The sequence below is a fragment of the Chryseobacterium electrogenes genome, assembly GCF_053553015.1.
The window spans coordinates 461,372-519,042 of sequence record NZ_JBNPPB010000002.1 but is presented as its reverse complement, the minus strand read 5'-3'; the positions used below and the strand labels follow the sequence as shown (position 1 = coordinate 519,042).

55 protein-coding genes (2 of these 55 running past the window's edge) are annotated in these 57,671 nt (G+C 31.9%); 35 read left to right on the top strand and 20 right to left on the bottom strand.

The window, feature by feature from the left end:
- The 4 genes from ACQQ6V_RS02325 to ACQQ6V_RS02310 form a co-directional block, all read left to right on the top strand.
- On the top strand, positions 1 to 254 hold the final stretch of the coding sequence (locus tag ACQQ6V_RS02325) for a hypothetical protein (RefSeq protein ID WP_448843987.1). It extends 550 nt beyond the left edge of the window; 254 of the gene's 804 nt are visible here — the last part of the coding sequence; its start codon lies beyond the left edge, outside the window; its stop codon occupies positions 252 to 254.
- Between the two features lie 76 nt (positions 255 to 330).
- Entirely contained in the window at positions 331 to 786 is a 456-nt protein-coding gene (locus ACQQ6V_RS02320; RefSeq protein WP_448843986.1) for a DUF5675 family protein, read from the top strand.
- 12 nt (positions 787 to 798) lie between these two features.
- A complete protein-coding gene (locus ACQQ6V_RS02315) occupies positions 799 to 1,065 on the top strand; it encodes a hypothetical protein (protein ID WP_448843985.1) in 267 nt (88 codons plus the stop codon).
- The gene (locus ACQQ6V_RS02310; protein ID WP_448843984.1) at positions 1,052 to 1,339 is read left to right on the top strand and encodes a hypothetical protein; all 288 of its coding nucleotides are present in this window, start codon (positions 1,052 to 1,054) and stop codon (positions 1,337 to 1,339) included. The genes ACQQ6V_RS02315 and ACQQ6V_RS02310 overlap by 14 nt, the downstream gene beginning before the upstream one ends.
- A gap of 190 nt (positions 1,340 to 1,529) precedes the next feature.
- Here the strand turns inward: ACQQ6V_RS02310 and ACQQ6V_RS02305 are convergent, their stop codons facing one another.
- The 17 genes from ACQQ6V_RS02305 to ACQQ6V_RS02225 form a co-directional block, all read right to left on the bottom strand.
- Positions 1,530 to 1,955: an F-BAR domain-containing protein gene (locus ACQQ6V_RS02305; RefSeq protein WP_448843983.1), complete on the bottom strand. Its 426-nt coding sequence runs from the start codon at positions 1,953 to 1,955 to the stop codon at positions 1,530 to 1,532.
- 1,126 nt (positions 1,956 to 3,081) lie between these two features.
- On the bottom strand, positions 3,082 to 3,369 hold the full coding sequence (locus tag ACQQ6V_RS02300; protein WP_448843982.1) for a DUF6804 family protein: 288 nt from the start codon (positions 3,367 to 3,369) through the stop codon (positions 3,082 to 3,084).
- Positions 3,370 to 3,387: 18 nt separating this feature from the next.
- Positions 3,388 to 4,422 carry a TerC/Alx family metal homeostasis membrane protein gene (locus ACQQ6V_RS02295; RefSeq protein ID WP_448843981.1) on the bottom strand — a complete coding sequence of 345 codons (1,035 nt, stop codon included), beginning with the start codon at positions 4,420 to 4,422 and terminating at the stop codon, positions 3,388 to 3,390.
- 10 nt (positions 4,423 to 4,432) lie between these two features.
- Positions 4,433 to 5,944 (bottom strand): helix-hairpin-helix domain-containing protein, encoded by a 1,512-nt coding sequence (locus ACQQ6V_RS02290; protein WP_448843980.1) that lies wholly within the window; start codon positions 5,942 to 5,944, stop codon positions 4,433 to 4,435.
- A gap of 5 nt (positions 5,945 to 5,949) precedes the next feature.
- Complete coding sequence (locus ACQQ6V_RS02285; protein ID WP_448843979.1) at positions 5,950 to 7,434, bottom strand: PP2C family serine/threonine-protein phosphatase; 1,485 nt, start codon at positions 7,432 to 7,434, stop codon at positions 5,950 to 5,952.
- 3 nt (positions 7,435 to 7,437) lie between these two features.
- Positions 7,438 to 8,481, bottom strand: coding sequence for a TerY-C metal binding domain-containing protein (locus ACQQ6V_RS02280; protein ID WP_448843978.1), 1,044 nt, complete (start codon positions 8,479 to 8,481; stop codon positions 7,438 to 7,440).
- 17 nt (positions 8,482 to 8,498) lie between these two features.
- On the bottom strand, positions 8,499 to 9,137 hold the full coding sequence (locus ACQQ6V_RS02275; RefSeq protein WP_448843977.1) for a vWA domain-containing protein: 639 nt from the start codon (positions 9,135 to 9,137) through the stop codon (positions 8,499 to 8,501).
- Positions 9,138 to 9,139: 2 nt separating this feature from the next.
- Positions 9,140 to 9,778 (bottom strand): vWA domain-containing protein, encoded by a 639-nt coding sequence (locus tag ACQQ6V_RS02270; protein ID WP_448843976.1) that lies wholly within the window; start codon positions 9,776 to 9,778, stop codon positions 9,140 to 9,142.
- 15 nt (positions 9,779 to 9,793) lie between these two features.
- Positions 9,794 to 10,471, bottom strand: coding sequence for a TerD family protein (locus ACQQ6V_RS02265; protein ID WP_448843975.1), 678 nt, complete (start codon positions 10,469 to 10,471; stop codon positions 9,794 to 9,796).
- A 5-nt stretch (positions 10,472 to 10,476) separates the two neighbouring features.
- Positions 10,477 to 11,031, bottom strand: coding sequence for a TerD family protein (locus ACQQ6V_RS02260; RefSeq protein WP_448843974.1), 555 nt, complete (start codon positions 11,029 to 11,031; stop codon positions 10,477 to 10,479).
- Positions 10,965 to 11,840 (bottom strand): phosphoribosyltransferase family protein, encoded by an 876-nt coding sequence (locus tag ACQQ6V_RS02255; protein ID WP_448843973.1) that lies wholly within the window; start codon positions 11,838 to 11,840, stop codon positions 10,965 to 10,967. The genes ACQQ6V_RS02260 and ACQQ6V_RS02255 overlap by 67 nt, the downstream gene beginning before the upstream one ends.
- Before the next feature lie 5 nt (positions 11,841 to 11,845).
- Positions 11,846 to 12,508 carry an HAD family hydrolase gene (locus ACQQ6V_RS02250; RefSeq protein WP_448843972.1) on the bottom strand — a complete coding sequence of 221 codons (663 nt, stop codon included), beginning with the start codon at positions 12,506 to 12,508 and terminating at the stop codon, positions 11,846 to 11,848.
- A gap of 6 nt (positions 12,509 to 12,514) precedes the next feature.
- Positions 12,515 to 13,090, bottom strand: a complete 576-nt coding sequence (locus tag ACQQ6V_RS02245; protein ID WP_448843971.1) for a TerD family protein — start codon at positions 13,088 to 13,090, stop codon at positions 12,515 to 12,517.
- 343 nt (positions 13,091 to 13,433) lie between these two features.
- On the bottom strand, positions 13,434 to 15,581 hold the full coding sequence (locus tag ACQQ6V_RS02240; RefSeq protein ID WP_448843970.1) for a VapE domain-containing protein: 2,148 nt from the start codon (positions 15,579 to 15,581) through the stop codon (positions 13,434 to 13,436).
- Between the two features lie 336 nt (positions 15,582 to 15,917).
- Positions 15,918 to 16,199, bottom strand: a complete 282-nt coding sequence (locus tag ACQQ6V_RS02235) for a helix-turn-helix domain-containing protein (RefSeq protein WP_448843969.1) — start codon at positions 16,197 to 16,199, stop codon at positions 15,918 to 15,920.
- A 145-nt stretch (positions 16,200 to 16,344) separates the two neighbouring features.
- The gene (locus tag ACQQ6V_RS02230) at positions 16,345 to 17,241 is read right to left on the bottom strand and encodes a hypothetical protein (RefSeq protein WP_448843968.1); all 897 of its coding nucleotides are present in this window, start codon (positions 17,239 to 17,241) and stop codon (positions 16,345 to 16,347) included.
- A gap of 235 nt (positions 17,242 to 17,476) precedes the next feature.
- Positions 17,477 to 18,697, bottom strand: a complete 1,221-nt coding sequence (locus tag ACQQ6V_RS02225) for a tyrosine-type recombinase/integrase (RefSeq protein ID WP_448843967.1) — start codon at positions 18,695 to 18,697, stop codon at positions 17,477 to 17,479.
- A gap of 476 nt (positions 18,698 to 19,173) precedes the next feature.
- On the opposite strand from ACQQ6V_RS02225, the gene ACQQ6V_RS02220 reads away from it, so the two are divergent.
- From ACQQ6V_RS02220 to ACQQ6V_RS02095, 26 genes are all read left to right on the top strand, one after another.
- A complete protein-coding gene (locus ACQQ6V_RS02220; RefSeq protein ID WP_448843966.1) occupies positions 19,174 to 19,800 on the top strand; it encodes a zinc ribbon domain-containing protein in 627 nt (208 codons plus the stop codon).
- A 261-nt stretch (positions 19,801 to 20,061) separates the two neighbouring features.
- Positions 20,062 to 20,901, top strand: coding sequence for a hypothetical protein (locus ACQQ6V_RS02215; RefSeq protein WP_448843965.1), 840 nt, complete (start codon positions 20,062 to 20,064; stop codon positions 20,899 to 20,901).
- Positions 20,902 to 21,164: 263 nt separating this feature from the next.
- Positions 21,165 to 21,875 carry a hypothetical protein gene (locus ACQQ6V_RS02210; protein WP_448843964.1) on the top strand — a complete coding sequence of 237 codons (711 nt, stop codon included), beginning with the start codon at positions 21,165 to 21,167 and terminating at the stop codon, positions 21,873 to 21,875.
- A 329-nt stretch (positions 21,876 to 22,204) separates the two neighbouring features.
- On the top strand, positions 22,205 to 25,465 hold the full coding sequence (locus ACQQ6V_RS02205) for a type ISP restriction/modification enzyme (RefSeq protein ID WP_448843963.1): 3,261 nt from the start codon (positions 22,205 to 22,207) through the stop codon (positions 25,463 to 25,465).
- 138 nt (positions 25,466 to 25,603) lie between these two features.
- Entirely contained in the window at positions 25,604 to 26,338 is a 735-nt protein-coding gene (locus ACQQ6V_RS02200) for a hypothetical protein (RefSeq protein ID WP_448843962.1), read from the top strand.
- A gap of 528 nt (positions 26,339 to 26,866) precedes the next feature.
- Positions 26,867 to 27,553, top strand: a complete 687-nt coding sequence (locus ACQQ6V_RS02195) for an Ig-like domain-containing protein (RefSeq protein WP_448843961.1) — start codon at positions 26,867 to 26,869, stop codon at positions 27,551 to 27,553.
- A gap of 462 nt (positions 27,554 to 28,015) precedes the next feature.
- A complete protein-coding gene (locus tag ACQQ6V_RS02190) occupies positions 28,016 to 29,533 on the top strand; it encodes a helix-turn-helix domain-containing protein (RefSeq protein WP_448843960.1) in 1,518 nt (505 codons plus the stop codon).
- A gap of 267 nt (positions 29,534 to 29,800) precedes the next feature.
- Entirely contained in the window at positions 29,801 to 30,415 is a 615-nt protein-coding gene (locus ACQQ6V_RS02185; RefSeq protein ID WP_448843959.1) for a hypothetical protein, read from the top strand.
- Between the two features lie 49 nt (positions 30,416 to 30,464).
- Positions 30,465 to 31,328: a hypothetical protein gene (locus ACQQ6V_RS02180; protein WP_448843958.1), complete on the top strand. Its 864-nt coding sequence runs from the start codon at positions 30,465 to 30,467 to the stop codon at positions 31,326 to 31,328.
- A gap of 46 nt (positions 31,329 to 31,374) precedes the next feature.
- Positions 31,375 to 32,199: a hypothetical protein gene (locus ACQQ6V_RS02175; RefSeq protein ID WP_448843957.1), complete on the top strand. Its 825-nt coding sequence runs from the start codon at positions 31,375 to 31,377 to the stop codon at positions 32,197 to 32,199.
- Between the two features lie 19 nt (positions 32,200 to 32,218).
- Positions 32,219 to 33,088 (top strand): hypothetical protein, encoded by an 870-nt coding sequence (locus ACQQ6V_RS02170; RefSeq protein ID WP_448843956.1) that lies wholly within the window; start codon positions 32,219 to 32,221, stop codon positions 33,086 to 33,088.
- Between the two features lie 21 nt (positions 33,089 to 33,109).
- The gene (locus tag ACQQ6V_RS02165) at positions 33,110 to 33,541 is read left to right on the top strand and encodes a transposase (RefSeq protein ID WP_448843955.1); all 432 of its coding nucleotides are present in this window, start codon (positions 33,110 to 33,112) and stop codon (positions 33,539 to 33,541) included.
- Between the two features lie 240 nt (positions 33,542 to 33,781).
- The gene (locus tag ACQQ6V_RS02160; RefSeq protein ID WP_448843954.1) at positions 33,782 to 34,096 is read left to right on the top strand and encodes a helix-turn-helix domain-containing protein; all 315 of its coding nucleotides are present in this window, start codon (positions 33,782 to 33,784) and stop codon (positions 34,094 to 34,096) included.
- Positions 34,097 to 34,178: 82 nt separating this feature from the next.
- Complete coding sequence (locus ACQQ6V_RS02155) at positions 34,179 to 34,916, top strand: hypothetical protein (protein ID WP_448843953.1); 738 nt, start codon at positions 34,179 to 34,181, stop codon at positions 34,914 to 34,916.
- Positions 34,917 to 35,645: 729 nt separating this feature from the next.
- Positions 35,646 to 36,836, top strand: a complete 1,191-nt coding sequence (locus ACQQ6V_RS02150) for a T9SS type A sorting domain-containing protein (protein ID WP_448843952.1) — start codon at positions 35,646 to 35,648, stop codon at positions 36,834 to 36,836.
- Positions 36,837 to 37,061: 225 nt separating this feature from the next.
- Positions 37,062 to 37,790, top strand: coding sequence for an LEM-3-like GIY-YIG domain-containing protein (locus tag ACQQ6V_RS02145; protein WP_448843951.1), 729 nt, complete (start codon positions 37,062 to 37,064; stop codon positions 37,788 to 37,790).
- 1 nt (position 37,791) lies between these two features.
- A complete protein-coding gene (locus tag ACQQ6V_RS02140; RefSeq protein WP_448843950.1) occupies positions 37,792 to 38,034 on the top strand; it encodes a hypothetical protein in 243 nt (80 codons plus the stop codon).
- Positions 38,035 to 38,284: 250 nt separating this feature from the next.
- A complete protein-coding gene (nhaA, locus tag ACQQ6V_RS02135) occupies positions 38,285 to 39,439 on the top strand; it encodes a Na+/H+ antiporter NhaA (protein WP_448843949.1) in 1,155 nt (384 codons plus the stop codon).
- Positions 39,429 to 40,727: a DUF389 domain-containing protein gene (locus ACQQ6V_RS02130; protein ID WP_448843948.1), complete on the top strand. Its 1,299-nt coding sequence runs from the start codon at positions 39,429 to 39,431 to the stop codon at positions 40,725 to 40,727. Before nhaA ends, ACQQ6V_RS02130 begins: the two co-directional genes overlap by 11 nt.
- Positions 40,728 to 41,057: 330 nt before the next feature.
- Positions 41,058 to 42,488, top strand: coding sequence for an ATP-dependent nuclease (locus ACQQ6V_RS02125; RefSeq protein ID WP_448843947.1), 1,431 nt, complete (start codon positions 41,058 to 41,060; stop codon positions 42,486 to 42,488).
- Positions 42,489 to 42,573: 85 nt separating this feature from the next.
- A complete protein-coding gene (locus ACQQ6V_RS02120) occupies positions 42,574 to 43,485 on the top strand; it encodes an IS982 family transposase (RefSeq protein ID WP_448843791.1) in 912 nt (303 codons plus the stop codon).
- A gap of 656 nt (positions 43,486 to 44,141) precedes the next feature.
- Entirely contained in the window at positions 44,142 to 44,702 is a 561-nt protein-coding gene (locus tag ACQQ6V_RS02115) for a hypothetical protein (RefSeq protein WP_448843946.1), read from the top strand.
- A 377-nt stretch (positions 44,703 to 45,079) separates the two neighbouring features.
- Entirely contained in the window at positions 45,080 to 45,520 is a 441-nt protein-coding gene (locus ACQQ6V_RS02110) for a hypothetical protein (protein ID WP_448843945.1), read from the top strand.
- A gap of 330 nt (positions 45,521 to 45,850) precedes the next feature.
- Complete coding sequence (locus ACQQ6V_RS02105; protein WP_448843944.1) at positions 45,851 to 47,797, top strand: hypothetical protein; 1,947 nt, start codon at positions 45,851 to 45,853, stop codon at positions 47,795 to 47,797.
- A 206-nt stretch (positions 47,798 to 48,003) separates the two neighbouring features.
- Entirely contained in the window at positions 48,004 to 48,489 is a 486-nt protein-coding gene (locus tag ACQQ6V_RS02100; protein ID WP_448843943.1) for a toxin-antitoxin system YwqK family antitoxin, read from the top strand.
- A gap of 119 nt (positions 48,490 to 48,608) precedes the next feature.
- Positions 48,609 to 49,244 carry a hypothetical protein gene (locus ACQQ6V_RS02095; RefSeq protein ID WP_448843942.1) on the top strand — a complete coding sequence of 212 codons (636 nt, stop codon included), beginning with the start codon at positions 48,609 to 48,611 and terminating at the stop codon, positions 49,242 to 49,244.
- Between the two features lie 7 nt (positions 49,245 to 49,251).
- Here ACQQ6V_RS02095 and ACQQ6V_RS02090 read toward each other — a convergent pair whose 3' ends face one another.
- Entirely contained in the window at positions 49,252 to 50,787 is a 1,536-nt protein-coding gene (locus ACQQ6V_RS02090) for a SulP family inorganic anion transporter (protein ID WP_448843941.1), read from the bottom strand.
- Positions 50,788 to 51,243: 456 nt separating this feature from the next.
- On the opposite strand from ACQQ6V_RS02090, the gene ACQQ6V_RS02085 reads away from it, so the two are divergent.
- Positions 51,244 to 51,675: a hypothetical protein gene (locus tag ACQQ6V_RS02085; protein ID WP_448843940.1), complete on the top strand. Its 432-nt coding sequence runs from the start codon at positions 51,244 to 51,246 to the stop codon at positions 51,673 to 51,675.
- A gap of 273 nt (positions 51,676 to 51,948) precedes the next feature.
- Positions 51,949 to 52,665 (top strand): DUF2071 domain-containing protein, encoded by a 717-nt coding sequence (locus ACQQ6V_RS02080; protein WP_448843939.1) that lies wholly within the window; start codon positions 51,949 to 51,951, stop codon positions 52,663 to 52,665.
- A 164-nt stretch (positions 52,666 to 52,829) separates the two neighbouring features.
- Here the strand turns inward: ACQQ6V_RS02080 and ACQQ6V_RS02075 are convergent, their stop codons facing one another.
- Entirely contained in the window at positions 52,830 to 54,287 is a 1,458-nt protein-coding gene (locus ACQQ6V_RS02075; RefSeq protein WP_448843938.1) for a tetratricopeptide repeat protein, read from the bottom strand.
- A gap of 624 nt (positions 54,288 to 54,911) precedes the next feature.
- Between ACQQ6V_RS02075 and ACQQ6V_RS02070 the strand changes: the two genes are divergently transcribed.
- The 3 genes from ACQQ6V_RS02070 to ACQQ6V_RS02060 are packed head-to-tail and all read left to right on the top strand — an operon-like array spanning position 54,912 to position 56,437.
- Positions 54,912 to 55,655, top strand: coding sequence for a hypothetical protein (locus ACQQ6V_RS02070; RefSeq protein ID WP_448843937.1), 744 nt, complete (start codon positions 54,912 to 54,914; stop codon positions 55,653 to 55,655).
- Positions 55,656 to 55,697: 42 nt separating this feature from the next.
- Positions 55,698 to 56,126: a transposase gene (locus ACQQ6V_RS02065; protein ID WP_448843936.1), complete on the top strand. Its 429-nt coding sequence runs from the start codon at positions 55,698 to 55,700 to the stop codon at positions 56,124 to 56,126.
- Positions 56,102 to 56,437 (top strand): helix-turn-helix domain-containing protein, encoded by a 336-nt coding sequence (locus ACQQ6V_RS02060; protein ID WP_448843935.1) that lies wholly within the window; start codon positions 56,102 to 56,104, stop codon positions 56,435 to 56,437. Before ACQQ6V_RS02065 ends, ACQQ6V_RS02060 begins: the two co-directional genes overlap by 25 nt.
- Before the next feature lie 70 nt (positions 56,438 to 56,507).
- On the opposite strand, the gene bioL is transcribed toward ACQQ6V_RS02060, so the two are convergent.
- A protein-coding gene (gene bioL / locus ACQQ6V_RS02055; RefSeq protein ID WP_448843934.1) for a biotin biosynthesis transcriptional regulator BioL crosses the window boundary here: on the bottom strand, positions 56,508 to 57,671 show its 3' portion. The gene runs 318 nt beyond the window's last position; 1,164 of the gene's 1,482 nt are visible here — the last part of the coding sequence; the start codon falls outside the window, past its right edge; the stop codon is at positions 56,508 to 56,510.

Below are 57,671 nucleotides of genomic sequence, written 5' to 3'. Positions count from 1 at the left end.
ATCCGACTACTGGAAGTTATGAAGCTGATGATTTGGTAAATAATGAGCTTACAGTTATTGAATATTCGGCTTACATTCCTTTGAATGTCGCTTATGCAGGTTCTACCATTACGGCAGAATTACCTGGTACGCCAACATTGGGGGCTAATGTTTCGGTGGTTCAGTGTATCGGAATTGAGTTTTTCCAAGAAGTCAACGGTAATTATTATCCTTTTGCTTCGGGGAACTGTCTCAAAGTGGAGGAAGTTTTTTAAACGTGTCATTCGCAAAGCCTTCCCACGTTGGGGAGGCTTTTTTCTTTCAAATGTTTAACCTGTTTAACCTATTATCATGAACAGAATAAAAATAATTAGAGTGGCTCAAGGCAAACAATCCACCCTCTCTCACTTGTATATTGATGGGATTTTCCAATGCTTTTTGTTGGAAGATAAAATACGTGAAATCAAAATCATGAAACAAACGGCTATTCCTACTGGTGAATTTTATTTAACCCTAAACACTTGGGGAGGTAAAAATAAAGAATACGCCAATAAGTTCCCGTTAATGCATAAAGGAATGATCGAGATTGATGGTTTACCTACGTTTGATGCAGTGTACATTCATATCGGAAACACGATTACTCAAACTGCAGGATGTCCACTTTGTGGATTGAGTTATATTAAAAAAGATGGTGATTATCAAGTTCTGCAAAGCACAGATGCTTACCAATTGATTTATCCTAAACTATTGGCTATTGCTCAAAGCAAGGATAAAACGATCATCATCGAAAACAATTTTCAATTTTAAATACTCTTTATTATGGGATCTTCATCAGAAATCAATATTCTCTTCGGTTCTATATCCAGTTTATTATTGGCGGTGGTAGCTTATTTCATTCGGCAGCTTCACTCCGATTTTAAGAATATGGAAAAAGATATTTCCGAAGTCAAAACAATGGCTTTGCTTATTAAAACAGAATTCAAAAACTCTCACGATTTACTCAATCAGAAAGTTGAATATTTAGAGCAACGCATTAACAAAATAGAACTTAACCTTTTAAAAAATACAGATCATGAAAAGAAATAATTTCAATATCGTTAGTAGAATTCAAGAACCCACTCCAAAATGGTTTAAGATAATCAGAACTACTGGATTGCTATTATCGGCAATAGGTGGTACGTTAGTGGCTGCTCCGGTGGAGTTGCCCGCTACTTTAGTTACGATTGGAGGCTACTTACTTCTTGGTGGAACTCTCGCCAGTGCTTTATCACAAACAGCTATCAGCTCCGAAGAATTCGGTAAAAATTCAGAAAAAGCCTCTGAAAATCAAACTGTAAATTCAGATCCAGAATCTAATTAGCTTTTAAATCCTATCCTTTAACCTCTTTTTAGCTCAGTATTACACTGGGCTTTTATTATATCCTTCTACTCTATTCCTTTGCTTTCACTCCGTTATATAGAAGGGTTGAGTATGTAGCTTTTATCTGCTGCTTAAAGTGGGTTTAAAGTTCGTTTAAAAGAAAAGTCCCCAAATTGGGGACTTTATAAAATTAGATTTGAAAATAATACTTTCTAACGAGTACTGCTCGCAATTCTGAAAGTTTCTGAAGCTGTTTAGAGTATTGTTCTTCGAGTTGGTAAACGGCTTTAATGTCGGATAAGATTTTTTCGTTTTGTTCCATTTTTTGGAGGCTTGGAATGATGAAGTTTTGCATCACTTTTTTGAGTTCGAAAAGGCGAAGCATCAAAATGACAGAACCACACAAATACGGATGGAAAAAGCCGTTTTTCCAAAGGGTGTAAAAGGTCCAATACAGGTTTTGGAGTTGGTTTTGATCCTTACAGTACAGGATATAACAGTTGGGGCAAGGTTCAAAAAGAGGTTTTCCTGCGTTTTGTCCTCTAGACAAAATAAATAGTGCATTTTCAGGGTTTTGTTTTGCTGGGTTGTACGTGCGTACTTTGAAATTTTCCATAGGTCGGGATTTAAAATTTTGGGCTCCTGGGAAAATTTTTCAAAAGAAAACGAAGAAAAAAACCGAAAAAAAAAGAAAAAAAGAAAGCCCCTTTTAAAGGGGGCGAGGCGTGGTGTCAAGGTTTTTTGGGAAAAATTTTTGGCTATATTTTAGAGCCAAAAATCTTTTGCCAAAAACACGAAGTGCTTGACCTTTATACCACTTGGCGGCTGGATTCGGGAGCCCCCTACCTTTGGCTTCTTTTTTTATTTTTTGTAGGAAACTAAAAGTTCTAAGTAGGGTTCAAAAGCGTTGGGAAGTTGCTTGGCAAAGAACGGTGAGCGAAGGAAAAAGCAGGGGTATGCCCTGCGACTTCGTTCAGGGACAGGCATACTTCTGCGAGCGGTGACGAAACGGTAGGAATATGCTTGCATAGACCTATTGTGGAGGAACTGGAGAAGGTGGGATTCAGCAATTGGAAGAAAAGGCAAAAACGGGTAAGACAGTTCGCACAAAAATGATGCTTGACAAATAGGTCAATGATGATGAAATTGCAATGGTAAACGACTTTTCATAAGTGGTGGGAATGATAGCGGTATGACTGACTGACGGAAGCAGCTTGGTGGTGGCTTTTTCAGACCGAAGCAAAAATGGACTGAAAGTATTTGCCTATGGAACTATTCCATTTTTGGTATGGGCTGAAAAAATTGCTTAGAAAAAAGCAGCTGTAGGAAGAAAGGAATACGGCTATGCGCGTAAGTGAAAGGTACTGAGTACCGGAATTATTTTTTCTTTCATTTTAAAATAGTTTCAGGTACGAAGTGACTGTAACGATTGGCAAAGGACTACTCTATCTGCATCCTATTTGTGCAACCTATAAATTGGGTGGGTGGGTTAAAAAGCGTTGGCAAGGAAAGGCAGTGAAAGGCTATGCCTGAAATGAGGAGAAGCATTTAACATAACGCCACATTATAGGCACAACACGTTGGCAGTTGCAGTAGCGTAGCGGAAGCAATCCCCGTAGCGGTGGGCTGTGCGTATAATGTTTGTTATGTTATTTGCTGGGGGAAAAGAATTAATAATATAACAAAGATATGAGCCAATTATAAAATCTAATTGGCTCATACATAATTCAAAATTTATATCACTATTGCTTACTTTTCTTTGTAATTGAAAAGAAAAGATAAATTGCGACAATAATATCAACGATATTCCATAATGTTCTACCTAGAGCAATTTTAAAAAATGGCTGAAACAGAAATGCTAAAGCAATAAAAATGAAAAATTCTTTTTTATCACTATTTCCAAAGACTGAGTACGCCAAATATAAAAATGTAAAAGTTGCTGCCCATCTTGTTAATTGATAATACCCATAAGGCATACCTATTAAACAAATCAGAAGCATAATGGCTAAAATAATTTTTAAGATATTCATTTCAAACTAATACTAGTCTTACACTAATTCTTTATCTTCTTTATCTGAATCCTCTTTATCTGGAAACATAATTGATGCTATAACAGATAAGACTAATACTCCTCCTACAATTCCTAAAGATACTGGTGAAGGTATATGGAACCATGGTGAGATTAACATTTTCACCCCAATAAAAGAAAGAATAATCGCCAAGCCATATGGAAGTTTACTAAACATATGAATGAAATTAGATAGTAAGAAGTATAATGATCTTAAACCTAAAATTGCGAAAATATTAGAAGTATAAAGGATGAAAGGATCTTTTGAAATTGCAAAAATTGCAGGGATTGAATCTACCGCAAACAAAACATCCGTAAACTCTATAACTGCAACAACAACTAGTAATGGTGTTGCCATTCTAATCCCATTCTGAATAGTGAAGAACTTGTCACCATCATAATTATCCGCAACTTTCCAAAACTTTTTAACTAGCTTTGCCCCTGCGGTTTCACTAAAGTCTTCCTCATCATCGTCATCACCTCCTCCCCATGATTTTATTCCTGCATAGACCAAGAACAAACCAAATAAAGTCATCACTATATTAATTTTAACTGGTGTACCGAAAATGTTCATTTCTGGTAAGTATGTCAAATTAATAATACCTACACCTGCAAATATAAAAATAGCTCTAAAAATTAAGGCGCCAATAATTCCCCAAAACAATACTTTGTGATGCAAATGACGAGGCACTTTAAAAAATCCGAAAACCAAAATAAATACAAAAAGATTATCAACGGACAAAGCTTTTTCTATCCAATATGCTGCCTGAAATTGTGTGAATTTTTCGAGTGCTAAAGCATGTCCTCCTTCATCCTGATTAAACACCCAATACACCACACCAGAGAAGATCATTGCTAAGGAAATCCAAACAATTGTCCAAATAGTTGCTTCTTTAGAAGACACCTCGTGTGCTTTTTTGTTAAACACTCCTAAATCTAATAGTAACATAATAATTACGACAATCGCAAAACCTACTACTAGTCCCGGATGTAAATCAATAATACTTTTATCCATAGTTATAATTTTATTTATTTGTTAAAGTGATATACATTAATCGCCCTCCTTCTTCATCGGAAAGCATTATTTTTTTTCCATCAGTTATCTCAACCATAGAGTTAATTGGGATCTCTTTATTCTCCGTTAAGTCTTTCATTTTTGGTAAACCTTGATTTACCAAAACCCATTTATTTTGATAAAAAGTAAAATAACCTACTGGTTTTTTATCTAAATCCGTTAGACTTTCATTTCGTATTACTTTACGCGAAGCATGCCATTTGAACAGATATTGATTATGATACACCATCAATCTATGATTTTCAGGTTTCCAAACGTTATCCTTAAATTTAAAATACAAATCTACTACAGGTAACGTTCCTTTATGAGCAGTACCACAAAACGGACATTTTGGTTGAGATGTGTTATCAAAAACATACCACTTTTCTTCACAATTAGGATTACTACAAGGTTGTATTAAATCCACCGTTTTTAAAAGAGCTGTTTCCCATTCATTAGCAATAGGTCTAAGCATGGGATTATGTAGACCATCTACAAATGCACGTTTGAAAAGTTCTGCCAGATATGGACCAGTCACCGTATACGGAATTTTTGTAGGATCTCCCCAGAATAAACTCCATTTCTTTAGATGATCCTTTTTCACTCTATTGGTTGAATCCGTTGGGTGTTCTACAAATATTGCTTTTTCACCCATTGATAAAACTTCGTCTTTTTCAGAATCTAGATCCCAGATTTTCCCTCCTCTTAGAGGGTGACGTCTTAATAGATACATATAAATTAAAACGGCTAAAGCATGTAAATCTGTCTTTTGATTGGGTAATATTCTATTGGAATCGCTGATTGGTAAATGTTTCGTTTTTAATACTTCTGGTGCTATAAAATCTGCTGTCCCAATAACTTCAGGTGGAAATAATCCCGGCACCACCAATCCATCAATATCTATTATAGCCGCAGATTTAGTTACAGGATCTACTAATACGTTATTATACGATAGATCGGAATGCGCTAATCCCATTTGATGCATTTTCTTAACACCTCGAGATATATTAATCCCTATTTGAAAATAACTTAACCAATCACCAAGCTCAGAATGGTCTAAAGCTAAAGGATATTGCTTATTTCGGAATGAAGGCGTTGTAAACCATTTGCCTACTTTTTCGCCACCTTTGATTGTTTCATTAGCTGAATATCCTTTTCTAAAGAAAAACTTTTTGTCATAAATAGGAACAATCACCCCTGTCTTACCATCTTTCTCAACTGCATCATAAGGCCATCTAAAAATATCGTTTAAAAAATAATCCGAACTATGTCCTTTTTTAATATTTTCAAGATATAATGAAACGATTTTTTTTATTCGATCCTTTTGATTAAAATCTAAAGGGTCTCTAAAAAAAGCTACGACATACTTTCTATCTGGAGAAAAATAAACATCTTTAACTCCTCCTTTTTTGGGATTACCATCATCTACATACTCATATGATTTTGTAGAATCTATAATAGAATTTACTTTAATAACACTCATAAAAATTAGTATATAATCGCTAAAGTTCTATCGTCATGGTTGCCTTTGCTCCAGAAATCCATCCAATTAGACAATTGCATTTCAATCTCAGAATCGTTTTCAAAATCTACAATAATACCGTCTTCATTTTGTCCATTTAAATCATTTAAAAACTCATTCCAACTCTCCATATTCTCTAGTTTACTCTCTACAACAAATTTAGGATCATAGATACCGTCCGTCATTAGAAATAATTTAGAAAAATCTCCGAAAAGATTGATACCAAAACGATTTACCATATCCGGTCTACCGAAAATTTCAGGCATTGTTATAAATCTTGTACCTCCACCAAATTCACCAACATCTAAGAAGTTAAGTAGTTTAATTTCATTATTATCTTCGGATATAACATTAATTGGGCAATCACCAACACCAAAAGTTAGCATAACGTATCCAAATTCAAATTTCTTAACCAATGCAAAAATTAGAGTTGAATTAATATCCTTCAGAGTAAATCCTTCAGCCAAAGCAAAACTTTCAAGTTCTAGATGAAGTTTTTTAACTTCATTATACATGGCATTAATAATAAATCTCTTACTTTTTAATTTTTGCTCTTTTTCGGCAGCTACTTCATTAGTATTATCTTGAGGTACTTCAGAATCCAGAAGGCTATTTTCGTCTACTATATTAGTCTCTTCTTGGGCTTGGTTTTCAATATTTATATTGTTAGTTCTAGCGTAAAAATTTTGCACTTCCTGTGATATTGATACCATCAAATCATTAGAACTAAAGTTTTTAGCAATAATTTCAGTTGCCATTTGAGAGCCTGCTCTAGCAAATCTAGCTGAGCCAGCACCATCTGCAACTGCAACTATCGTCCAGTTATCTGGTAGTTCTTTTACAGTAAAATCGTCGTCTCTAAAAGTACCTTCATGAGCATGAGATCGTCCTCTCTTGGATGCTATCACAATTTTTTTATCCAAAAATTGAGATGAAAAAGTTACATTATCCTCTTTTGGAAACCTACTGTCTTTTGGACTTGGTTTATTGAGCCATAAATCTTTAGGATCTGCATTAACAATAAATGGAATCGTTTTTATATCTATGCTTAAATTTTCATCGTTGATGCTAAAAAACTCAATATGGATATCAATTTGATTTGCTGTAGTTGGGATACCAAAAATGCATTGCTTTTCAGAATCAAACTCTAAACCTACTGCATTTAGATTTTTAATATCCGAAATTTTTATATTAGGAAATTGACCTAAATCGAACTGGTAAAAATAGTCTTTTTTAACATTTGCATTAGGTATAGAAATCTGCATTTCTCTGAATTCTTCTTTTTCTTTGTACATATTAAATATTTGTAAAATTTGAAGTTTTAAATCTTTGATTGATTTTGAGATTTCAAATACTTTAGCATTATCAATTAATTTGGAAATAGTGGTATCAACAATTTTATTGCTCTCTATCTGATTTTCTTTTAGAACTTCATTCAAAAAATTTTCCATAGATTAACCTAATGTTCTATTAATATCAAACCCACCTTCTGCTGCTCCATAGAATCCTGTATTACCACACCATGGGCAAGTTGCAGCACCATCACCTGAAATACAATGAATCCCTCCACATTGACAAGTTGCTAATGCAAAATTGTTTCCGCAAGACGGGCAACTCGGATTGCCATAAAGCTCTTCGCTAGAAATTTTATTTGCATTAACAGAACCTTCAGAATATTCACGATAAGACTTTTCATCAATTTTATATGCTCCTTCAATTTTATACAAATGCGTATCAAATCCTGGAACTCTAGATTCTTGCAAAGATTTTTTAAACTTTAAAAGATACAACTTATCGTTTGTGGAACATTTGCCGCTAAGCACAACAAAATTATTATCTGGAACTGAATAATTTTTTGAAATATCTATTTTTTCAATAATCTCAGCATTTGCTTTACTTAAATTAATACCATCTGTATTGGTATTGTTTAGATTCTCACTAGTTGCTTTAATAGATGCTGTAACCCACTTAAAAAATTCTTTATAGGAGTTTGCATCTGTATTATTAAACAACAATACCTGATCAGATAGCTTATTAAGTAAATTTATATTTGTATTGTCTCCGATAGAAATGATTACAAGATTGCATTTTTTTCTATAGTTCGAATTCCATTTATTTATTGCATTATCCGTACTATCTGTAGGAATACCATCAGTAAACAAGAAAACAATAGGTTTCCAATCTCCCTTTCTCTCAAAAGTCGTACTAACAATGTCTTTATCTATAGAATCCATTAGCTTTTCTAACCCTTTTGATAAAGAGGTTCCACTACCAATAGGAATTTTTGGTGGATAAAAAGTAATGACATCTTGAAGAGGTGTTATTACTTTACTCTGACCAGCAAATCCAATGATAGAAATCCATACAGTTTCTAACGCATAGGGATCCGTCTTTAACTCTTTAATAATTGTTCCGATACCATCTTGAACTTGCTCAATAGGTTCACCTACCATAGACTCTGAAACATCTAGAAGGAAATAAATAGGTAGTCTTCTCATGTTTTATTTAGTTTTTATTATGCAATAATATTTAATTCACTTGGAGGAGGAGGTAAAGTCATAGCTTCGCCTGTTCCTTGTGTTTTCCCTCCCATTTCTATAGAAGAACTCACCCATTGGAAAAACGTTGTTAATGTTGTAGCATCAGTTGTATCTAATTTAACTACATCATTTGTTAAATCTTGTAAATAGCTTACTTCTGCCTTCGGACCAGCTGCACAACCTACAATCACACCAAAATCTAGTGCTTTAATCATCGGGATGATTTCTCTGTATTTTTGCAAATCTGATGGCTTCCCATCTGTAAACACAAACAATAAAGGTTTCCAATCTCCCTTTCTGTCCATTGAACCTTTAATTACTTCTGATTTCACGAGGCTATATACCATTTCCAATGCCTCACCAGTGTGCGTTGGCCCACTATCTGGGCATTTGATTTCAACAGGATGAAAGCTGGCTAAATCAGTTAATGGAATTATATTTTTCACCTCTTTATCAAAAGTAATAACACTAATATGCAATGAGTCCATAGCTTGTGGGTCAGCTCGCAACATGCTCACTAACCCATTAAAACCATTATTTAAAGCTGCAATTGGCTCACCTCTCATTGATCCCGAAGTATCTAATAGGAAATAAGCTAATAATCTTCTACCCATTTTTAAGAAACAATTATTAGTTCTGAAGGAGGAGGAGGAAGTTGATCCATTTTATTTAAATCAATTCCAGATTCTTCCACTTTAGTAGAAGTTGTAGAAATAGAAGCAGTAACCCACTGAAAGAATTTTGCAATACTGTCTGAATCAGCACTATCTAATCGTACGACCGATTCTGTAATTTGTTTAAGAATTGAATCATCAGCTCCACTACCAGCTGCACAACCTACAATTAAACCTCTATTAACATTTTTGAGTTTTGACAATCCTGGTTGCCAATCATCCGTAGGTATACCATCTGTCATTATAAAAGTTAAAGGTTTCCAATCTCCTTTGGTTTCCATCGTAGTTTTAGTTATCTCGGTTTCCATCTTATCTGCTAAAAGAGATAAAGCAGCACCTAAAGATGTTACGCCTTGTGCTTTGATATCTACCATTTGAAATGATGCCAAATCTGTTAAAGGAACGATTTGTGTAGCATTCGTATCGAAAGTTATGATACTGACGTAAGCTGTCTCAATAGCTTGCGGATTTTGACGAAGCGAGTGCATCATCATTTGAACACCATTCTTAACAGCCTCAATTGGCTCTCCTGTCATTGATCCTGATGTATCTAAAAGTAAATAAACGGGTAATCTTCTCATATTAAATATGTTAATTTAGTAGTTTTTTAATATTCTTTGGATCGTTTGTATAAATATTTTATCATCCGCAGCATCTCCAATTGCATCAAATTTCCATTCACCATTACGTCTATAGAGTTTCCCCAATATCAAGGCTGCTTTTCCTGAAAAACTAGAATCCGTAACTATATCATAATTAGAATGAACATTATTAACTCTTGTAGGTGTCCCCTCATACATTCTAATCTTAGCAAACGGCACCTTAGCAAAGTCTATATTTTGACCCGGATTATTGTAAATATTTAGAAAAAAGAATATTTTCTCTACATTAGAATCCACTTTACTTAAATCAACAGAAATAATTTCATTATCTAATCCATCGTCACCTCCAACATCACCTTGTCGATCATCTCCACTATGTTTTAGCGCACCATCCTTTGAACTTAGTTTACCTAACGGAAACTTATTCTGCGAAAGCCAAGCATTATAATCAGGTGAGTAGATCCAATCCACTAATTCTCCTTTACCATCAACCATAATGCAACTTAAATCTAAATCTACATCTTCTACTACAGTCTTAGATCCAAAACCTAAAAAACCAGATTTAGTCACTTCAATAGCACCCCAATTTGCTCCAACGCAAAAATTTGTTAATGCTTCTCCACTATTTTTTCTTAAGTCAATCTTTTGACCTTTCTGTAAATTTATTGCCATAATTATTAGTTGTATTTATTTAAATAATCTTGTAAACCTCCTTTCATACCAGTTCCAACAGCCTCAAATTTCCAATCTCCATTTCTTCTATAAATTCTACCAAATTCTACAGCTGTTTCAATAGAAAAATCTTCGTCTAACTCGTAATTTAACAACTCTACATTTGAATTTGTATCCACAATTCTTACAAAAGAATTTCTAACTTGTCCAAAATTCTGGTTTCTTGCTTCGGCATCATGAATTGTTACAACTACAATAATTTCGGAAGCATTTGCATCAATTTTAGAAAGATCAACTAATACTTGCTCATCATCACCATCTCCATCACCTGTAAGATTATCTCCAGTGTGAACTACAGCTTCATTGGGTGATTTTAAATTATTATAGAAGATGAAATGTTGATCTGACAATATTTTACCATTTTCTCCAAGAATAAAAACAGAAGCATCTAAATCAAATGCCTGACCTGTACTAGATGAATTAGTATCCCAGCCTAATCCAATTGTAAATTTTGGAGCATTGATACTCTCTCGTTGTCCTTTTTGCAAGTTAATTGCCATAATAATTTGTTTTTTAGTTTATTAATATTTTGTATATATTCTTCCATTTGGTGATAATTATTGCTAATAGCCAAATAAAATAAGTTTTCAATCTGATCGAGTGATATTTTAGAAATAATAGCTTCAAACTCTTTATCATTCAACATCAATATGAATTTTATTATTCTAGTGTTAAACTTAAAAGTCTTACTCTGTATTATTTGTAGTAAATCTTGAGTAGATTTAACTGAAAAGTAATTGTAATGATTCTCTATACTAGGGTGAATTTCTGAATTTATTAATTCCGCATAATAAACAAAAATGAAATCCCCATCAATATTAGATTCTTTTAGAATTTTATCAACTGTACGTTCATGACTGCCCGTAATTTTTATATCATCAATAAAAACACAGAATTTATCGTTAACAAAATTACTATCAATGTAATAGGTATCATTTGAAATTAGGTTAATTCTTTCCTCAAAACTCATATTTCCATAATCCTGAGAATAAGTCTGCTTCCGATAAATTTTACCTTCCTTACATGCCGATTTACCTTCTTCAAATAAAAAAAGATTAAGCTTTTCCTTAAAATAAGAACATAAAAAATTTGAGGCTGTTGGTATTGATAAATAAGGACTAGGAAAAAGAATAATTTCCTTTTGTTCTAAAATAAGAGTGGCATATTTATTAATAAAACCTTTAAATAATTCATTAGCGAACTTTTTGGCATATAAGGTCTCACCAAATTTAAATTTACTGTACTCATCCTCATTAAAGGGACATACGCTATCATTATCAACCTTATGCAGGCTAAAACTTTTTTTCATTTGTGTTAAAATTTTATAAGTTCTGCGTTTATTCCATACTCTAAAGCACCAATAATATCAGCCTTTCTATTGTCTCCTATATGAACTATTTTATTTTTAGCAACATCACCCATATCTTTTATTTTTTCCAACAGAATATTAAATATTTCTTTATTTGGTTTTGAAACCCCAACTTCATCTGAAAAAATCATAAAAGAAAAATAATCTGCTAATCCTATCTTACCTAAAGCTACTCTCAATATATCGCCATGAATAAATGCTGTATTACTGAGAATATTAGCAGTTTTACCTTCGTTTTTTATAGTCTCTAATACTCCAAAAACATTGGGCCATATTATTTCTGGTAAATTGTCTAAAAACAAGCTATCCGACTCCGTAAAAAAAGCTTGTAATTCACTTTTATTATTGGATTCTATATCCACTCCAAGCGCATCTAAAATCATTAAAAAAGCCTCCTCCCGATGAAAATGTTTACCCGTAATTTGAGTTATTTCGTTAAACAAATGATCGTAGTACTTAATCGTATCGTTAATAACTTCAATTTCTTTATTTATCTCGAAAAAATTTTTAAATAAAATAACACGATAAGGTTTAAATCTTGGATTTGATTTAATGATCGTCATCCATAGATCAAAAGAAAAATGATCATAGGCGTTAATATCAATCATTTCACCCTATTTAATAATAGTCCCGTTATAATATTTTTCTAAAAAAAATCCTAAATCTGCATTATATCCAATACCTGATGCTTCAAATTTCCATGCACCGTTACGTTTGTACAATCTGCCAAATTCCACTCCCGTCTCAATAGAGAAATCCTCATCTAATTCATATTTAGCTATTTCTTCTCCGGAATTGTTATCAACAATACGAATGTACGAGTTACGAACCTGTCCAAAATTTTGCTTTCTCCTTTCAAAATCTTCTATTGTAACAACAAAAAGGATTTCTTGAACTTTGTCATTGACTTTATTTAAATCAACAATAATAGCTTCATCATCGTCACCATCACTATTTCCTCCAGTAGGATCATCCCCTGTATGTTGTAATGCATTATCGGGAGATGACAAATTGTTATAAAAAATAAAGTAATCCTCTCCTACTAATTTTCGGGATTCATCTATCATAATAGCTGACGCATCTAAATCAAAATCATGACCTGTTCCTTCGTTTGGATCCCATCCTAATCCAATTGTAATATTTGTTAAGCCTATGTCTATCTTTTGACCTTTACGTAAATTAATTGCCATAAAATTTAGTTTTCAATAAGTTTTTTTTTGTTATACATATAATTGCTAAAGATATAAAGAGTAATTGAAAGAAAAAAACGGAAATTAAAAATGACGTAAGAACGTAAGTGAAATTCGTCAAAAGAAAATATTTTTTTTTGAGATTGAAAAAAAAATATTTAAAAGGAAGGGGTTAATAGCAAAGTAAAGAAGTGGTACTCGCCGTTTGCATTGTTCTACTCTAGTTCAGCATTTTTTTTCGAAGTAAAAAAATAAAAAAGTGTTTTGTGAAAAATCACTTACGTTACTTACGTTGTTACTTTAAAGAATAAAAAGGAAAACGAGTGCAGTTTTGCACTCGCTATTAATTGTCAAATCTAAAAGGTATTTTTTGTGGTTCTAAAGCTTCTGTTTTAGGAGTTTCAAATTGCTTATTATCTTTGTCTACATCTTCGTATTCATGTAGGGTTATTGGGTAAACATAGATTTTGTTTTTAACTATTTTCTTGAAGTTATGCTTTTTTAAAGCCATACCCAATTTACGAACTGTAGCATCACTAATGTTTATATTTGCTCTCGTTGCTAAAATCTGAGCAATTTGTGTCGTATTAAAAAAGTATTGAGCATTCTCTTTTTCGGCAGGCGTGAACCACGTTAATAGTAATTCTTCTTCTGGACTTCTTAGTTGGTATTGTTCGTTGTTCGCATTAATTTCTTTTATTTCTTCTTGGTTGAACCAATGTCTATAGCCTTCCTCTTTGAGTTGTAATGCTTGAGCATAGACCTTGTTGATATCGATGTTGTGCGTATACTCGATGTGTTCCACTTCAAAACATAAGAAACGGCGTGAGCCGGTTGTGTCGTTTAGAAACTGAGATGTATTTACCGAACCCGCAAAAGAAGCTCTTCTTGGCATATTTTCGTTGTTGTGTCCGTAGGCTTTACGCATTCGTATATGGGTTTTCGTGATGATTTCTTTTAAGCTGCCAATTTCTGAACGGTTGAGATTTTCTAACTCGTCAAGATTAATGAGCATACATTCAGCTAAGTGAATTAAAGTATCTTTATTATTGGGGTTTATGGTTCCTGAAAAGATGTATTCTTTCAGTTGTGTAGGCATTAATTTTTCCATCCACGTCGTTTTTCCTAAACCTTGCTTTCCACTGAAAACTATGACTGTTTGATTGATTTGTTTTTCATCCAGGACACAAGCTACCATCGCTACAAACCATTTTTTAAAACAAGTTCTCCAAAGGTCTTGTTTAGTCGTGGTTACTGTATCTGCTAATTGTTGGATATAATCCGTTTCATCTTCATTTTTGGGTAAGTTTTCAAAGTAGACTTCAAAAGGGTCGAACATTTCGCAATAGTCGGAATGAAGTAAGTTTCTAAGGGAATTGATGCTGCATTTTACCTTTGCTTTTAGGATTTCTCGAAGGATGGAATTTTCGGAAAAATCGGTCATAGGTTTCCACTTCGTTGCTTTAATCGTTTTAAATTCTAATTTTCCTAAGACTTTGTTGTATCTGAAGTTGTAACGGTGATTAAGGAAAGTTTCGAGCTTATCGATGAAGCTTGGTTTTTCTTCGTCCTCTTCCACTTCGGCTCCGCTCAAAGTCCCATTTATTTTACGCACGTCTATTGCTCTCGAATTTTTCAGTTTGAATTCGTCTGTATTAAAGTCAGAAGTGTTATTGTATGCACTTTTGACGGTGTCTAATATTTCTTTTTGATCGTAGTTGTAATCTGCTAAAATATAGCCTAAAGCCATTGTTTCAGGGATTCCTTTTCTGTTGAGATTGTTGGCTAATTGATAGATGAAATTGTTACGATTGCCTTCTACAAATTGTTCTTTTTTCTCGGTAAAGCGTACGCAATGTTCGTAGATGACATCGTAGTTTATAGTCTTTTGTGTTTGGTTTTTAGTATTTTGTTGATGAGTGTCAGTTGATGGTTGATGGGATTTTTCATTAGTAGAAAATATGGTTGAGTTTTCGTTCAAGTATAAATCACTATCAAAAGACACAAAGCATAGTCTTGTAATATCCTTTCCGGATTTATCAATTTCTACCGCCAATAACTCTTCAAAATATCGTTGAAGTAATAAGAAGGTTTCTTTGTGTTCTTCTTGATCAGTTTCTACTTTGATAAACAATTTTAATCCGTTTCCTGATGGACTAATAAACGCTGCATAAACGTATTCGTCTTGAATAGCTTTTGATTTTACTTCTGCTAGTTTTACTTTTTCAAGTTTGTCAATATCTAAGCATATTAGCTTGTTGTATTCTTGCAGGAAATCCAATTTTCTTCCTCCTTTGAATGTTGCACTGGGTGTAAATGCAGGTAATGATTTTTTGATACGTTCTGCTGCTTCTTTTTTGTCGTCTGCTAAGGATTTACGCAGGTAAACGATTTGGTTTTTATACAAACCCGTTCTAATGCTTTCTAAGACTTTTGTAATGGGTTGAGTATCGGTAACTTCGTTGAAGTTTTGGAATATTGAGGTTTTCATTTTGCTAATATTTAAAGGTTTATTTCTATCCTTTTGTCTTGACACAAAAGGATCAAAAGGTCAAGACTTGGAAACTCAGCTAAAAAAGTAATGCTTTGATTACAATCTTTTCTTTACTCCTCTTCTTTTGTCTTAACACAAAAGAAGCAAAAGGTCAAGACTGAAACGGTTTCCTAAAAATTTCAAAAACTTCCTAAAACTTCCAGAACTCACCGATTGTATCGGCTTAAACAATGGAAATTTTTTAACGGAAGTTTTCAAAATTTTCTTAACGGCTATCGTTTCTAGGTCGTTTAAGAGCTACTACTCTGTTTACTATGTCGTTTTAAGGGTTGATTACTTTTTTGCGAAAGATTTGTTATAATAGGATTCCATACATTTTTCGACATCTGACATTTTGTAATAGATTTTACTACCCACTTGGCTGAAAGATATTTTCCCTTCATCTCGCCATGTTTGTGCTGTTCTAGGTGAGATTTTCAACATTTCCATAAACTGTTTGTTATCCAAAAATGTTTCTTGTTTCACACTGCTTTTAGCGTTGACCTTAATCGCTATATCATCTATTTTAGTGATTAATGCTTCGAATTGTTCTTTTGATAAAATAATTGCTTCCATAAGAATTCTTGTTTTAAGATTATGAAGCAAAGTTGTGGGAAATAAAAAAGTCCGATAAGTACTTTTTAGTCCGATCGGACTATAAAACTTGGAAAGCCCCAATGAATGGGGCTTTCTTATTTTGGTTATTTTGTTAAAAATCGGACTACAATTTTACAGCATTATCCGAATTGGGATCTTTATCGCTTCGGTTGGGAGATAAATACGTTTGAACAGTATCTTTAGAAATAGGATTTCCGTTTTCATCCTCGAAGTTTTCGCAGATAAACAACGCAATATCTCTAATTTTATTCTGAACATAAGGTAGTCCTGTTGGTTTTACCTCTGTCATCATCTGCTTAAATGCATTGGTTAGGATATTTAAAGGACCATGTAATCTTATTTTTTCTACAGATTTGGTATTAGCTTTCGATTTCTTACTTTGTTCTTCCAGTTCTAATTTCAGTTTTGACATGGTTTGAATTTGAGTAATATACTTGGAGCATTCTTCATCATAAGTTGGTAGTTTTGAACTAATCATATCCACATACGATCCTTTGTATTCGAATACTTCTTGAGTTAAAAACAGAATCTTTTCAGCATCTGTAGCCAATGCATCAGCTTTCGCTTTGGTCTCTTTGAAGCAAAAGTATCGGTCTTCACATTGTGCGTTAATAAACTTCTGATTAGGTTTAATCGGACTTAATTTAAGTCCTTCGGACTTCAAAGCATTGCGTTTAAATTCAATACAAGTGTAAAGTTTGGTTTTCCTACTCTCGTTTCTTGCTCCAGAAAATAATTCAGAATTTACTTCTACTAGCTTTTCCAATTTGTTTAACCATAACATTGGGTTGCTTTTTCTTGTGCATTGATGGTCTAAAAAATCTGGAATTTCGGAGTGTTTAAGTGTAAATAATTTGTTGAATAATGTTTCGCAATAAGAATGTATATCAGTCACTAGGCTATAATCAATGTCAAAATCGGGATTAAAATCATTAGATTCTACTCCTTTTAAAAAGTCCACAAATGGAACTACTTCCAATATTTGATAGCGGTTTGACATCTCCTTTATAGATATTAATTGTTAAGTTCACAAAAGTGACCTGTTTTATACTCATTCAACTAGTTTTGGATAAAAATCTTACAGAAAACAAGCTCTTAAATCAAAGATTTTCATCTATTTGCGTTACTTTCAAATGTAAAGAAAAAGAAGTGTACAAAAACTAATGAACGAGCATTTTGATACAATTTGTAGCAAGAAATTTTAGTTTTTCTTTGTTTATCGGACTTTGTGAAAATTACATTTTCACAAAATTATCAACCGCTTTATCTAATTCTTCGTTTATGATTTTTGCGTAAATCTGAGTGATGCCAATATCGGTATGATCTAGTAGTTTTGATACATATTCTATTCGCATACCATTGTTTAAAGCATTAGTGGCAAAAGTGTGTCTGCTTACATGAAAAGACAAAGTAAAAGGCAATTCTAAGTCCTTACCTATTTTGCGTAATCTGATCCCACATAAACTGGTATTGTTATTTATCATCCTTTGTTGGTATTCTTCGTCTTTATCAAAAAATGCTACATCGGGAATGAGTGGAAATATAAAATCGTTTTTGGTAGCATCTGTATTTTTATACTTATTTAGAATATCAACTGCATCTTCGCCAATACGCAATGCGTGAAGTCTGCCTGTTTTTCGAATAACTTTAGAAATTCTTTGTTCGTCTTCGCTATATTCTTGCCACTTTAAACTCAAAACATCGCTAAATCTCAAACCTCCCGCAAAGACCGAAAACATAAACATATCTCTGTAAATATCTTCTTTACTGAAGGGTTCTAATTTTAAATCTCTAAACTTTCTGAACTGATCCTTGTTTAAGAATAATCTTTTTCCTTTCTCTTTTTTAACCTTAACCTTTGAAAATGGGTACATCGTTTCCGGAATTAAATCCTCATTCATTGCAGCTTTAAACATGATCGATAAAACCAAAAGGGAATAATTCTGAGTTGTTGGTCCATTTTTCAACTTGTTTCCCATGTACGCAACATAATCATTGAGCATCGTTACTGAAATATCATCGAAATTCAGATCGTTATGACCAACGAAATTCTCAAACTTCTTGGTGTACTTCTTGTAATTGGAAACAGTTCTGATTGACAAATTACCTTTAAGACTTTCGCATCTCTTTTCAGCATACTGAAAGAAGTTTACAGAGGGCATCCCCTTTATTGCTCGTTTTAGTTTTTTTGCAGATACACTGGTTGACTTTCTTTCTTCATCGGCTACTAAAGATTCAGCATCCGCAATTTTGGAAGCCAAAAAAGCATTCAACCTAGCAGAATTAACCTTGTTCTTTTTTACACGTTGCTTGTCTTCGTCCCATTCGTTTTCCTTCAGCTTCAAACCTGTACTTACATACTTTACCTTTCGGTCTTTAATTACTCGGATGTAAAGTGGACAATGCTCTGAAGCATCTATTTTCTTTACTACTAAAACTAATTTGATAGAAGCCATTGTGTTTTGATTTTGATTAAAAATTCTTAATATTACAAAGCAATGCAAAGGACAGCAACATAGTAAAACTCTTGATATTCAATTGAAAGCATTACCATACAAAAGTAAAACATTTGGTTAAACAAATAGCATATTTGTTTACTTTTTTATGCATTATTTTAATATGTTAAATTACATAAATTACCTATTTATAAGCAATTACGAGCAAATAAATTCTATCAGTTTAATATTTCGGATAACATTGTATTGGCAAAATGCGGGATTACGTGTATAATAGAAAGATTTGAAATATTTACACGCCGCTGCTTTTCATATTGTTTTTTTTCATAATTTAGACAATCTGAAAAAGCATCGGCTCCGTTTGGTCTGAACTTGAACTTTTGTTCAAATTAAGCCCGCACTTCGCCAATACTTTTTCCGTTGTATGCAATTTCAAAGCAACCGCCCAAATCAAAACTCAAAGAAAAGATAAAACTATGGCATTAATTCAATGTAATGAATGTGGAAAAGAAATTAGTAGTAACGCTAAAACATGTCCAAACTGTGGAAGTCCAATTATTTTACCCCTCACCGAAAAACAAGTAAGGACAAGGAAAATTAACAAATGGATAAAATATATTACCTTGTTTCTTCTAGTATTTATGATTTACAAATGTTTCTCTTCTCAAAAAGAAGATGAAAAACAAAATGCTGAGTTAATAACTAAACTTAAAGAAGAACATTGTAAAACTGAATGGAATAAAATTGATAAAATTAAGAAGGAGAAAATCCTTCAAGAATTTATTGACAATGAGAATGGACTGAGTAAAGCAATTTCACCAAACTCACTAAAAGACATTTCAATTGATGCTTATAAACTGTTAAGTGCTTCAACAAAATATCCTGGAACCATCAAAGTTAATGGTGAAGCACAAACAATGATGATTTATTTATCAAAAAGCGATGCAAAAATTAAAAATGTTGAAAAAGGCACAATTGAATATGCGAAATCTTTTACAGCAGAGAATAAACTTGGTATGGAAGTTAAGGGAACCTTTTGGTTAACTATCAAATATAACGCTGGTTGCAAAAATTATGAAGTAATAGACTTTAGAACTGAATAAATTAGAAGATAAATGAAACTGCATACAACAGTGTATTGGCAAAATGCGGGGTTAAAGTCTAAATTGAACATTTTGTAATATTTATCCGCCAATATTTTCCAATTCCACATTTTTTACTAATTTAGTTCCATTGAAAAAATATTGGCTACGATTGGTCTGAACTTGAACTGTCGTTCAAATTAAGCCCGCACTTCGCCAATACTTTTTCGTTATGTGCAAGCAGTTAAAAACACCCCGTTTAAGAACATAAAACAGAAAAATATGAACGAGACTTTTACACAAAATCAACCAAAAAAGAAAAAATCAATCTTCAAAAAAATTCTAATTGGAATTGGCGCTTTAATCGCATTTTTAATTTTAATGGCAATCTTGTTTCCACTTGATTATTACAAAGAAGGAATGGACGCTTACAACAAAAAGGATTATAAAAAAGCCTACGAATATCTAAACAATGTTAAACCCGAAGACAAAAATTATAGCGACGCAATTGCAAAAATTAACGAAATAAAACCAATTGTTGACAGTTTGAATTTGGCGCAAGAAAATGCAAAAGCCCAGAAAAAAGCAGAAAAAGAAAATGCAAAACTAGCAAAAGCGGAAGAAAAAGAACTTAAAGAAAATCCTGCTTTGGCTTATCCTGCCGAACAACAAGAATTTATTTCTACAATTCAACAATTTAGTAAAGAATATGAAAACGCTGACAACGAATTGAAAAAATCTGCAATAAGAACAAAACGAGGAGAAGCGTTTAAAAGCATTTTAAAAAATAGCAGAAGTTTCAATAATTGGGTAGGAATTGTAAAAACTATGGAAACTACGAGCAAAGGAAAAGCAAATTTCGGAGTTGAAATCCAAGGAACAGGAATAACTCTTTCAAATATGAATAACGAACTTTCTGATATGTTTGAAAATACACTTATTGAACAAAGCAGTCCACTTTATCAAACAATTTCAGAACTCAAAAAAGGAGACAAAGTTTTTGTTAGCGGAGATTTTTTGAAATCTATCAATAACGATTACATTTATGAATTGAGTATGACCGAAGGCGGAAGTATGGAAAATCCTGACTTTATTGTGAAATTTAAGGAAGTAAAAAAATAACCGCTTAATTCTGCCTGCACATAACATCGTATTGCTAAAATGCGGGATTGAAGGCTCTTGCGTTGAAAATTTTGTGAAATTTAGTCGCAAAAAATGTTTCCGCCTCCATTTTTTTATTAATTTAGTCAGCGGAAAACATTTTTTGCTTCGTGCAGTTTTTAGTAGAAATTTTAGGTGTAAAAGCCCGCACTTCAGCAATACGTTTCCCGTTAGCAGAAATATTAAACAAAAACAACGTAAAAATAACAATTAAATAAAATTTTATGAAAAAGACAATTACTTTATTAACTATTTTTTTATCAATTATTTCTATCAGCGCACAAGAAGATGAGATTAAATTATTGACTTATGCAAATACCCAAGATATTAATTTTTTTAATACTGTTAAGAGTGGAACACAAGTCAAAGAATACATTACAACTAGTAAGAATAGTGTAAAAATTGGTGACACTTTGATTCTAGGATCTCCAACTTCACAAGAAATGAATACTAGAACTTATGCAGGTAGTTATGGCGGTTCTTTAAGAGGAGGCGCTGCTCAATCAAGAAGTACTTCCAAAAAAACTTACGAATTTATTAAAATGGGAAGACCAGCAGGATTTGGTAGTATTATGACGGCAATGAATGGAGATGCACAAATTATGGCAGATAATAGTCTAAAGAACACGACTGTTGTTGTAAGCGAAATGAAAACATATCACAGAGGTAGTAAAAACAAACCTTTATATGTTGTTATAGTTTTAGGTGAAATTAACGGAAGAGCCTTTGGAATTAATAAATACTTAAGTGTAATGGATACAGAGTTAGCAATTGAATCAGGTGAACTCTTATTAAAAAATAGAAAAATGACAAGAGAAGAAGCCATTGCAAAATTAAAAGAAGCAAAAGAGTTAATGGAAATTGATATGATGACTAAAGAAAAATTTGAAGAATTAAAGACAGAACTTGCTCCGATAATTAACAATAAAGAATAAAAAAATACTTCTGCTAACATTGTATTTGCAAAAGGCGGGGTTGAATATTTAATAGAACTATTTGTTGCATTTAGTCGCAACTTGCTTTTCATATTGTATTTTTTTGTAATTTAACAATCTGAAAAAGCAATTTGCTTCGTTCGGTCGAAGTTGAACTTTTCGTTCTATTTAGCCCGCCCTTCGCAAATACTTTTTCCGTTAGGCGACACCCTATTACACAGACCGCATAAAAATTCAAGTTTCATATAAATGAAGCTTTTTTTATTTTTATATCAACAGCTATAAATTTAAAAAACTAACTTTGAAGCATAACTTTGAGAACATAACAAATGACTTTAGAACAATATATTGACAACATAAATCAACGCTACAAATTAGGAAATGCAACCGAACATACTTTTCGTGGCGACCTACAACAATTACTAGAAAGTTTAGTTCCGACAATTAGAGCAACCAACGAACCCAAAAGACAAAGTTGTGGAGCACCAGACTACATCTTAACCAAAAAGGATATTCCTGTTGGCTTTATAGAAGCCAAAGATATTGGCGACAAAGACCTTGACGGTACAAAGAAAACAGGAAACAAAGAACAGTTTGACCGTTACAAAGCATCACTTAGCAACTTAATCTTCACAGATTATCTTGATTTTCATTTATATATTGACGGAGTTTTTATAACGAAAATTGCAATAGCGGAACTACAAAACGGAACTATCGTTCCCTTGCCTTCCAATTTTGATACTTTTACAAACCTCATTAAAGACTTTTGCGCTCACGTTGGTCAAACGATAAAAAGTAGTAAAAAACTAGCAGAAATGATGGCGGGCAAAGCCCGCCTACTTTCTGATGTTATAGAAAAGGCACTTACAAGTGACGAATACAATCAGGAGAACAGTACGCTTAAAGACCAAATGACTGCCTTTAAGCAAATCCTTATTCACGATATTACGCCCAAAGGTTTTGCAGATGTCTATGCACAAACCATTGCTTATGGGATGTTTGCCGCCCGACTACACGACCCTACTTTGCCCACTTTCAGCAGACAAGAAGCTGCCGAATTAATCCCAAAATCAAACCCATTTTTACGCAAACTTTTTGGCTACATTGCTGGTCCCGATATAGACGACCGCATCAAATGGATTGTAGACAGTTTAGTGGAAATTTTCATAGCCTGTAACGTAGAACAAATCCTTAAAAACTATGGAAAATCCACGAAAATGGAAGACCCTATTATCCATTTTTACGAAACTTTCCTTAGCGAGTATGATCCCAAATTAAGAAAAGCAAGAGGCGTTTGGTACACACCTGCTCCTGTGGTTAATTTTATAGTACGTGCAGTAGACGATATTTTAAAAACTGAATTTAATCTCTCACAAGGTTTAGCAGATACCAGCAAAACCAAAATAAAAGTAAACCTACAAGCGACCGACAATCGTTATAAAGACAATATCAAAACTACAGAACAAGAAGTTCATAAAGTGCAAATACTCGATCCTGCAACGGGTACAGGTACTTTTCTTGCCGAAGTGGTAAAGCATATCCATAAAAAATTTGAAGGGCAACAAGGCATTTGGAGCAATTATGTAGCGACGCATTTATTGCCCCGTCTTAATGGCTTCGAGTTGCTAATGGCAAGTTATGCAATGGCACATCTGCAGTTAGATTTACTATTGACCGAGACAGGCTACAAACCTACAACCGACCAACGCTTTAGAGTCTACCTTACCAATAGTTTAGAAGAAAGCCACCCCGATACAGGAACACTTTTTGCCAATTGGCTAAGCACCGAAGCCAACGAAGCCAACCACATAAAGCGTGATGCGCCTGTAATGTGTGTCATTGGGAATCCTCCATATAGCGGAGAAAGCGCCAACAAAGGCGAGTGGATTATGAAGTTGATGGAAGATTACAAAAAAGAACCAGGCGGAAAAGAAAAACTAAAAGAGCAAAACTCAAAATTCATCAATGATGATTATGTAAAGTTTTTACGTTATGGTCAACATTTTATTGAGAAAAATGGAAGTGGTGTTTTAGCATTCATTAATCCGCACGGCTTTTTGGACAACCCTACTTTTAGAGGGATGCGCTGGAACTTGCTGAAAACCTATGATAAAATTTATACGATAGATTTACACGGAAATGCTAAGAAAAAAGAAACCGCACCGGATGGAAGCGCGGATGTAAACGTATTTGATATTGAACAAGGGGTTTCTATCAATTTTTTTGTAAAAACAGGTCAGAAAAAATCTAACGAATTAGGCAAGGTTTTTCACTATGATTTGTATGGGAAAAGAGAGGAAAAGTATGATTTTCTAACCGAAAACAGTCTAAAATCAACACCCTATAATGAAGTTGAACTAACTTCTCCAGAATATTTTTTAATGCCTAAAGATTTTGAAGATAAAATCGAATATGACAAAGGCTTTCAATTAACGGAGTTGTTTATAGAATCTTCATTAGGTGTGTTATCAAAGAATGATAGTGTTACTATCGAATTTGAAAAATCATCTTTAAATACAACAATTGAAAAATTTAGAAATTCAGAAGAATCTGAATTGCGTAAAATCTACAACTTAAAAAGTGATAGTAGAGATTGGATTTTATCAAAAGCAAAGGATGATTTAACTGAAAATTTTAGTGATAAGAACTTCAAAATGATTACATATCGTCCATTTGATAATAGATGGACTTATTTCACAGGCAAGCCAAAAGGTTTTTTTGCATACAGCCAAAATCGTATTATGAAAAATTTACGAGATGGTAAAAACTTTGCAATAATATCAGGTAGACAAGGTCAAGCCGTTGGAAGTATGCAATGGAATTTATCCTTTATCACCAACACAATTTCAGACCAAAACATATATTATCGTGGTGGTGGAAGTGTTTTCCCACTCTACCTCTACCCCGAAACCAACGGACAAACCTCCTTTGAAGAACAAGCCGAAAGAGTGCCCAATCTCAATGCGGAGATTGTCGATAAAATCGCAAAATCATTAGGCTTAGCATTTGTACCCGACCATAAATTCATTCCAGAAAACTTCCAAATTTTGGTAGAAACCAAACTTCCAAATGAGCCTTTGGTTCGCCCTTACGATTGGGGTTACCACAATTGTTTTACACCCTTAGATGTACTCGATTATATCTATGCAGTATTGCATTCGCCAACATACCGTGAGAAGTATAAAGAATTTTTAAAAATAGATTTCCCAAGAGTCCCTTATCCAAAAGACCAAGAGACCTTTTGGCAATTGGCAAAATTAGGTGGAGAAATAAGACAAATTCACTTATTAGAAAGCCCGATTGTCGAAAAATACATCACGCAATATCCAATAGACGGAGACAACGTGGTAGGCAAACCAAAATACGACAACGGGAAAGTATTTATCAATGAAACACAGTATTTCGATAATGTTCCACAAACAGCGTGGGAATTTTATATTGGAGGATATCAACCTGCTCAAAAATGGCTGAAAGATAGAAAAGACAGAACCTTAGAATTTGATGATATTCTACACTATCAAAAAATAATTGTGGCATTATCAGAAACCGCAAGATTAATGAAAGAAATAGAAAAAATAGAAATAGAGTAAAAGAAGCATTACGCATCATCAATTCATAATATTCTAAAACCAATAGCCAACCTTTCCGTTGGCTATTCTATTTTGTTACAGATATTTATATCATATTTTTTAGTAACTTTAATACATTAATCATTAAAACATACACAAATGGCTTCAACATCAGAAACAGGACACGCAAAAAACATTGCCAACTTCCAAAACCTAATTGCATTTGTAAAAGCTTATGGTGCTACTTACAACCCATCAAAAGAAGCTTTAAAAGTTCCACAACTAGAAGCATTATTGGCAGATGCACAAGCAAAACTAGACAATGTAATCAACCAATACGCTACCTACAACACCAAAGTAAACGCCAGATTAAGTGCATTTAGTGGGCTTAAAGCATTATCAACTCGTCTTATCAACGCCTTACAAACCACAGATGCTTCCGACGAGTTGGTTAACGATGCTAAAGGTTTCAACCGTAAATTACAAGGACAAAGAAGCACTCCCGCTTCAACCACACCACAAGACTCAAATACACCAGCACCCAATACTATATCCACGAGCCAACAATCCTACACACAACAATTACAACATTTTGCAGGGCTTATAGCAGTTCTAAAAACCGAACCAACTTACACACCCAACGAAGAAGATTTAAAAATAGCAACATTAGAAGCCAAACAAACCGATTTAGCCACCCAGAATGACGAAGTCGCAACCGCTTATGTAGACGTAAGCAACGCACGCCTAGCAAGAAACGCAACACTTTATACAAAAGAAGAAAGCATTTTCGAAATAGCATCAGAAGTTAAGAAGTACATCAAAGCAGTTTTTGGAGCAACAAGCCCAGAGTTTGCACAAGTAAAGGGTATAGAGTTTAAAAAGCCTAAAGTTTAAACTACCCAAAAGATAAAATTCACTACCTCGAAATAAAATCTTTCACCCTCAATTAAATAGGTTTGCTCCGCAAACCTATTTATTTTATCCGCAGTTGTAATTATCGCAACTGCAGTTTAAATTATACTATCCGCAATTATATTTATCTAATGCGAAAAGTAAATTATTTCATACGCATTTATATTTATTAAATACGCAGAAACAAAATTAAGTCCCGCATTTTAAAAACTGGCACCCACTATAAAAAATAAAAAGGCAGAAAACAGTCAGGGCGATCGCCTAACATTGTATTGCCAAAAGACGGGGTTTCGGTAACGATGTACATTTAGTGATATTTATCCGCAAAACCCTTTTTTCTTTTACTAATTTGAGTAATTTAGCAAAAGAAAAAAGTTTTTGCTTAGTTCAGTTTTTATAGAACTTTTCGTCTTTAAAAGCCCGTCCTTCGGCAATACTTTTTCCGTTATACGACAGCGTATCAAAAAACACTGTCAAAACGGAAATCATTAACAATTAAATTTTAAAAAAATGAGAAAAACATTTTTATTTTTTGCACTTGCAACTTTTACATTATCAACAACATCTTGTTCTAGAGACAATGACGAACCTGCTGTTGAAAATTATTCCATTTCGCCTAATGAAGTCAATATCAAATATGACAAGACTCAACAATTTACTGTTAGGAATGGGAGTTCTTCTATAGCAGGAACAGAATTCACGTGGAAATCTTCTGATGAAAAAAGAGGAACTGTAAATAATAGTGGTTTGTTGACCGCTAACAAAGTGGGAACTTTTCAAGTGACAGCCACTAAAAATGGTAAAACAACAACTGCAAATGTTACCATTTCACCATATCAAAACTTTTTCAAAGAACCGATAATGGGTTTCGGAAAAACTAAGGCAGAAATTAAAGCCGCAGAAACAAGGCAACTTCAAAATGAAACTGCAACAGGTTTAGCATATAAAGGAGAAAATAATGATATTTTAAATATTGGATACACTTTTGATAGTTCAGGAAAAATGACATCTGCAATTGCAATTTTTCCTTCTAACACTACTTCTGTAACAAATACGACAACATATTATAAAGAAAGATATTTAGTGTTGGATAATCAAAATGGAACAATAATGATGAAAGATTTAGACAATCCAATTTTTATGGGAATGAGTGTAAATCCAACATTAGGATTTAATGTAATTTACACAAAACAATAATAAAAAAACGCCGTCGTATAACATGGGTTTTGCAAGATGCGGGGCTGAAGGAATCCTCAGAGAGATTTTAGAAAATACCCGCAAAAAACTTTTCCATTTTTTAGATTTTTTGTAATTTTAAAAAATGGAAAAAGCATTCGCTACGTTTGGTCGTTGTTGAACTTTTAGTTCTTCGAAAGCCCGCACTTCGCCAATACTTTTTCCGTTATATGCAATGCTATCAGAGTGGTCAAATAATCAAGATTTCTGAAAATAAAGAACTGAATTTTAGAAAAAACTCAAAACCTTTCCCAACTCAAAATTTATTCTTTTTTCCAGCACCTTTTTTTGCCAACGCACATCAGCACATTTGCAAAATTCCAACGCTAAATCAACAACCTATTTTGCAAAAGAGCTGATTTTCCATTCTTTTATGAAACACTTACTTTGAAATTTCATTATTTTTGTACATACTTTTACAGAATGAATCACTCAAAAATAAAATTTTTAATATTTCTTTGTCTTACAACATTCTGTTATGGTCAACAAAAACTAGATGAAAAGAAGTCTAAAAATTTTGAGTATTACAAAAAACTGCTGAATACAAATTCGAATAACTATAATAGTAATTCACAAGCCCTTCTTCAAAATGCTCAGACTTCTAATGAGAAATTTTACGCCAATTATATTATGGGTGGAATGAAGTACAGAAATGGTTTTTATATTCAAGCAGTCTATTATTATGAAGAAGCCGAGAAAATAGGAAAGAATATTGATTCAATAAGTTTACAAATGTCATATATCAATGGTTTGGTTATGTCATACAGAAGAGCAGGTCTTACTGAACAATCAAATGATGCTTGGCAAAACTATATTAAACTACAAAAAGAATATAAAAATCCCTTCAAAGAAGCTGAATATTATTATAATCTATCCAAAATCTATGATATTGATGCGGATTATTGTAAAGCTTCTGAAGCTAGAATAAAATATTTAAGTTTAGTACCTTTAGACATTCAAAAAAAAGATCCTGATTACATTTTTGCAGTGTATGCCCAAAATGCTTTTACTCAAATGAAATGCGGTAATATTTTTGAAGCAGAGAAAAATATAAAAAAAGCAGATAACACAATACGTGATGTAACCATAAGGGAAAACTCATCGTTATATGAAATTTATGAATTAGCTAAAGCTCTATTAGCAGTAAAAAATGGAAAAAAAGAGCAAGCGAAAACTTATTTTTCTACTGCCTATTCGAAGTCTAAAATCAAAAACACTGTTGCTTCAACAAAACTTATTTTAAAAGAACGTCTAGTAGCAAAGATAGATTCACCAGAAGAACAATTATCTTTTGTTGAGGAAATAGATAAGATAACCCATAATGAAACCTTAAATACACAAGAGTTAACAAAATACGAAACGAGAAAGTCAAAAAATAAGATTCAAGAAGAGAAAAATAAAACAAGTATCAGTTTTGTTATTATTCTATTTTGTATTATAGGTTTGATATTTTTAGTTTGGTATAATAGACTTAAACGCAAGAAACTTACATCTGCTTTTCAAGAAATTATTGCTAGACTTGAACAGAAAAAAAATGTTAAAACAACAACTCTTTCAAAAACTAATGGGGAGTTTAGAGAAATTGAAAATGAGGATCAAATTATCAAGCAACTAAAGAATTTAGAACAAAAGAATTTCTTTTTAGCTCAAAACTTTTTAGCAACCCAATTAGCATCAAAACTTAATATCACACCAAGAAACTTAAGTTTTTTACTAAAAAAATACTATAATCAAGATTTTAATAATTATATGAATGATTTACGAATCGATTATTTCACTCAATTATTAAAGGATAATCCACAATATCGCAGATACAAAATTTCTGCTCTTGCAGAAATGTGTGGTTATAATTCGTACAATCAATTTGCATTAAATTTTAAGGCTAAAACAAAAATTTCTCCTTCACAATATATTAGTTATTTGGAAAAAGAATCAGATTAGTAATGAATTTTCTGTTTAAATAACTCGACTATTTGTTGCAAATTTCTTTAATAATTCCGTTTTTGTCTTCATTTTTATTTGTTTTTTCAAATTGTCTTAGTTTCAATCCCTAAGTATTAAAAATACCATTTTACAATTTTACAATACTGATAATCAACTATAAATGATTATTTAATATATTGCAATAATTGATTAGTCTTGTATGTTAAGCTTTCATATTGTGCTTAAATACTCTATCTTTGTGCCGAATTCGAGAACAAAACACAAATGAAAATTATATTTTCGAAAAAAGCACTTTCAATATTTTTTAGAAATAAAAGGTATTGTTGTGCTTTCTTTTTTTCATTGATCTCTATTTCTTTTCAAGCACAAATTTTTCAAAGTAACAATCCATCATTATATATTTCAGAAGGAACAATAATAATAGAAATAAATAATGAACCAAATATTGAGACTGCAAAACCTATAAATGGACAATTACATATTTCTAAAAATACAGTTATATACGATAATCAAAAAAATATTTTTGGTAAAGTAGTCGTCATAGAAGGTTTTAAAGTTAAAACTTCTACAAAAAAACATCTTGTATTTATTCCCAAACTAAAGAAATTAGATTCGGGAAAAATTGCGGAATCTATCAAAAAATCCGATTTCAATTTCGTATCCGGAAAATCAAATTCAATTTTCCAAACGGATTCGGCTAACGGATATATCGCTATTTCAAACACAAATTCACAGATAAAGGCAATTCTTGCGAAGAATGCAAACTTTGGTTCAAAGGAAATAGTTTACAAAACGCCTGTTGATTCTTTCATCAAAAAAGAAAATTACAGCAACAGTGTTGTATATTATTTTTCTATCCGACCGCCGCCTGTAGTTTAATTTATTTCGAGTATGTAATTAGAAAAAATTAATTCAAATTTTAAAACAAATGAAACAAAAAATACTAGTGTTGGCACTTTTGTCAATTTCATTATCAGTATATAGCCAAGTTGGAATAAAAACCGAAAAACCAATTGGTATTTTCAATATTGATGGACAGAAAGACAATGCAGGTTCTTTAACACCAACTGCAGCACAACAACTTAATGATGTGGTAGTTCTCGCAAATGGAAATGTCGGATTAGGGGCAACTTCACCTAATGTTAAATTCACCGTTGTTACTGGAGGTACATCAACTTCACCAAAACCAGATATAAAAATTGTGGATGGCAACCAGACCGCAGGGCATACAATGATTAGCGATGCAAACGGTATAGGAACTTGGAAGTTACTGAATTTAGGGGTAACATCTACAATATCACCAATTGCAAATCAGTCGTCGTCGACTACTATTTCTTCGGATAATTCAGGTGCCACATTCATCAACACAGGGGAAACGTTGCATATCCCCGAAGGCAGATGGATCGTTAATGTTGGTATGAGGTTTAATTATGTAGCATCAGGAGGAACAATTGATTACAAAAGTAGTTATTACCTTAATGGATATATTTCTTCCAGTCCAACAACAATTTCGCAAACTGGTTTTACAGTTGAGAGCGTAACCAATAATCCTGATTTTTCGATTGGTGGTGTTATTATACGAGGATCAAATTACATTTCTGGTACAACCAATGATAACAATGGTAGCTTTATACAAGGAAGCTCAATAATTAATGTAGGGCCAGGTGGTGTATATTTGTATATTTTAATAGAAAATATTCCAACTCCTGCTGGTGCAACAGGTGCATCTTGGCAATATACACCCAACAACGCGGAAAATATTTTTTACGCAGTTCCCATTAATCCCGCTTAAGAGTAATAATCATTATAAATAAGCATAATAATTTAATATGTCTACAATGAAAAAAAATATAATTATACTCATTTCATCTTTATTTTGTGGAACTTTATTTTCACAAGTCGGAATTAATACTCCAAACCCTCAAGGTGTTTTTAATATTGATGGAGGAAAAGATAACCCTAAAACTGGTTCCGCACATACACCAGCACAACAACTAAATGATGTTACCGTACTACAAAACGGTAACGTAGGACTTGGAACAATAACCCCTACTGCTAAATTAGAAATACAGACAGGCGGAACTACTGCACTACCTGTACCCGGATTCAAATTGATTGATGGTTCTCAATCGGCTGGTGCCATGCTTACTTCAACTACCGATCAAGGAAATGCTAAATGGACAGTCTTGGGAACAGCGAAAGGTACTGTAGTTGGAACTATAGAAACACCTGGCTTAATTGTTACGTCTGATCAAAATAGTGGTCAATATAGATATACCAATTATAAAATTGAATTAACTACCGGCAACTGGATTGTAAATACAGGACTGAGACTGAATAATACAATGAATGTAAATATTGGTGATGGAACATGGGTACATGGTCTTGTATCTACCGATAAAGTTGTAAGACAACAGATTGGGTTTTCTCAGGATGCTACTACTAATGCTGGTTATGCGGCTGCACTGATTAAGAATGAAACTACAGATTCTCCTAATTTTTTTGCTGGAACAACCAACATAACGGTAACTGCTCCATCTGTTACGCTCTATTTACTCTTAGATAATGTTAAGAGATATGGTGGTGCTACATCTGGCGTGCAATGGTCGCTTGATCCAAATGCGAAAGGAAATTATTTTTATGCAATTCCTGTTAACAAGTAATATCTAAAATTTAACTACAATGAAAAAAAATATATTATTCATATTATCCTTTATAATTTGTGGAGGACTTTCGGCTCAAGTGGGCGTAAATACAGGTAATCCCCAAGGAACTTTTCACATTGATGCGGACAAAAACAATCCTACTTCTGGAAGTACGTTTACTTTTGCAGAACAAAGCAAAGATGTAATTGTAATGCCTGACGGAAAAATGGGAATAGGAACAATACATCCTGATACTAAGTTGGATATTAGATCCGTTGATGCAACTCTAACAAATCCTACATATAATACAGGTTTTAGATTAGTAGATGGTAATGAAAAGACTGGTAGGGTTTTACAAACAGACGCAAATGGACTTGCTACTTGGAAGGACATCAATAAACGAGATAAAGTAATTGGGAGGTTTTCTGCTCCGGCTTCAGTTTATTCTGATAATGATCCTACAACTGTAGCAACAGTTCCTTATAAACTGATAGGTGCAACAATAAATCTAAAACCTGGAAAATACGCGGTATATCTTGGTCTATCAGTCTATTTACCCGTTTCATATCCATTAGGTTATAGCTATTATTTGCCGGTTTTTTTAAGCTCATCAAATACTTCTATTAATACAACAGGTTTTAATTATGAATCTGGTGCAGGTACTACAGCCGCTTTTGGAGGAAGGATGGTTAAAAATAGAGGTAATACTAGTCTCAATATGATACAAGGAAGCTTAATTGTGAATGTAACCAATCCCGCAGGCATTACACTTTACACTTTTTTAAAAAACATACCGCTATATAATGATGTTACACTGACTGCTACCCAGCCAACACCCCCACTTACAAGCTATAGATTCGATGCCGCAAACTGGGAAAATTTCTTTTATGCATTACCTATAAACTAAGAAGGCGATTCCAAAAACACGATGAATTTCAAAAACATCCATATAGGACAAATGGTGAAAAAAGGAGTTACGGAAAGCGGGATAGAAATATCCCGCATCTGTAATTTTATGAAATGCACTGAAGAAGAAATCAATAAAATGTATCTTGAGGAAAACCTTCCTACTGATGTTTTGTTGAAATTGAGTAAATTATTAGAATATGATTTCTTTCGTTTATACTCTCAGCATCTTATTTTATATGCACCACCCTCGGCAGAAAAAGGTGTAAAAAACGAAAAAACACAACTTCCGCAATTCCGAAAAAACATTTACACCAAAGAAGTCATCAATTTTATACTGGAACAAATTTCCATTGGAGAAATGACAAAATATGAAGTGATAGAAAAATATAAAATTCCTAAAACAACACTTTACAAATGGATAAGCAAATATAAAAATGAAAGTAAACAGTAAGAATAATATTTAGATAACACTTTATATCAATAATATATTCAATATTGTTAACGAGAATAATTCATTTAGTATTACCCTATAATTATGGTATTATAATTTATGTATTATTTCTTCACAGTAACCATTATTACCACTCGAAGTGGTAAAAAGGAGTTTTTACTACGACATGGGTATTTCTCACCAAAAAACAATTAGAATAATTCAGATATGCTTTTAAACCTATTGAAAAACCACATCTTAATGGCACCCGATTACAAAGCTATTTACGTTGATATTATCAAAAAAAAACACCCTCATAAAAAAGAAGAATGCTTATCCATTTTAGAAAAGAAAAACTTATCAGCAATTGATGTAATTGCGCTTAATACAAAAGTATTTGGAAAGCCCGATAAAATCTCCGAAAAATCAAATCAAAAATACCGTTCATACACAAAATCCGATATTTTGAAATATCTGGAGTATCAAAAAAAATATAAACTCAACAACAGTCAATTAGCTAATCATTTCTCACTTAGCCGAAATACGATTGCCAAGTGGAAAAAAATATTCTTGTAGTATATAAAAAATAATAACTTGTAACAAAAACAAGGAAATATTTTCATTATATTTGATGTACTAACCTAAAAAACAAAATATTATGCCGAGTACATCAGAAGTAGGACACGCTAAAAATGTCGCAAATTTTGCAGACTTAATTGCTTATTGTACTGCATTCGGAACCACCTACAATCCGCCCAAAACAGCATTGCAATTACCATCATTAAATACGTTGCTCACATCTGCACAAACAGAAATTGCAAATGTAACAACTGCAAAAAATGCTTTCGATACCATAACAGGAGATCGTCAAGTAGCATTCGAACCGCTTAAATCTTTAGCAACAAAAATTTTTAATTTTATTTCCGTTACAGATGCCACAGATCAAACGATTGCAGACGCAAAAACCATCAATAACAGACTACAAGGAAGAAGAGCAGGAACAAAAGAAGCCTCAAATCCCGACAACGGACAACCAGAAACCAACAACCAAGTATCCGTTTCACGTCAAAGCTATGATATGCTTACAGAAAACTTCTCTGCACTCATAGATTTAGTTTCTTCTGTTCCGTCCTACACACCAAATGAAACAGATTTAAACGTTGCTTCACTTACCACATTTAGAGATAATTTACAAACCACAAATACCAACGTGATAAATGCCGAAGTAACATACAGCAACGCAAGAATTTCAAGAAATAACACACTCTATTCAAAAGATACAGGCTTAGTTGATATAGCAATGGACATAAAAAATTATGTAAAATCCATCTTCGGAGCAACCTCCCCACAATACAAACAAGTCAGCGGAATTAAATTCACAAACCGAGTGTCTTAACCAAAATTTAAAAACAAAACCCAAAGAGTTGCCCACAAAATCAAGGTAACTCTTTCTATTTTAAAGAAAACCAAAACCCAAAAACAGAAAACTCCCACCAACAATTAGAAATCTTCCACCAAACATTAGAAAACTACCACAATACTTTAGTTTTTTAACACAAACAATTAGAAAACTAACGCAAGAGTTTAGAAATATTCAATCGGAGTTTAGAAAACTCGCACAGTGATTTAGTATTTTAACATAAACAATTAGAAAACTAACGCAGGAGTTTAGTATTCTTTCATCGGAGTTTAGTATTTTCCTACAAACAACCAAAACACAAACTAAAAAAGCCAACGCTTAGGAAAAAGCACATTTGCAATCCGCTTCACCCAACGCAAAACCCAAGATTGCAAAAGAGCTTTTCCCTACCATCTTTCGCCCACCGCTAAAAAAGAATAAATTTCCCACCACTACTCCTGCATATTTTACAACTAACTGAACAAAAAGCACTGCATATAACATTGTATTGGCAAAATGCGGGGTTAAATGTATAATAGAAAGATTTGTTTGTATTTCGTCGCAAAAAAACTTTTCGTTTCACATTTTTTCTGTAATTTAGTTCCACGAAAAAGTTTTTTGCTCAAGTTCGTGTAAGTTGTTCATTTTGAAATTCTTATCCCGCACTTCGCCAATACTTTTTCCGTTAGCAGAAATTTTAACCAAAAAACTGTTAAAACAAAATTTATGAAAAAAAAAATATTCATTCTAATTTCAATTTTCACATTTCTAATCGGGTATTCCCAAAACTCTTGGAGTTTAAAGTATACATTTACAGACCATTTTCAAAATAAGTTCGCTTCATTTATTGATGAAAATAAAGGCTTTGTTGTCGGGTTTAGTAATGACGGAAAAGGAACTATAAAATACACTAATGATGGAGGAACAACTTGGTCGGAAATCTTTAAACAAAATAATGTGAGTTTTGCTCCAGGAATTACATATATAGACGAAAATACAATTTGGGCATATCAAGGACAAAATATTTATAGAACCACAAATAACGGAGCAACTTGGACAGTTTCAACTATAAGTAATGCTTTAGGTTATCTTAAAAGTTTGAGATTTTCTACTTCAAATGATGGTGTTATGATTACAACAACAGCAATGTATAAAACTACAGATGGCGGACAAAATTGGAATTTATTCAAAACTTATACTTCTAGTGATTTTGATGTAATTGCAACAGGGAAAAGTATTAACCGTAATACAGGATTTGGATATGGAATTGCAGATAAAAAATTGTTTCAAACTTCCGATTTTGGAGAAAATTGGTCTGAAATTTTCACAATGCCTCCAACAGCAACATCTCAATCACATAAATTTACGGGAGTGAATTACAGAGGATTTGCAACAGGAGAATACAATTATGGATCTCTTGGATATGATGGAACAACATTTACAAAAGTTGGTAATACTTGGCAAAAACTCACAAATAATTTCATACGATTTGCTTGTTCAGGTTCATATTCTGATAACCTCTTTATAGGTTATGCAGATAAAAATATTTATAATATTGTCACTAAAGAAATAATGTATACTGTTCCAAATACAGACTACATTGGAAGTTTTGAGTTTATTGGTAACGTAGGATACGCTGTCGGAAGCAATACTTTATATAAATATGGAAGCGTTTTATCTACTAACGAAAATTCTGTTGAACATTTAAAAATTTTCACCACTAAAAATGCTATTGTAATTAGAACTAAAAATTATTCAGCAGATTTTTATATTATTGATTTACTGGGTCGTCAAATGATATCAAGTCAAAAAATTGCAAAAAATGAGAATAAGGAAATTCCAATGCAAAAAGGAGTTTATTTTGTGATTTATAATTATCAAAACAGAACAAATTCAAAAAAGGTAATTATAAATTAACAAAAACTTCTGCTAACATCGGTTTTGCAATATGCGGGATTTAGTGTTTGTTGAACTTGTGTAAAAATAATCCGCAAAAACCATTTTCTTTTTGATTTTTTATTATATCTACAAAAAGAAAAATGGTTTTTGCTACGTTCGGTTTTTATATAACTATCTGGTTTCCAAAGCCCGCACATCGCAAAGCCGTTTCTCGTTATCGGCAATTTTACCAAAAACACGTCTATGAACCAATTTCCTAAAAATGTAATTGAGAATTTAAAAAATTACGTTTATATTTATTCAGATCCAATAACAGAAAAAATATTTTACGTTGGAAAAGGAAAAGGCAATAGAGTTTTTGACCATTTGAAAGATAAAAAGGAATGCGAAAAAGTTGAATACCTCAATGAACTTCTTGAAAAAGGTCTTAAACCAAAAATTGAAATTTTAATTCATGGAATTGAAGATGATTCAGTTTTAAGAATTGAATCTGCAATTATTGATTTGCTGGGAATTAAAAATTTAACGAACAAACAAATTGGTTTTAAAAGTGCTGAATTTGGAAGAATGACTATAAAACAAATTATTTCTGCATATTCTAAGCAAAAAATCCAAATTGAAGAACCTTCATTACTTATTAGAATAAATCAAAATTTCAGATATTCGATGAATGAAATGGAACTTTATGACTTTACAAGAGGATATTGGAAATTGAATATTGATAGAGCAAAAAATGCAAAATATGCTTTTGCTGTGTATAATGGAATTATTCAAGAAGTTTACGAAATAAAAACCTGGTTAAAAGCTGGAGAATCAATGAGTGTGCGAGGGAAAATAGAAATAATTGATGATAGAGTCGAATTTATAGGAAATATTGCGTCAATAAATATTCAAAAAAAATACAAGTATAAATCCGTTGAAGATTATTTCAAAAAAGGAAATGCAAACCCAATAATGTATATAAATTGTTGATATGGAAAAAGAAGTTTATTCATATACAAAGTATTTTAAGGGAGAAAAAGAGAATCCTTTTAATGAAGAAGAAAATTATTGGGCTTATAAATATTGGTTTTATGAAAAAGATTATTTTGCCAATAATACAAAACCAAATGAAGAAGATTTCAAAGAATATATTTTGGGAGTAATTGAACATATTGCAGATTATTTCTATGCTCCTATTGAAAAGCATATAAAAAATTATTTTGGGAAAATATAAAAAACTGCCGATAACATTGTATTGGCAAAATGCGGGGTTAAATATAAAATAGAAAAAGCGGAAATATTTATCCGCCGCTGCTTTTCATATAATCTTTTTTTATTAACTTAGCTTATCTGAAAAAGCATCGGCTCCGTTTGGTCTGAACTTGAACATTTGTTCAAATTAAGCCCGCACTTCGCCAATACTTTTCCCGTTACCTGCAACCCTATGAGCAACCGTACAAACAATTGACAGACAGACAAAACGAATGAAAGCAACTAAATTATTTACAGATTTTTTTAACAGCGAAAAAGCAGGTGGACTTGTTTTAATTTCTTGTACAATTGTCTCATTAGCACTTGCCAACTCAAATTTTGGAACAAATTATCACGATTTTTTTCAAATACAATTTGCAGGACACAGTTTTGAGCATTGGATTAATGATGGATTAATGACTATTTTCTTTTTGCTCATTGGGTTGGAATTAGAAAGAGAAATTTATCAAGGCGAACTTTCAAATATCAAAGATGCTTTATTACCAATTTTTGGTGCATTTGGTGGAATGCTAATTCCAGCAGGAATTTTTTTATTATTCAATTATGGAACTGCAACGCAATCAGGTGCAGGTATTCCAATGGCGACAGATATTGCTTTTGCTTTGGGAATTTTATCACTGTTAGGCAATCGAGTACCAACTTCTCTAAAAATATTTTTGACAGCATTAGCCGTAATTGACGACTTGGGTGCAATTATTATCATTGCCATTTTCTACACCAAAACCTTGCTTTGGACAAACCTATTTATCGCATTAGGAATTTGGCTTTTATTATTTATCATCGGAAAACTAAAAGTGAGAAATTTAATTCCCTACTTAATAGGCGGTGTTGCAATGTGGTATTTTATGCTACATTCAGGCGTTCACGCCACCATTACGGGTGTTTTGTTGGCTTTTGCCATTCCATTTGGTAATGGAGGCGAAAAATCAACTTCCTATATTTTGCAACATTTTCTACACAAACCAGTTGCTTTTATAATTTTACCGATTTTCGCGTTAGCAAACACAGCAATAGTTTTTAGTGGAGATATAACTCAAACATTATCAGAAAATAACAGTTTAGGAATTGCACTTGGACTAATTATTGGCAAACCTTTGGGTATTTTTCTATTCACACTTTTAGCAGTCACTTTTGGACTTTGCAAACTGCCATCAGATTTAAATTGGAAATCAATTTTTGGTGTAGGACTTTTGGCAGGAATAGGTTTTACAATGTCTATTTTTGTAACCTTACTTGCTTTTGAGAACGAAACAATAATAAATAACTCAAAATTAATAATTTTAATTTCCTCATTAATTGCAGGGCTTTTAGGCTTTTTTGTTCTTAATGGAATTTTAAAGAAAACATATATAGACGATGAGCAATAAAATTTTTGATTTTATAAGTCTTCATAATGGCGAAGAAGAACAAAAAAAAGTTTTAGAAAATATAAAATCTAATATCTCTTTTCGTGGTTCTAATTTATGGATTTTAGCTTGTGCTATTGTAATTGCATCGGTTGGTTTAAATGTAAATTCAACAGCAGTAATAATTGGCGCAATGCTTATTTCTCCACTAATGAGTCCTATCGTTGGAGCAGGTTTTGCCTTGGCAATTTATGATTTTGAACTACTGAAAAAGTCGGGAAAAAATTTATTAATAGCAACAATTGTAAGTTTAGTAGTTGCTTCAATCTATTTTTACATAAGTCCATTTAAAGAAACTCAATCAGAACTATTAGCAAGAACATCTCCAAACATTTATGACGTTCTTATCGCTTTTTTTGGTGGTTTAGTAGGTGTTATTGCTCTAACAAGAGTAGAAAAAGGAAATCCAATTCCAGGCGTGGCTATCGCCACGGCTTTAATGCCTCCTCTTTGTACAGCAGGTTATGGATTAGCGATAGGAAATTTTTCATATTTTTTTGGTGCTTTTTATTTATACACGATTAATTGCTTTTTTATATGTATTTCTACTTTTTTGATAATTAAATATCTAAAATATGAACCTGTAAGAAGTTTGAATCCTAAATTTGAAAAACAAATTAGATACGGCATCACTTCTTTAATTTTGATTATGATAATTCCAAGTTTCTATTTGGCTTATAATTTACTCAATGAAAAAAAGTACACTCAAAAAGTTGAACAATTTATATCAAACGAGTTTACAAATAAAGGCTACACAATTATTTATAAGAACACAAAATTTAATTCAAATCCCAAAAAAATTGAAGTTGCATTTTTGACCAAAAAATTTAATGCTGAAGAAATAAAAGTGTTAAACCAAAAGTTAGTTCAATACGATATTAATAATACAAAATTAGAAATAAAACAAGATGCAAAAGATTTAAAAAGTGAAATATTAAACGAATTAAATAATCAAAACAAAAATTTATCTGAAAAAGATATTTTAATAAATAATCTTCAAAATGAACTTGGAGAATATAAATTTGATAATTCTGACATTCAGAAAGAATTAAAAATATTATTTCCAGAACTTAAAAATGTGTCTTTCGGAAAACATTTATTAAATCAAAATACTGATAGTACAAAAATTATAACAGTTGTTCTTTATCAAATTGACAATAAAAAGGAAAATGTAGATACAGAAAAAATAAAAAATTGGTTAAACCAAAAATTGAAAACAACAAACGTGAAACTAATCAAACAAGAATAAGGGCAGCAGGTAACAAGGGTTTTGCGAAATTGGGGCTGAAGTGCCAATTTCAACATTCGTTCTTTTTACATACATTTGTGCTAGGCTGAAACTTAGTGCATTTTAATCCCCAACTTCGCAAAGCCCCGAAACGTTGTTGCGACAACTCCCTATGGTCGCTGTCGCAACAACGGAGGCTCGGCTACGCCGACGTTTTACGAAACGACCAGAACCGGTCGTCATCGCAAAACTTCGGCTTTGAGAAATTTACTCTTAGAAGCAAGCTTCTCGAGTAAACTTCACAAAGCCGAGCCTCCGTTAGCCGACATTGTAAAAAAACTACTGCCTTAAATGAAACTGTCAAAATTAAAGATTAAAAATTTTAAATCTATTAAAGAGTTGGAATTAAACTTTCCTGAATCTGGAATATTAATTTTAGTCGGAGAAAATAATGCTGGTAAATCAAATATTATAAGAGCAATTGATTTAATCTGCGGTGAAAGTTGGATAGGAAAAGAAAAGTTAGAAGACCATGACTATTATTGTAGAAACCACGATTTAAATATTGAAATTAATTTATTTTTTGATAATAAATACAGTGTTAATTTTTCTCCAAATTCAAATAAATGGGGATTAAATTATTATCAAAATTGGGAACAAACAAGCAAAAGACCTTTTGGAACTCCAAGTATTAAGGAAGATTTTCCATCAACATATCTTGGAGCAGATAGAACATTAGATAAACATTTATCATTTTATGATTGGACTTTAATTGGAAGAATTAGAAAAGCATTTCATAAAAATGTAACTGCTGAGATTCGAGGCAATTTAAATGAAAAATTTGAAGAATTAGTTGAAATTTTCGATACTGTTCCTGGATTTAAAAGTTTTAAATCCGATTTTACAGATAACTATAAATCTCTTCTCCCAAAATTTAAGACAAAAGTAGAAGTAGATTTTCAACCATTTACTCCTTCAAATTATTTTAAAACCATGCAAATTTTGGGTATTGATCCAGAAGAAAGAGATAAACCATTAGATTTAACAGAATTAGGAGAAGGAGCAAGAAATTTAATATTAATTGCATTATTAAAAAGTTTTGCAAAAAATTTTAAAAGTTCAGGTGGCGAAATTAATGGGATTTTAGCACTTGAAGAACCTGAACTTTTTCTACATCCCCAAGCTAGAAGGCACTTATTTGCAGAACTGCGAGAAATTTCAAAATCAGGAATGCAAGTTATAATTTCAACGCATTCGGATTCATTTATCGATACAGAATTTTTTGATGAAATTGGGAGAGTAGTAAAAGTCGTAGATGAAGAAAATGATGGAAAATTCCAAACGAAACTTATCACTTGTTCAAAATCAGACTTAGTTGAACACTGTATAAAAACTGGAGTGCCAGAAAATAAAATAACTATAGAAAGTTTACAAGAATATTACAAAACTACATCAAATGTAAAACTTAATGAAGGTTTTTTTGCAAAACAATTATTTCTAGTTGAGGGAGAAACAGAAGAATTATGTATCCCAGAATTATTAAAGGAACTTGATATTGATTGTGATTCAATGGGAATATCAGTCATTCCCGTAAATGGGAAAAATCAAATTCCAAAATATTGGCGTTTATATTCAAAGTTCGGAATTCCAATTACAGTTGTTATTGATTCTGATGATTCGCCTGACAAGAAATCTTCGAACGTAAATATTGCAAACTGTTTTGGAGTAACTTCTGAAGATATAACGAATGACGTAGACATAATTAACGTGAGTTCGATGTAAGAAGTGATAAATTATAATAGAAAAAAGCGAAAAAATTAGTATATTTAAGCTATTGAAAGTCAAATATTTAACTAAAATTTCCGCTATGATTTCTGATGATAAAATTACAACTATTTATTACATTGTTGATGAGTTTTTTAAAGAATTTAACCATATTCTGAAAGATTACGCTCTGAAAGACCCCAAAATCAAGACCAGAAACAGAAAATCTGCGATGTCTCAAAGCGAAGTGATGACTATTATGATCCTGTTTCATTACGGTGCTTTCAAAAATCTCAAGCACTTTTATCAGGGCTACGTTCAAAGACATATGAAGAAAGAATTTCCTGTAACGGTTTCCTACAACAGGTTTGTAGAGCTCCAAAAGAAAGTGAATGTACCCATGGCAGTTTTCGTAAAAATGATGTGTCTGGGAAAGTGTACCGGCATATCTTTCATCGATTCAACACCCATCAGGGCTTGTCACATCAAAAGGGAAAAGCAGCACAAAACCTTCAAAAATATCGCTCAGAAAGGACAATGTTCTCTGGGTTGGTTTTATGGTTTTAAACTCCATTTGATTATCAATGACAGGGGTGAGATTCTGGATTTTATCCTGACAACAGGCAATGTAGACGACAGAGAACCCCTGAAAAGTATGGATCTGCACAAATGGATTTTCGGAAAACTTTTCGGCGATAAAGGCTATATTGGGAAAGATCTGTTTGAGCAACTTTTTATAGATGGAGTTCATTTAATCACAAAAATAAAGAAGAATATGAAGAATTGTTTAATGCTTCTCCAGGATAAAATTATGCTTAGAAAAAGGGCATTAATAGAATCTGTAAACGATGAGCTTAAGAATATTTGTCAGATAGAACATACCCGTCACAGAAGTTTTGACAACTTTGTTCTCAATATTTTGTCTGCTTTGGCAGCCTACTCTTTCTTTGATAAAAAACCATCAATCAATACAAATTGTGACATTATTGATCAAGATAGATTAATCGCAGCTTAACTCGAACTCACGTTAATTAAAGTTTTAGAAAGTTCAAATAAACCAAAAACAAAAATTGTTATTTTAGAGAAAGATTTTGAGAATGCTTTTGAAAAAGATTTAATATCAAATGGTTTTAAAAATGAATATAAAGAATTTGAACAGGGAGCAAGAGATTTAATAAAGCCAATTGGCAAACAACAAAAGGGAGTGATTTCAAGGTATATTGTGAGAAAATCTATTAAACTGAAAGACTTTAATAGCAAAATAGGATTAACATTCGCTGAACAGATAATCGATTAAAACAACGTCGGCTAACATTGTATTGGCAAAATGCGGGGCTAAACTCTGAATTGAAAATCCATCACTTTTCGCCGCCGCTATTTTTCCATTCCACATATTTTTTGTAGTTTAGTTTCATGGAAAAATATCGGCTCAGCTTGGTCGAAAATTGAACTTTTAGTTCCCTTTCTCCCGCACTTCGCCAATACTTTTTCCGTTGTTGCGACAACTCCCTATGGTCGCTGTCGCAACAACGGAGGCTCGGCTACGCCGACGTTTTACGAAACGACCAGAACCGGTCGTCATCGCAAAACTTCGGCTTTGAGAAATTTACTCTTAGAAGCAAGCTTCCTGAGTAAACTTCACAAAGCCGAGCCTCCGTTAGCCGACATTTTATGACAACAACTCGACTTCAAAAAATTTTATTTGTTTTAGCAATATTTTTTGTTAGTTGTTTAAATGCACAAATTAAAGAAAATTCAAGATTAGAACCATCTAACTTGAAATATAAAGACTGCGATTTACAAGAAAGGAATAATAATTGGCTTCATTTGATTACAAATGAAAATCAAATCTTAAAAAGAATTGTCTTAATAAAAGAAAAATTAGATTTTGATACAATCTATAAAAAATATAATTCTAAAATAACAATTCATAGTCCGTCAATAAATCTTGAAAACATTGACAATAAAGGGAATCCATGCGGAATAAAAATTTTGTTCATACTTGAATATGGAAAAAGAAAAAGCATACATATTGACTTAAGCGAAGAACCTAACTATAGAGAAATTCTTGAAAATATCAACAAGGAAAACATTTCAATTCAAATCTTAAATCCTCAACAAGGAGCAGCAATTTATGGAATGAGTGGAAGTTCCGGTGTAATCTATATGAAAACAAAAAGTAAAGACTTAAAGAAAATCATTAAACAAGTAGTTAAGAAAAACGTCGGCTAACACGGTATTGGCAAAATGCGGGGTTTATGTCTGAATTGAAAATCCATAACTTTTTTGCCGCCGCTGCTTTTCAATTCCACATTTTTTTTTAATTTAGTTCCATTGAAAAAGCATCGGCTTCGTTTGGTCTTTCTTGAACTAAAGTTCTTCGAATTCCCGCACTTCGCCAATACTTTTTCCGTTGTTGCGACAACTCCCTATGGTCGCTGTCGCAACAACGGAGGCTCGGCTACGCCGACGTTTTACGAAACGACCAGAACCGGTCGTCATCGCAAAACTTCGGCTTTGAGAAATTTACTCTTAGAAGCAAGCTTCTCGAGTAAACTTCACAAAGCCGAGCCTCCGTTGTCTGCAATTTTTCCAAAAATTCTGCATAAATGAATAAAGTTAAATCTAAACTATTTCGAAAAGTCAATACGAAAACTTATAATGTTCATCATAATTATGGTGAAAGTTTTAAGCGTGCTATAAAAATTGATGAAAATCAAACTAGAGGAAAAATGAAAAGAAATATTGAAAGAGGACTTGACTACACTCCTCTTTTCAAATTTTTACTTTCAAAAGTTGGAAAAAATTGGGATGAAATATTTAGTGAAGCAAAAAGCAGGTTAAATAAAACTGAACCTATATTTTGGATGGTTGCATTGAATGAAACTGATAAGAATAATTATATTGGAACTGGAGAATCATCATATTTTTCGGGATTATATGTAGATGAATCAAATATTTTACAAAAATGCGATCCAACATTAACGAAAGAAAAAATGAAAAAATTTTGTAATTGTTGCACTCATACTTTTAATGGAGAAATCTACTAAAAAACTGCAGACAATATAGGTTTTGCAAAATGCGGGGTTAAAGTCTAAGTTGAACTATTTTAGATATTTATCCGCAAATTGGCTTTTCATATTGCTTTTTTTATTAATTTAACAATCTGAAAAAGCCATTTGCTACGATTGTGAATCCTTGAACTAAAGTTCTTCGAATTCCCGCACTTCGCAAAGCCTTTTTCCGTTGTTACGAAACGACCAGAACCGGTCGTCATCGCAAAACTTCGGCTTTGAGAAATTTACTCTTAGAAGCAAGCTTCCTGAGTAAACTTCACAAAGCCGAGCCTCCGTTATCGGATATTTCACAAAATATAGCACATGAATAACGATTTAGAAACCATTAAGAAGATAAAAGACTTTTTCGAAAATATGGATGTTAAAAGTGAGAATATAGTTTCAACAATAATGGATTTAAATAAAGAAGAGAATGTTTTAAAACGATATTTGAAGAAAATAAAAGAAAATTGTAAAACGGAAAAAAAATTAGATAATCATAATAATAATAACTACAAAATTAATGAGCATTCAACATTCTGTGTTATATATGAAACCAAAGAACTTCTTAATGCTTTAGAAGATATTTTTGGACAAAACATATCATTTTCAAAACAATTCAATACTTTTTGTATTAAATCTAGTCAATCAAAATTATTTTTAGAAATATGGGCATTATTTAGAGACAAAGTAAAATGGCGAAGTTTGAGTGATGAAAGAAGATTTCATTGGACTTATGAAAATATTGATAAGGGAATTGAAGTTAATATATGGGAATGGGAAGACCTTTCAAAAAATCCAGCGTTGCCTTGGAATTTTGATTTTATTGAAAAGTACAAAGATTTCTTACATTGGAAATATATAAAGGCTAATAATAAGCTATATTGGAGTGAACAATTAATTGAAAAATATTACAAATACATTTTTGAATCAGATAATATTACATATCGTGATGATTTAACTTTTTGTGAAGATATAATTAATAAATGGAAGGTCGAATTTGAAAGAAACGAGAATGTTGATTGGAACTATTCAATAATTGAAAAACACAAAAACTTTTTAGATTTTCAACTACTATCGAAAAATTCTAAAATATTATTTGATGATTACCTGATTCAAAAATATGGTACAAAATTAGATCTAAAACACTTATCTCAAGTACCAAATATTAATTTATCATCTAATTTAATTTTAGAGTTTGCTGAATTTTGGGATTGGGAGGAAATTCTAAGAAATGAATCATTTAAGTTTAATTTTGAAATCATTGAGTCACAGAAAAACATTTTAGATTGGAATTTTGTTAACATACACCCTCACTTATTTTGGGACAAAAATTTCATAGACAAATATTCTGAATACATTTTTAACGCAAATTCAAAAGTCAATCAAAGGAAAACTCCATATTCTCCTTTGGAATCATTTTGTAAGAAATATAATCAGACTGGATATTTTGAATCAAATAATAACGTATTTTGGGATGATGAACTAATAGACACTTATAAAGATATTATAAACTGGGAATATTTATCTGCTAACCAATCAATATTTTTCTCAATCAACCAACTAGAAAAATATAAAGAATATTTAAATTGGGATATATTTTTCCAAAAAGGTAACACTACTTGGAACGAAGAAGTTATAGATAAATATATAGATAAAAGCACTAGCAAAAACTTAGTTAGCAACAAGAATATATCTTGGAATGTATCAATGTTCAAAAAATACGTTAAAAATCAAGATGCTTGGATTCTATCTGATTTCTGCAAAAATGCGAACATATCTAAAGATGTCATTAAAGAATTTCAAACGTTTTGGTCGCAAATATCTATATCAAATTCTCACCGATTCAAATTTAGTGATTTTGGTAATTATACCGAATATATATATAATTCCTTGTGGAAAGATTTATTTAGAAATAATAATATAATCTGGGATGATGATTTAGTAGAATCGTGTCTTGAAAATATTGTTTTAAATGAAATGTTGTTTTTTAACGGTAAATTAACTGTCGACTTTATAAATAAATATTGGGATTTTTCTAAAGTTGAAAATGTTTGGAGAGTTGGTAATTATGATGAAGGTACATATGAAGAAACTTGTACAGTCTTTCTTAGAGATAAGTTACAATATTGCGAAATTACAGACCTTGATTTACCAAAATTTATCAATAATGAATTTAAATGGTTAGGTTCATCTTTGAATAATTATTCATTGAATAAAAGCCTTGAAAATCTTGTTTTAAATGAATGTGAAAAAAGAAACATCCGATAAGAAGGGTTTTGCAAAATGGCTGGTTTTCAGTCTAAATTGAAAGTTTGTGCATTTAATCCGCAAAAGCCAATTTTATTGCTTTTTTTCATAAATTAGCAAATAGAAAAAGGCTTTTGCTACGTTCCGTATAAATCGAAACTTCGTACTTCGATTTTCCGCCACTTCGCAAAGCCTTTTTCCGTTATCTGTAATCTTTCCAAAAAACGATGTATAAACAAATTTTCACAATTTTAATAAGTGCTTTTTCTTCTTTAAATCTATATTCACAAAATATTGATTTAGATAAGTATGAAATTTATGTAAAATACACTTTAATCTCAAAATCTGACTTTATTAAAAATGGACAAAATTTGACTGAAGAAAAATCAAAAACTCTTGAATTCAAACCTATTTCTGATGGAAATAAAATAACCTATTACTTAAGTGGAAAAATTTATTCAAAAGGGAAAATAGAAAATGGAAAAGAAAATGGATTTTGGGAATATTGGAATGAAAATGGAAAAAAAGCTCGTGAAGGAGAATTTGTTGATGGAAAACCAAACGGAACTCACAAATATTGGTATGAAAACGGAAATTTGAGAGGAATTGGAGAATGGAAAAATGGAGTTTATGATGGAAAGTGGGAAATGTATAAAGAAAATGGAAGCGAAAAGATTATTCAAAATTACAAAGAAGGAAAACTAATCGAATAAAAAAGACTGCAGCTAACACCGGTAACCGTTGCACAACTTCAATTTTCAGGTAAAAGATAAAATCAACGACCTCGTTTTAGCCTTTTTAAGCGGGGTTTATTTTTAGAAAAACATTGTCAATGTTAACATCCCGCCAGCATAAAATTAATTTTAGAATTATCTTCTGTCTTTTTTTATTTTTATCCGTTTCAAATCTATATTCACAGATAAGTATTGAAGCCAATAATTCAGTTTCTGGTCGAAAATTCAAAATTGATATTGATGAAAATTCACAGAAATACTTTATAACTCTCAAAATTCTTGATAGCGTATCAACGAGTAAAAATTATGAAAATAAAATGGAAAAGTATAGAAAGCAATATTTCAGTTTAAAAAATAAATCCATAAAAAGTAATTCGGTAAAGTCTATCTCACGAAAAATGGAAATTCTGAATGAAAATAATTCGTACTACTCTACTTTTAAAACTGAAATAATAAAAAACGAGTTTGAAAAATTTGACAATCTTGTGAAGCTCTTCAAGGTAGAAAATTCAGATTTTTTTGAAAAAAAAGAAGCAAACAAAAATCGTATCGTTTTAGATGGAACGACAGTTAAAATTAACGTTAATAACCATGGAATAAATAAAACTATTTGGTCGCATTCTCCGCGTGAAAAATCACATCCAGAAATAAATGATCTTTTGACTTCAACTCTTGATATTTTGCGAGGGAAAAATATAATCTCAAATGAGAAAACAATCACTTCTGGTTACTAGATTATAATTATTTATTGGTCATCACTTTATAAGTTGGATCTTCAATAATATTGATTTCAATTATACTTTCTGCATTTTTTAAAAGTTGACGACAATCAGAACTCAAATGTCGTATATGAAGCTTCTTTCCTTGTTTTTGATAAAGCTCCGTTATTTTATTTAATGCTTCTATTGCAGACATATCTACAACTTTGCTTTCTTCAAAATCAATAATAACAACTTCTGGATCATTTGTCACATCGAACTTTTCGGCAAATGTTCTAGTAGATCCAAAAAAAAGTGGACCAAAAATTTCATAATGCTTTACACCATCTTCATCAATATGGGTTCTTGCACGTATCCGTTTGGCACTTTCCCAAGCAAATACCAAAGCAGAAATCACAACTCCTACTAAGACAGCTAAAGCTAAATTATGCAGTAATATCGTAATAATAGCTACCAACATACCTATAAAAATATCGTGCCTAGGCATTTTATTAATAATTCGGAAGCTTACCCATTCAAATGTTCCAATGGCTACCATCATCATTACACCAACCAAAGCTGCCATAGGTATTTGCTCTATCACAGGTGCTGCAACGAGAATAATCAGTAGGATTGCAAGTGATCCCACAATTGCTGATAATCGGGCTCTTCCACCAGCTCCAATATTGACTAATGTCTGCGCAACCATTGCACAACCGCCCATACCTCCGAAAAACCCATTTACTATATTAGCAATACCCTGTGCTGCAGCCTCACGGTTAGACTTTCCTTTAGTATTTGTAATCTCATCGACCATATTCAGGGTTAATAAACTTTCTATTAAACCAACACCTGCCATAACCAAAGCATAGGGGAAAATAATTTTCAAAGTTTCTAAATTAAAAGGTATAGCTGGGATATGGAACGAAGGCATAGAACCTCCTACTGATGCTATATCAATTACTTTTTTAGTATCAATATGAAAAAAATATACAATACCAAAGACAAGAAATATTGCAACTAACGATGATGGAACAGCCTTAGTCAATTTTGGAAATAAAAATACAATAGCCATGGTTAACAAGGTTAATCCAGCCATTACATAGAGTTCTGTTCCCTGCATCCAAGTTTCGATCCCATTATGGACGACTTTAAATTGGACAACTTGTGCCATAAAAATGATAACCGCAAGACCGTTTAAAAAACCATACATAACCGGCTGCGGTATTAACCTTACAAATTTGCCCCACCTGAAAATTCCAACTAAAAATTGCATTATACCGCCTAAAATAACTGCGGCAAAAAGATATTCTACGCCTTTTGACGCGGCCAATGCAATAAGTACAACAATAGTTGCTCCTGCGCCTCCAGAAATCATCCCAGGACGACCTCCTAAAATTGCAGTCACAATACCCATCAAAAATGCGGCATAGAGTCCTGTCAATGGAGAAAGTCCCGCCAAAATAGCAAAAGATAAAGACTCGGGAATCATGGTCATAGCCACAGAAAATCCAGCAAGAATTTCGGTTTTGTAATTAATTTTTTGTTTAAAATCAAATAAATTGATAATTTTCTGCATGTATGAAGAGTATTGAAATATGTAAAATATAAATAAGAAAAAAGAATGTGTAGAAAAAATGAAGGTTTCTAATATCTAAATAGTCAATAAATTAAAACTGGAAAACACAACAATTTAGCCTAAAAATTAAGGAGAAGTAACTCGAATTGATATCATTACTATTGTTTTCATTAAAATGCAAAATTACATTTTTTTTTAAGATCTATATTTTTTCTGAACAATTATTAAAATTATAAAATACTATCGTAAAAATATTTCAACTCACTAAAAATCACTACCCTACTCACAATTTTAATAAAAATCATAAAACACACGTTATCAGTAAAATAACAAACATCTAAAACATATCATACATAGTTCGTTTATTTATATAAAACACCAATACCAACAACCTTGTTATTAACAAAATGGCATCGTATTTGATTAAATTCATCGATTATTAAAAACTAAAAAAAAATGAAAAATTTCACATTATTATCATTGAGTTTATTATCTATAATGGCTTGTAATAATCAACAAAACAAAAACACAGCCGAAAATACCAATAATAAAACAACAGCTATCGGAGGAGAAAAAGATAAACATGGCTGCATTGCTGCTACAGGCCAAACTTGGAGTGAATTGAAACAAAACTGCGTAAGAGTTTTTGATACCGGCGTTAGGCTTAACCCTGTTATAGTTAAAAATGGAGAAGCTGTGATTAGCGCTTTTGTTATATTTAATGATGATAAATCTAAAGTTGAGTTATTCTTACCAGGTGATAAAAAATCTAACATTATTATTAACAAATCTACAGACGACAGCTATAAAAATGATATTTATAAATATGATGCAAAGGAAGCTGCTCTTTACATTAATGGTAAAAAAGAATTTGTTGTAAAGAATTAATAACTCTTTTTTTCAATATTTAAACTTATTAATTAAATACATTTTAAAATAATTCAATAGAATGAGTCGTTGCTCATTTTATATTAAGAAAAAGCGGAGTTTTCTACAAATTTGAAAATTCTCGCTTTTTCTTTATTATATTCTCTATTATATATTTTTTCGTAAGTTTATTCCACAAAAAAGCATCAGTTCTGTTTGAGATTTTTTGAACTAAAGTTCTCAAAACCACAAACTTTCCGTTAGCTATAATTTCATAAAAACACTCGTCAATCAATGAAAATACCAACAATTCACGGAATAATTGAACGAAGAATGCTTATTAATTATGTAGCAGATTCCGAAGTTGTTCGAAAAATTTTACCTCAACCATTTCTCCCAAAACTTTACGAAGGAAAAGCTATTGTTGGAATATGTCTAATTCGACTAAAAGATATTAAGCCAAAAGGATTCCCAAAATTCATTGGGATAAATTCAGAAAATGGAGCTCACCGAATTGCCGTAGAATGGGTTGAAAATGGAGAATTAAAAGAAGGAGTTTATATTCCAAGACGAGATACAAATTTAAAACTAAATTCTTTGGTTGGAGGACGGGTTTTTCCAGGAAAACATTATTATGCAAAATTTAATATTAAAGAGGAAGATGAAAATTATCATTTAGACTTTACAAGTTCTGACAATACAACTATTGAAATTGATGCAAAATTCACAGATAAATTTGATGAAAAATCAATATTCAAAACATTGGAAAATGTTTCTACTTTTTTTGAAAAAGGTTCAATTGGTTATTCTCCAAATGGAAAAAATTTTGATGGATTAAAACTTGAAACTTATAATTGGAAAGTAAAACCGCTTAAAGTGGATAATATAAAATCAAGTTTTTTTGAAAACGAAAATATTTTCCCAAAAGGAAGCATAAAATTTGACAACGCAATTTTGATGGAAAACATTGAACATGAATGGAAATCTCTGAAAACAATAAAACGACAGTAGATGGCATAGAACTATGGTGAAAAATCGTAAAAGCCTTTTTTAATAGATACAAAAGCAGAAAACCCTTCTTATCAGAATCTGAAAAAGGTGAGAATATTTATTAGATTTATTTTGGAAACAAGATAGTTTATTAATCTTTGCTGTAGATTTACAGAGTAAAATCATTAATTAGAGTTAAGTTCCCTCATCTTGGTATTAAAATCTACATCCGAAGGAATATCATATTTTTTACGTATTCTGTGTTTTCTCAATTGGACTGCAGCTATGGAAACAAAAGTATATTGTGCAATTTCTTTTGTGGAAAAATTAATGAAAGCCAAAGCGCAAAAGTAAATTTCAGGGTTTTTAACTTTTGGATTGATTGTTTTTAAATTTATTACAAAATTGGGATAAAGCTCTTCGAAAAGTATCAAAAATTCTGGACTATTATTTTTAGCTAATAAGATCAAATCAGAAAATTGATTTTCTTCAGCTTTTTTATGAAGTATTTCATTTTCTGACTCTAAGTTTTTATTAATCATTATTAAATTATACTTTTGATTCAATGCTAACAATTGAGCTTTATATCGCAAATAACAGTATATCGATGACAAAATAAAAATTAGACTTAATATTATAATAATATCTACTGTTTTTTCTTTTTGGTCTTTTTTCTTAGGATTTGTTTCGTCTAATATTAAATTAACAGCTTCTATAAGACCTTTATCATTTCCTTCATTGTATTTTTTACGATCTTCTTTATAGGCTGTATTATATTTTTCACTATTTTCTTTATCATCCAATTTACTATAAATAGTGCTTATATTTTTTTTCGCAAGCATGCTGCATTCTATGTCAATGAGTTGAAACATATTGATTTCGTCTAGAGCTTTATTGTAGTTCTCCAATGCTTCTACATAATTTCCGGACCTATCAAAAAAAGCACCTAAAGCACACAAAACGGCACAACTGCGTGAATTATCTTTTTTCTCATCAATCTTACTCAATGCTTTTTGTAAATACAAGAAAGCAGAGTCCATTTCTTTCATACCCATTAATACATCAGCTTTTTGGATATAAGTATCAATAATTTTTAGACGGGTTATACTTTCATTAAGCTCGATGGTTCTATTTACACATTCATTAGCCTTCTCATAATTCTTTTGGATCAAATAATAATCACATAGATAGGTAAATGCCTTAGCTTTGACCTCCCGTGCTTCATTTGAATGCTCTATCGATAGAATTTCTAATGTTCTATGGGCTGTTCTTAACTCCATATCATCCATCTCTAAAGCAACAAAATTTATAATTTTAACTTCAGTAAGGTTAGCTTCCAGAATATTATTCTTAGATGGCAGGATACTATCAGCTTTAGAAATGTATTGTAAACTTTTGTCATGCATATTTAACCTAAAGAGACAATCTGCTAATTTCATATAGCAACCAAACATCAAAACTTTGTTGCCTGATTTTTCTGCCATTTTACTAGCTTCTTTTGCATAAGTAAGCGATTTTATAGCATCTTTAAAAAGATAATTTGAAGATAAATGAATTAGTAAATCAATTTCTCGCAGCTCTTTTTCTTGAGAATAACTCATCAATGATAAAAGAAGAAAAAACGTCAATACTAGTTTTTTCATACACAAAAAAATAAATTGTTTTATACTAAAAAAATATTAGCAAAGGTAATTGTTTTATGATTTTAATTAAATAATAGGTAGCAATACACAAATATCCCAAACAACTAACAACCAACACTTTAAATAAATGTAATACTATTGTAGTATCATAATCTCATGTTTTAATGCTTCATAAATAGACATTTGTAAGAGGAAATAAAAATCCAAATGATGAAAAAAAAGGGCATAATAACAAGGATAACTATCCAAAAACCGAACAGTACATGTATGCTGTTCGGTGTTTTATGTCTGATATTTTTCATCCCTATCTCTGTACAAATTTATATTGAAAATAATACACTCTTTAAAGTATCAAAGAATACTGTCATTAAGGAAAATACACCTGTACAAAACAGTGAAAATTTTATACAGAACATTTATATCAAAGAAGCGACCGTCACTTCTGGTCTAACATTAAATGTATCAAACAAAAAGGTAGTTGTAAGAAATAATAATCTTAATTAATTATAAAACTATGGTTCTTTCTTTTATAGAAATACAGTTTATCGTCATTCGTCCTCCCCCAATATTTGATTTTTCTATACATATTACATAATTTCTTTTAATTTAATTTAACACAATATCATGATAAAATCTTTTTACATCACAATTTTCTTAATTATTACAACACTTACTTATGGACAAGTAGGTGTAAATACTGAAAATCCTCGCCAAATATTTCATATTGACGGACAAAACGACAATCCTCCAACAGGCTCTATAGACGCAGAAAACCAAGCAAATGACTTCGTTGTAACAGAAGAAGGTAAAGTTGGAATAGGAAATATTAAGCCTAGCGTAAGCCTAGATGTAAATGGTAAAGTAAGAGTAGCTACTCTAGACCCATTTGATTCTGTACACTCAATACCGTTAGCGTGGAATACTTCAACACAAAGGATAATGCAAGGAAACTCCGAAACAGAAAAACCCTTCTATAGCTTAACATACAAAATTAAAACGGCTGAAAACCAAGACTGGGTAAGTGATTTTGACACTAAAATACCTTCATCTAAATATACAGTGATAATTACCTCTGCCACTTTTAAAAAAAATGATGATACTATGTATTATATCTTCTCTTATTTCCCAAAACAAGTTGCTGGAGATCAAGTAACTAACATATTTAATTTCGGAGCAACTATATCCAACAATACATGGCGATTAAGCGCCGATTATATGTCTGCTAGCCCTAGGCCCCTCGCCAATAATTACTATTGGGAGATTTCAGTTATAGCAATTAATAATAGCTACATCAATACCTTACCTCTAGTTAATGGAAGTGTTGACAAGGATGGAGAAGGACAGGCAACAGCTTCTCCTTTACCTTAAGTTAATAAGATTAGTTAGAACAATCAATATAAATAAATTAACATGCATTCTTTCAAAGACATTCATATTGGACAGTTACTTAGCAAGGCAGTTACAGAAAACGGGATAGAAATATCCCGTATCTGTAATTTCATTAAATGTTCCGAAGAAGATATCAACAACATGTTTCAATCAGCAAGTATAGATACAGAAACTTTATTAAGGTGGAGTAAACTTTTAGAATATGATTTTTTCCGGATGTATTCTCAACATCTAATTCTATATGCACCATCTTCTACTGCTATATACAAAACTAAAAAAGAAATAAAATCCGCCCTACCAATATTTCGTAAAAACCTTTATACCAAAGAAGTTATCGCTTTTATTCTTGATCAGATAGAAACAGGTAATAAAACTAGACTTCAAGTAATAGAAGATTATAGAATCCCAAGAACAACCCTACACAAATGGATAAGCAAGTACAAAAAATAAGTCCTGATTATAAAAAAATCTACACTGATATAATTGAGGAAAAATTCCCTCATAAAAAAAATGAATTGCTCCCTTTATTAACCAAGAATATCTTAAATACTATAGATATTTTAGAGCTTAATGATAAAATTTTCGATACCGTAGATAAACCTATTAATCTACAACATCAAAATCATCGCTCCTACCAAAAATCAGATATTTTTCTGATATTAGATTATCAAAAAAAGCATCAGCTCAACAACAGTCAATTAGCTCAACATTTCAGTTTAAGTAGAAATACGGTCAGCAAATGGAAGAAAATATTCTTTTAGTTTGCACTAATTGACTTTTAATGATACTTTTTTTTAATTAAAAAAAACAGAAGAAAAACTATTTTAAGATTCAGATTAGTGACTTTGCATTTTTCAGTAAAATATCCAAAGCGTTTTCCATTTCTTGTGCATTAAGATTCCCAAATCCTAATCGCATAGCCGTAAGATTACGATTCTGATACAACAGCGTTTTAGGGATAAAGAGTCCATCTGATTCGCATTTTTGACTGAGTTGCATAAGGTTGATGGGTGCAGACCATTCTAACCAAGTTGCCAAGCCGCCAGTTGGCTTTTCAAAATCAATAAGATCACCAAAAGATTGCTGTAGCAAATCGGCAAATTGATCACGCCGCTCATGGTATATCTTTATAGATTTTTTTAAGTAACGTTTAATTTCGCCTTCTTCTATCATTTCACCCAAAACATATTCCATGAGAATATCGCCCTGTCTATCAATAATACCTAGATACTTTTTCATTTCCAACATTAGGTTTTCTGGAGCAACTATAAACCCTGTACGGAAGCCGGGAGCTAAAGACTTCCCAAAAGAACCTATGTAAACCACCATGCCTTCTGTATCTGCACTAGCCAATGGAAGAATGGGACTTTTTTCGTAATGAAAATCATAATCGTAATCATCTTCGAGAATTATAAATCCAAATTCATTAGCTAACTTCAGCAGTTCTATCCTACGTTCTGCACTGAGTGTTGCAGTAGTGGGATAATGATGATGCGGTGTAATGTAAAGCATTCTGATTTTTTGCTCTTTGCATATTTTTCTTACCTCTTCTACATCAATCCCATCTTTATCAACGGCAACAGACCTAATTTTAACGCCTGGTTTTTGTAAAATCATATTAATTGAAAAATAACTCAAATCTGCAACCAGTACGACATCTCCAGCAGACAAAAGAATTTCTGATGCAATATAGACACTCATCTCGGTACTTCTTGTGATGAGAAGATTTTTACTGGTAATAGGGATTCCTCTTGAGAGATTAAGATATTTTGACAGATTAGTTTTGAAAAACTCACTGCCGTCCCTTTCGTAGTTTCTAATTTTATGTGTTTTGCTTTTTAAAACTGAACTGTAAAATTTAGAATACTGATCTATTTGCGTCAGTCGGATATCGGGAATACCGTCGTCAAAGGCATATGAAGAATTAGAATACCGAAAAGGATTGTCCAGAATATGGGATTTTTTAAATCTGAAACCAGTCAATCTCGGATACGT

Excerpts from the sequence above, each read along its gene's own strand:
- ACQQ6V_RS02320 (WP_448843986.1), top strand. The coding sequence starts at position 331 with ATGAACAGAATAAAAATAATTAGAGTGGCTCAAGGCAAACAATCCACC.
- ACQQ6V_RS02315 (WP_448843985.1), top strand. The coding sequence starts at position 799 with ATGGGATCTTCATCAGAAATCAATATTCTCTTCGGTTCTATATCCAGT.
- ACQQ6V_RS02310 (WP_448843984.1), top strand. The coding sequence starts at position 1,052 with ATGAAAAGAAATAATTTCAATATCGTTAGTAGAATTCAAGAACCCACT.
- ACQQ6V_RS02305 (WP_448843983.1), bottom strand. The coding sequence starts at position 1,955 with ATGGAAAATTTCAAAGTACGCACGTACAACCCAGCAAAACAAAACCCT.
- ACQQ6V_RS02300 (WP_448843982.1), bottom strand. The coding sequence starts at position 3,369 with ATGAATATCTTAAAAATTATTTTAGCCATTATGCTTCTGATTTGTTTA.
- ACQQ6V_RS02295 (WP_448843981.1), bottom strand. The coding sequence starts at position 4,422 with ATGGATAAAAGTATTATTGATTTACATCCGGGACTAGTAGTAGGTTTT.
- ACQQ6V_RS02290 (WP_448843980.1), bottom strand. The coding sequence starts at position 5,944 with ATGAGTGTTATTAAAGTAAATTCTATTATAGATTCTACAAAATCATAT.
- ACQQ6V_RS02285 (WP_448843979.1), bottom strand. The coding sequence starts at position 7,434 with ATGGAAAATTTTTTGAATGAAGTTCTAAAAGAAAATCAGATAGAGAGC.
- ACQQ6V_RS02280 (WP_448843978.1), bottom strand. The coding sequence starts at position 8,481 with ATGAGAAGACTACCTATTTATTTCCTTCTAGATGTTTCAGAGTCTATG.
- ACQQ6V_RS02275 (WP_448843977.1), bottom strand. The coding sequence starts at position 9,137 with ATGGGTAGAAGATTATTAGCTTATTTCCTATTAGATACTTCGGGATCA.
- ACQQ6V_RS02270 (WP_448843976.1), bottom strand. The coding sequence starts at position 9,778 with ATGAGAAGATTACCCGTTTATTTACTTTTAGATACATCAGGATCAATG.
- ACQQ6V_RS02265 (WP_448843975.1), bottom strand. The coding sequence starts at position 10,471 with ATGGCAATAAATTTACAGAAAGGTCAAAAGATTGACTTAAGAAAAAAT.
- ACQQ6V_RS02260 (WP_448843974.1), bottom strand. The coding sequence starts at position 11,031 with ATGGCAATTAACTTGCAAAAAGGACAACGAGAGAGTATCAATGCTCCA.
- ACQQ6V_RS02255 (WP_448843973.1), bottom strand. The coding sequence starts at position 11,840 with ATGAAAAAAAGTTTTAGCCTGCATAAGGTTGATAATGATAGCGTATGT.
- ACQQ6V_RS02250 (WP_448843972.1), bottom strand. The coding sequence starts at position 12,508 with ATGATTGATATTAACGCCTATGATCATTTTTCTTTTGATCTATGGATG.
- ACQQ6V_RS02245 (WP_448843971.1), bottom strand. The coding sequence starts at position 13,090 with ATGGCAATTAATTTACGTAAAGGTCAAAAGATAGACATAGGCTTAACA.
- ACQQ6V_RS02240 (WP_448843970.1), bottom strand. The coding sequence starts at position 15,581 with ATGAAAACCTCAATATTCCAAAACTTCAACGAAGTTACCGATACTCAA.
- ACQQ6V_RS02235 (WP_448843969.1), bottom strand. The coding sequence starts at position 16,199 with ATGGAAGCAATTATTTTATCAAAAGAACAATTCGAAGCATTAATCACT.
- ACQQ6V_RS02230 (WP_448843968.1), bottom strand. The coding sequence starts at position 17,241 with ATGTCAAACCGCTATCAAATATTGGAAGTAGTTCCATTTGTGGACTTT.
- ACQQ6V_RS02225 (WP_448843967.1), bottom strand. The coding sequence starts at position 18,697 with ATGGCTTCTATCAAATTAGTTTTAGTAGTAAAGAAAATAGATGCTTCA.
- ACQQ6V_RS02220 (WP_448843966.1), top strand. The coding sequence starts at position 19,174 with ATGGCATTAATTCAATGTAATGAATGTGGAAAAGAAATTAGTAGTAAC.
- ACQQ6V_RS02215 (WP_448843965.1), top strand. The coding sequence starts at position 20,062 with ATGAACGAGACTTTTACACAAAATCAACCAAAAAAGAAAAAATCAATC.
- ACQQ6V_RS02210 (WP_448843964.1), top strand. The coding sequence starts at position 21,165 with ATGAAAAAGACAATTACTTTATTAACTATTTTTTTATCAATTATTTCT.
- ACQQ6V_RS02205 (WP_448843963.1), top strand. The coding sequence starts at position 22,205 with ATGACTTTAGAACAATATATTGACAACATAAATCAACGCTACAAATTA.
- ACQQ6V_RS02200 (WP_448843962.1), top strand. The coding sequence starts at position 25,604 with ATGGCTTCAACATCAGAAACAGGACACGCAAAAAACATTGCCAACTTC.
- ACQQ6V_RS02195 (WP_448843961.1), top strand. The coding sequence starts at position 26,867 with ATGAGAAAAACATTTTTATTTTTTGCACTTGCAACTTTTACATTATCA.
- ACQQ6V_RS02190 (WP_448843960.1), top strand. The coding sequence starts at position 28,016 with ATGAATCACTCAAAAATAAAATTTTTAATATTTCTTTGTCTTACAACA.
- ACQQ6V_RS02185 (WP_448843959.1), top strand. The coding sequence starts at position 29,801 with ATGAAAATTATATTTTCGAAAAAAGCACTTTCAATATTTTTTAGAAAT.
- ACQQ6V_RS02180 (WP_448843958.1), top strand. The coding sequence starts at position 30,465 with ATGAAACAAAAAATACTAGTGTTGGCACTTTTGTCAATTTCATTATCA.
- ACQQ6V_RS02175 (WP_448843957.1), top strand. The coding sequence starts at position 31,375 with ATGAAAAAAAATATAATTATACTCATTTCATCTTTATTTTGTGGAACT.
- ACQQ6V_RS02170 (WP_448843956.1), top strand. The coding sequence starts at position 32,219 with ATGAAAAAAAATATATTATTCATATTATCCTTTATAATTTGTGGAGGA.
- ACQQ6V_RS02165 (WP_448843955.1), top strand. The coding sequence starts at position 33,110 with ATGAATTTCAAAAACATCCATATAGGACAAATGGTGAAAAAAGGAGTT.
- ACQQ6V_RS02160 (WP_448843954.1), top strand. The coding sequence starts at position 33,782 with ATGGCACCCGATTACAAAGCTATTTACGTTGATATTATCAAAAAAAAA.
- ACQQ6V_RS02155 (WP_448843953.1), top strand. The coding sequence starts at position 34,179 with ATGCCGAGTACATCAGAAGTAGGACACGCTAAAAATGTCGCAAATTTT.
- ACQQ6V_RS02150 (WP_448843952.1), top strand. The coding sequence starts at position 35,646 with ATGAAAAAAAAAATATTCATTCTAATTTCAATTTTCACATTTCTAATC.
- ACQQ6V_RS02145 (WP_448843951.1), top strand. The coding sequence starts at position 37,062 with ATGAACCAATTTCCTAAAAATGTAATTGAGAATTTAAAAAATTACGTT.
- ACQQ6V_RS02140 (WP_448843950.1), top strand. The coding sequence starts at position 37,792 with ATGGAAAAAGAAGTTTATTCATATACAAAGTATTTTAAGGGAGAAAAA.
- nhaA (WP_448843949.1), top strand. The coding sequence starts at position 38,285 with ATGAAAGCAACTAAATTATTTACAGATTTTTTTAACAGCGAAAAAGCA.
- ACQQ6V_RS02130 (WP_448843948.1), top strand. The coding sequence starts at position 39,429 with ATGAGCAATAAAATTTTTGATTTTATAAGTCTTCATAATGGCGAAGAA.
- ACQQ6V_RS02125 (WP_448843947.1), top strand. The coding sequence starts at position 41,058 with ATGAAACTGTCAAAATTAAAGATTAAAAATTTTAAATCTATTAAAGAG.
- ACQQ6V_RS02120 (WP_448843791.1), top strand. The coding sequence starts at position 42,574 with ATGATTTCTGATGATAAAATTACAACTATTTATTACATTGTTGATGAG.
- ACQQ6V_RS02115 (WP_448843946.1), top strand. The coding sequence starts at position 44,142 with ATGACAACAACTCGACTTCAAAAAATTTTATTTGTTTTAGCAATATTT.
- ACQQ6V_RS02110 (WP_448843945.1), top strand. The coding sequence starts at position 45,080 with ATGAATAAAGTTAAATCTAAACTATTTCGAAAAGTCAATACGAAAACT.
- ACQQ6V_RS02105 (WP_448843944.1), top strand. The coding sequence starts at position 45,851 with ATGAATAACGATTTAGAAACCATTAAGAAGATAAAAGACTTTTTCGAA.
- ACQQ6V_RS02100 (WP_448843943.1), top strand. The coding sequence starts at position 48,004 with ATGTATAAACAAATTTTCACAATTTTAATAAGTGCTTTTTCTTCTTTA.
- ACQQ6V_RS02095 (WP_448843942.1), top strand. The coding sequence starts at position 48,609 with ATGTTAACATCCCGCCAGCATAAAATTAATTTTAGAATTATCTTCTGT.
- ACQQ6V_RS02090 (WP_448843941.1), bottom strand. The coding sequence starts at position 50,787 with ATGCAGAAAATTATCAATTTATTTGATTTTAAACAAAAAATTAATTAC.
- ACQQ6V_RS02085 (WP_448843940.1), top strand. The coding sequence starts at position 51,244 with ATGAAAAATTTCACATTATTATCATTGAGTTTATTATCTATAATGGCT.
- ACQQ6V_RS02080 (WP_448843939.1), top strand. The coding sequence starts at position 51,949 with ATGAAAATACCAACAATTCACGGAATAATTGAACGAAGAATGCTTATT.
- ACQQ6V_RS02075 (WP_448843938.1), bottom strand. The coding sequence starts at position 54,287 with ATGAAAAAACTAGTATTGACGTTTTTTCTTCTTTTATCATTGATGAGT.
- ACQQ6V_RS02070 (WP_448843937.1), top strand. The coding sequence starts at position 54,912 with ATGATAAAATCTTTTTACATCACAATTTTCTTAATTATTACAACACTT.
- ACQQ6V_RS02065 (WP_448843936.1), top strand. The coding sequence starts at position 55,698 with ATGCATTCTTTCAAAGACATTCATATTGGACAGTTACTTAGCAAGGCA.
- ACQQ6V_RS02060 (WP_448843935.1), top strand. The coding sequence starts at position 56,102 with ATGGATAAGCAAGTACAAAAAATAAGTCCTGATTATAAAAAAATCTAC.